At 73.4% G+C, this 55,963-nt stretch carries 50 protein-coding genes and 1 tRNA gene (2 of these 51 cut by a window edge); 29 read left to right on the top strand and 22 right to left on the bottom strand.

The features are described 5' to 3' along the window. Positions 1–346: the 3' portion of a UbiX family flavin prenyltransferase gene (locus AB0398_RS21460; RefSeq protein WP_366377183.1), read on the top strand. The gene continues 323 nt to the left of window position 1, outside the view; only the last 346 of its 669 coding nucleotides appear in the window; the start codon falls outside the window, past its left edge; its stop codon occupies positions 344–346. On the opposite strand, the gene AB0398_RS21455 is transcribed toward AB0398_RS21460, so the two are convergent. Beyond that, positions 343–480: a hypothetical protein gene (locus tag AB0398_RS21455; RefSeq protein WP_159042984.1), complete on the bottom strand. Its 138-nt coding sequence runs from the start codon at positions 478–480 to the stop codon at positions 343–345. The genes AB0398_RS21460 and AB0398_RS21455 overlap by 4 nt on opposite strands. Positions 481–593: 113 nt before the next feature. Here AB0398_RS21455 and AB0398_RS21450 point away from each other — a divergent pair, with 113 nt between their 5' ends. Then, a complete protein-coding gene (locus AB0398_RS21450; RefSeq protein WP_125666109.1) occupies positions 594–1,049 on the top strand; it encodes an Lrp/AsnC family transcriptional regulator in 456 nt (151 codons plus the stop codon). 62 nt (positions 1,050–1,111) lie between these two features. Next, positions 1,112–2,275, top strand: coding sequence for an aminofutalosine synthase MqnE (gene mqnE / locus AB0398_RS21445; RefSeq protein ID WP_366377182.1), 1,164 nt, complete (start codon positions 1,112–1,114; stop codon positions 2,273–2,275). 48 nt (positions 2,276–2,323) lie between these two features. Here mqnE and AB0398_RS21440 read toward each other — a convergent pair whose 3' ends face one another. Together AB0398_RS21440 and AB0398_RS21435 are read right to left on the bottom strand one after the other, a co-directional pair. Then, positions 2,324–3,190, bottom strand: coding sequence for an AraC family transcriptional regulator (locus tag AB0398_RS21440; protein ID WP_366377181.1), 867 nt, complete (start codon positions 3,188–3,190; stop codon positions 2,324–2,326). Positions 3,191–3,284: 94 nt separating this feature from the next. Beyond that, positions 3,285–3,818, bottom strand: coding sequence for a GNAT family N-acetyltransferase (locus AB0398_RS21435; protein WP_366377180.1), 534 nt, complete (start codon positions 3,816–3,818; stop codon positions 3,285–3,287). Between the two features lie 129 nt (positions 3,819–3,947). Between AB0398_RS21435 and AB0398_RS21430 the strand changes: the two genes are divergently transcribed. The 4 genes from AB0398_RS21430 to AB0398_RS21415 all read left to right on the top strand — a co-directional run bounded on the left by AB0398_RS21430 (position 3,948) and on the right by AB0398_RS21415 (position 8,771). Then, positions 3,948–4,214 (top strand): DUF4229 domain-containing protein, encoded by a 267-nt coding sequence (locus AB0398_RS21430; RefSeq protein ID WP_366377179.1) that lies wholly within the window; start codon positions 3,948–3,950, stop codon positions 4,212–4,214. Positions 4,215–4,597: 383 nt separating this feature from the next. Beyond that, positions 4,598–5,941 carry a dicarboxylate/amino acid:cation symporter gene (locus AB0398_RS21425; protein WP_366377178.1) on the top strand — a complete coding sequence of 448 codons (1,344 nt, stop codon included), beginning with the start codon at positions 4,598–4,600 and terminating at the stop codon, positions 5,939–5,941. Between the two features lie 118 nt (positions 5,942–6,059). After that, positions 6,060–6,704 carry a TetR/AcrR family transcriptional regulator gene (locus AB0398_RS21420; protein ID WP_366377177.1) on the top strand — a complete coding sequence of 215 codons (645 nt, stop codon included), beginning with the start codon at positions 6,060–6,062 and terminating at the stop codon, positions 6,702–6,704. A 186-nt stretch (positions 6,705–6,890) separates the two neighbouring features. Further along, complete coding sequence (locus AB0398_RS21415; protein WP_366377176.1) at positions 6,891–8,771, top strand: AMP-dependent synthetase/ligase; 1,881 nt, start codon at positions 6,891–6,893, stop codon at positions 8,769–8,771. 53 nt (positions 8,772–8,824) lie between these two features. Here AB0398_RS21415 and AB0398_RS21410 read toward each other — a convergent pair whose 3' ends face one another. Together AB0398_RS21410 and AB0398_RS21405 are read right to left on the bottom strand one after the other, a co-directional pair. Further along, a complete protein-coding gene (locus tag AB0398_RS21410) occupies positions 8,825–9,490 on the bottom strand; it encodes a pyridoxal 5'-phosphate synthase (protein WP_366377175.1) in 666 nt (221 codons plus the stop codon). 139 nt (positions 9,491–9,629) lie between these two features. Further along, the gene (locus tag AB0398_RS21405) at positions 9,630–10,277 is read right to left on the bottom strand and encodes a TetR family transcriptional regulator (protein WP_366377174.1); all 648 of its coding nucleotides are present in this window, start codon (positions 10,275–10,277) and stop codon (positions 9,630–9,632) included. 352 nt (positions 10,278–10,629) lie between these two features. Here AB0398_RS21405 and AB0398_RS21400 point away from each other — a divergent pair, with 352 nt between their 5' ends. Together AB0398_RS21400 and AB0398_RS21395 are read left to right on the top strand one after the other, a co-directional pair. Beyond that, a complete protein-coding gene (locus AB0398_RS21400; protein ID WP_366377173.1) occupies positions 10,630–11,469 on the top strand; it encodes a VOC family protein in 840 nt (279 codons plus the stop codon). Positions 11,470–11,674: 205 nt separating this feature from the next. Beyond that, positions 11,675–14,116 (top strand): PQQ-binding-like beta-propeller repeat protein, encoded by a 2,442-nt coding sequence (locus tag AB0398_RS21395; RefSeq protein ID WP_366377172.1) that lies wholly within the window; start codon positions 11,675–11,677, stop codon positions 14,114–14,116. Positions 14,117–14,129: 13 nt separating this feature from the next. Here the strand turns inward: AB0398_RS21395 and AB0398_RS21390 are convergent, their stop codons facing one another. Next, positions 14,130–14,798: a hypothetical protein gene (locus tag AB0398_RS21390; RefSeq protein WP_366377171.1), complete on the bottom strand. Its 669-nt coding sequence runs from the start codon at positions 14,796–14,798 to the stop codon at positions 14,130–14,132. A 251-nt stretch (positions 14,799–15,049) separates the two neighbouring features. Here AB0398_RS21390 and AB0398_RS21385 point away from each other — a divergent pair, with 251 nt between their 5' ends. Then, positions 15,050–15,481, top strand: a complete 432-nt coding sequence (locus tag AB0398_RS21385; RefSeq protein ID WP_366377170.1) for a hypothetical protein — start codon at positions 15,050–15,052, stop codon at positions 15,479–15,481. A gap of 207 nt (positions 15,482–15,688) precedes the next feature. Here the strand turns inward: AB0398_RS21385 and AB0398_RS21380 are convergent, their stop codons facing one another. Then, on the bottom strand, positions 15,689–15,907 hold the full coding sequence (locus AB0398_RS21380) for a hypothetical protein (protein ID WP_366377169.1): 219 nt from the start codon (positions 15,905–15,907) through the stop codon (positions 15,689–15,691). Positions 15,908–16,110: 203 nt separating this feature from the next. After that, the gene (locus AB0398_RS21375; protein WP_366377168.1) at positions 16,111–19,218 is read right to left on the bottom strand and encodes a BTAD domain-containing putative transcriptional regulator; all 3,108 of its coding nucleotides are present in this window, start codon (positions 19,216–19,218) and stop codon (positions 16,111–16,113) included. Between the two features lie 519 nt (positions 19,219–19,737). Here AB0398_RS21375 and AB0398_RS21370 point away from each other — a divergent pair. Continuing rightward, the gene (locus AB0398_RS21370; protein WP_366377167.1) at positions 19,738–21,303 is read left to right on the top strand and encodes an APC family permease; all 1,566 of its coding nucleotides are present in this window, start codon (positions 19,738–19,740) and stop codon (positions 21,301–21,303) included. A 79-nt stretch (positions 21,304–21,382) separates the two neighbouring features. Here the strand turns inward: AB0398_RS21370 and AB0398_RS21365 are convergent, their stop codons facing one another. Further along, positions 21,383–21,598 (bottom strand): chaplin, encoded by a 216-nt coding sequence (locus AB0398_RS21365; RefSeq protein ID WP_366377166.1) that lies wholly within the window; start codon positions 21,596–21,598, stop codon positions 21,383–21,385. Positions 21,599–21,654: 56 nt separating this feature from the next. Here AB0398_RS21365 and AB0398_RS21360 point away from each other — a divergent pair, with 56 nt between their 5' ends. Continuing rightward, positions 21,655–22,155 carry a GNAT family N-acetyltransferase gene (locus AB0398_RS21360; protein ID WP_366377165.1) on the top strand — a complete coding sequence of 167 codons (501 nt, stop codon included), beginning with the start codon at positions 21,655–21,657 and terminating at the stop codon, positions 22,153–22,155. On the opposite strand, the gene AB0398_RS21355 is transcribed toward AB0398_RS21360, so the two are convergent. Together AB0398_RS21355 and AB0398_RS21350 are read right to left on the bottom strand one after the other, a co-directional pair. Then, positions 22,121–22,588: a carboxymuconolactone decarboxylase family protein gene (locus AB0398_RS21355; protein ID WP_366377164.1), complete on the bottom strand. Its 468-nt coding sequence runs from the start codon at positions 22,586–22,588 to the stop codon at positions 22,121–22,123. The genes AB0398_RS21360 and AB0398_RS21355 overlap by 35 nt on opposite strands. Before the next feature lie 130 nt (positions 22,589–22,718). Continuing rightward, positions 22,719–23,489: a GNAT family N-acetyltransferase gene (locus AB0398_RS21350; protein ID WP_366377163.1), complete on the bottom strand. Its 771-nt coding sequence runs from the start codon at positions 23,487–23,489 to the stop codon at positions 22,719–22,721. Positions 23,490–23,668: 179 nt separating this feature from the next. Between AB0398_RS21350 and AB0398_RS21345 the strand changes: the two genes are divergently transcribed. The 3 genes from AB0398_RS21345 (at position 23,669) to AB0398_RS21335 (ending at position 28,513) form a co-directional block, all read left to right on the top strand. Next, the gene (locus AB0398_RS21345; protein WP_366377162.1) at positions 23,669–24,499 is read left to right on the top strand and encodes an LLM class F420-dependent oxidoreductase; all 831 of its coding nucleotides are present in this window, start codon (positions 23,669–23,671) and stop codon (positions 24,497–24,499) included. A gap of 156 nt (positions 24,500–24,655) precedes the next feature. After that, positions 24,656–27,241, top strand: a complete 2,586-nt coding sequence (locus AB0398_RS21340) for a bifunctional FO biosynthesis protein CofGH (protein ID WP_366377161.1) — start codon at positions 24,656–24,658, stop codon at positions 27,239–27,241. Positions 27,242–27,394: 153 nt separating this feature from the next. After that, positions 27,395–28,513 carry an ADP-ribosylglycohydrolase family protein gene (locus AB0398_RS21335; protein ID WP_366377160.1) on the top strand — a complete coding sequence of 373 codons (1,119 nt, stop codon included), beginning with the start codon at positions 27,395–27,397 and terminating at the stop codon, positions 28,511–28,513. A 141-nt stretch (positions 28,514–28,654) separates the two neighbouring features. Here the strand turns inward: AB0398_RS21335 and AB0398_RS21330 are convergent, their stop codons facing one another. The 3 genes from AB0398_RS21330 to AB0398_RS21320 form a co-directional block, all read right to left on the bottom strand. After that, positions 28,655–28,855 carry a DUF397 domain-containing protein gene (locus AB0398_RS21330; RefSeq protein WP_366377159.1) on the bottom strand — a complete coding sequence of 67 codons (201 nt, stop codon included), beginning with the start codon at positions 28,853–28,855 and terminating at the stop codon, positions 28,655–28,657. A gap of 192 nt (positions 28,856–29,047) precedes the next feature. Next, positions 29,048–29,908 carry a helix-turn-helix transcriptional regulator gene (locus AB0398_RS21325; protein WP_366377158.1) on the bottom strand — a complete coding sequence of 287 codons (861 nt, stop codon included), beginning with the start codon at positions 29,906–29,908 and terminating at the stop codon, positions 29,048–29,050. A gap of 235 nt (positions 29,909–30,143) precedes the next feature. Further along, positions 30,144–30,842: a GPP34 family phosphoprotein gene (locus tag AB0398_RS21320; protein WP_366377157.1), complete on the bottom strand. Its 699-nt coding sequence runs from the start codon at positions 30,840–30,842 to the stop codon at positions 30,144–30,146. Between the two features lie 162 nt (positions 30,843–31,004). On the opposite strand from AB0398_RS21320, the gene AB0398_RS21315 reads away from it, so the two are divergent. The 6 genes from AB0398_RS21315 (at position 31,005) to AB0398_RS21290 (ending at position 38,822) form a co-directional block, all read left to right on the top strand. Beyond that, a complete protein-coding gene (locus AB0398_RS21315) occupies positions 31,005–33,491 on the top strand; it encodes a serine hydrolase (RefSeq protein ID WP_366377156.1) in 2,487 nt (828 codons plus the stop codon). A 529-nt stretch (positions 33,492–34,020) separates the two neighbouring features. Further along, complete coding sequence (locus AB0398_RS21310) at positions 34,021–35,706, top strand: MFS transporter (protein WP_366377248.1); 1,686 nt, start codon at positions 34,021–34,023, stop codon at positions 35,704–35,706. 150 nt (positions 35,707–35,856) lie between these two features. Next, positions 35,857–36,390, top strand: a complete 534-nt coding sequence (locus tag AB0398_RS21305) for a DUF1269 domain-containing protein (RefSeq protein ID WP_366377155.1) — start codon at positions 35,857–35,859, stop codon at positions 36,388–36,390. Between the two features lie 135 nt (positions 36,391–36,525). Continuing rightward, positions 36,526–37,620 (top strand): chemotaxis protein, encoded by a 1,095-nt coding sequence (locus tag AB0398_RS21300; protein ID WP_366377154.1) that lies wholly within the window; start codon positions 36,526–36,528, stop codon positions 37,618–37,620. Positions 37,621–37,634: 14 nt separating this feature from the next. Then, on the top strand, positions 37,635–38,285 hold the full coding sequence (locus AB0398_RS21295) for an FxLYD domain-containing protein (RefSeq protein ID WP_366377153.1): 651 nt from the start codon (positions 37,635–37,637) through the stop codon (positions 38,283–38,285). A 33-nt stretch (positions 38,286–38,318) separates the two neighbouring features. Then, positions 38,319–38,822 (top strand): DUF1269 domain-containing protein, encoded by a 504-nt coding sequence (locus AB0398_RS21290; protein ID WP_366377152.1) that lies wholly within the window; start codon positions 38,319–38,321, stop codon positions 38,820–38,822. Positions 38,823–38,985: 163 nt separating this feature from the next. Here AB0398_RS21290 and AB0398_RS21285 read toward each other — a convergent pair. Beyond that, positions 38,986–39,061: transfer RNA gene (locus AB0398_RS21285), tRNA-Arg, on the bottom strand. A gap of 226 nt (positions 39,062–39,287) precedes the next feature. Here AB0398_RS21285 and AB0398_RS21280 point away from each other — a divergent pair. Next, positions 39,288–39,419, top strand: coding sequence for a hypothetical protein (locus AB0398_RS21280; RefSeq protein ID WP_366377151.1), 132 nt, complete (start codon positions 39,288–39,290; stop codon positions 39,417–39,419). Positions 39,420–39,512: 93 nt separating this feature from the next. Continuing rightward, a complete protein-coding gene (locus tag AB0398_RS21275; protein ID WP_366377150.1) occupies positions 39,513–41,129 on the top strand; it encodes a class I adenylate-forming enzyme family protein in 1,617 nt (538 codons plus the stop codon). A gap of 164 nt (positions 41,130–41,293) precedes the next feature. Here AB0398_RS21275 and AB0398_RS21270 read toward each other — a convergent pair whose 3' ends face one another. Next, the gene (locus tag AB0398_RS21270; protein ID WP_366377149.1) at positions 41,294–42,565 is read right to left on the bottom strand and encodes a M6 family metalloprotease domain-containing protein; all 1,272 of its coding nucleotides are present in this window, start codon (positions 42,563–42,565) and stop codon (positions 41,294–41,296) included. Between the two features lie 436 nt (positions 42,566–43,001). Here AB0398_RS21270 and AB0398_RS21265 point away from each other — a divergent pair, with 436 nt between their 5' ends. Together AB0398_RS21265 and AB0398_RS21260 are read left to right on the top strand one after the other, a co-directional pair. Beyond that, positions 43,002–43,667 (top strand): TetR/AcrR family transcriptional regulator, encoded by a 666-nt coding sequence (locus AB0398_RS21265; protein ID WP_366377148.1) that lies wholly within the window; start codon positions 43,002–43,004, stop codon positions 43,665–43,667. Between the two features lie 99 nt (positions 43,668–43,766). Next, positions 43,767–45,305, top strand: a complete 1,539-nt coding sequence (locus AB0398_RS21260; protein ID WP_366377147.1) for an MFS transporter — start codon at positions 43,767–43,769, stop codon at positions 45,303–45,305. Positions 45,306–45,387: 82 nt separating this feature from the next. On the opposite strand, the gene AB0398_RS21255 is transcribed toward AB0398_RS21260, so the two are convergent. Further along, positions 45,388–45,894: a MarR family transcriptional regulator gene (locus AB0398_RS21255; protein ID WP_366377146.1), complete on the bottom strand. Its 507-nt coding sequence runs from the start codon at positions 45,892–45,894 to the stop codon at positions 45,388–45,390. 108 nt (positions 45,895–46,002) lie between these two features. Between AB0398_RS21255 and AB0398_RS21250 the strand changes: the two genes are divergently transcribed. Continuing rightward, positions 46,003–46,812 carry a class III extradiol ring-cleavage dioxygenase gene (locus AB0398_RS21250; RefSeq protein WP_366377145.1) on the top strand — a complete coding sequence of 270 codons (810 nt, stop codon included), beginning with the start codon at positions 46,003–46,005 and terminating at the stop codon, positions 46,810–46,812. A gap of 35 nt (positions 46,813–46,847) precedes the next feature. On the opposite strand, the gene AB0398_RS21245 is transcribed toward AB0398_RS21250, so the two are convergent. Continuing rightward, positions 46,848–47,867: a questin oxidase family protein gene (locus AB0398_RS21245; RefSeq protein WP_366377144.1), complete on the bottom strand. Its 1,020-nt coding sequence runs from the start codon at positions 47,865–47,867 to the stop codon at positions 46,848–46,850. A 470-nt stretch (positions 47,868–48,337) separates the two neighbouring features. Between AB0398_RS21245 and AB0398_RS21240 the strand changes: the two genes are divergently transcribed. Continuing rightward, the gene (locus AB0398_RS21240) at positions 48,338–49,339 is read left to right on the top strand and encodes a sigma-70 family RNA polymerase sigma factor (RefSeq protein ID WP_366377143.1); all 1,002 of its coding nucleotides are present in this window, start codon (positions 48,338–48,340) and stop codon (positions 49,337–49,339) included. A gap of 74 nt (positions 49,340–49,413) precedes the next feature. On the opposite strand, the gene AB0398_RS21235 is transcribed toward AB0398_RS21240, so the two are convergent. After that, positions 49,414–50,379 carry a YafY family protein gene (locus AB0398_RS21235; RefSeq protein WP_366377142.1) on the bottom strand — a complete coding sequence of 322 codons (966 nt, stop codon included), beginning with the start codon at positions 50,377–50,379 and terminating at the stop codon, positions 49,414–49,416. 63 nt (positions 50,380–50,442) lie between these two features. Here AB0398_RS21235 and AB0398_RS21230 point away from each other — a divergent pair, with 63 nt between their 5' ends. Continuing rightward, positions 50,443–51,996 (top strand): MFS transporter, encoded by a 1,554-nt coding sequence (locus tag AB0398_RS21230; RefSeq protein ID WP_366377141.1) that lies wholly within the window; start codon positions 50,443–50,445, stop codon positions 51,994–51,996. Between the two features lie 115 nt (positions 51,997–52,111). Here the strand turns inward: AB0398_RS21230 and AB0398_RS21225 are convergent, their stop codons facing one another. The 3 genes from AB0398_RS21225 to AB0398_RS21215 form a co-directional block, all read right to left on the bottom strand. Next, on the bottom strand, positions 52,112–52,888 hold the full coding sequence (locus AB0398_RS21225; RefSeq protein ID WP_366377140.1) for a DUF6227 family protein: 777 nt from the start codon (positions 52,886–52,888) through the stop codon (positions 52,112–52,114). A gap of 139 nt (positions 52,889–53,027) precedes the next feature. Beyond that, positions 53,028–54,107, bottom strand: a complete 1,080-nt coding sequence (locus tag AB0398_RS21220) for a P1 family peptidase (RefSeq protein ID WP_366377139.1) — start codon at positions 54,105–54,107, stop codon at positions 53,028–53,030. 32 nt (positions 54,108–54,139) lie between these two features. Next, positions 54,140–55,315 carry a low temperature requirement protein A gene (locus AB0398_RS21215; protein ID WP_366377138.1) on the bottom strand — a complete coding sequence of 392 codons (1,176 nt, stop codon included), beginning with the start codon at positions 55,313–55,315 and terminating at the stop codon, positions 54,140–54,142. Between the two features lie 475 nt (positions 55,316–55,790). Here AB0398_RS21215 and AB0398_RS21210 point away from each other — a divergent pair, with 475 nt between their 5' ends. Next, positions 55,791–55,963, top strand: the 5' portion of a protein-coding gene (locus AB0398_RS21210) for an MFS transporter (RefSeq protein ID WP_366377247.1). It continues 853 nt past the right edge of the window; only the first 173 of its 1,026 coding nucleotides appear in the window; the start codon lies at positions 55,791–55,793; its stop codon lies beyond the right edge, outside the window.

The following is a 55,963-nucleotide window of genomic DNA, read 5'->3' as shown; positions in this document are numbered from 1 at the left end:
GATGCTGGTGGTGCCCGCCTCGACCGCCGCGGTGGCGGGAGTGGCACTGGGGCTCTCGAAGGACCTGCTCCAGCGGGTCGCGAGCGTGACGCTGAAGGAGCGGCGGCCGCTGGTGGTCGCCGTGCGGGAGACCCCGCTCAACGGGCAGACGCTCCGGCACATGGTGGCGCTGGACGAGGCGGGCGCCGTGGTGCTGCCCGCCTCTCCGGCGTTCTACGCGGGGGCGACGCACATCCAGGATCTGGTGGACTTCGTCGCCGGGCGGGTACTGGACGCGGCGAAGGTGCCGCACCGGTTGTACCGCCGCTGGGAAGGAGAGCTGGGTGCGGCTCTCCGGTCCGATTAGCGCTTCTTCGCGCGCTCCCGGGGAGCGCGCTTCGAGGCGGGGACGGGCTGGTGGGCACGCGAGCGGTTGGCCAGGTCCTGCAGCTCACGCATGCGGGCGTAGGCCATCTCGATCGTGTACACGGTGAACACCACTCCTGAAGGATCGTCTTTGATCTGCTGAAAGATTCACAGGGTGTCGCCCCTGTGTACCTTGGATTCTATACCTAAACTCGCGGTATCGCTGGACAATGGAAGGCCTCATACCTATGGACGCCGTGGACAGGCAGCTCATCCAGGCCCTGCGCGAGAACGGACGTGCCTCGTACGCCGAACTCGGCCGGCTCGTCGGGCTCTCCGGCCCCTCCGTCACCGACCGCATCAACCGTCTGGAGGCGGCCGGGGTCATCACCGGCTACCGCGCCACCGTCGACGCCGCCTCGCTCGGACTCGGCGTCACCGCCCTCATCGGCATCTCCCTCTCCGACGCCGCCGACCACGAGGACGTGGCCCGCCGGCTCAAGGACCTGGCCGAGATCGAGGACTGCTGGTTCATCGCCGGCGACGACTCCTTCATGCTCAAGGTGCGCGCGAACGACGTCGACGGCCTGGAGAAGACGATCCGCCGCCTCAGCGGCACCCGGGGCGTCTCCCGCACCCGCACCACGATCGTGCTCTCCACCAAGTGGGAGAACCGCGTCGGGGAGCTGCCCGAGGAGGGCTGACGGCGGGCCTGAGAGTACGGTGAACGGCGAAGTCTGATTTCGGAGAAGAGGGAGGCGGCCGCATGGACGCGGGGCTCAAGCGTGAGCTGGAGCAGAAGGTCCGGGACGGTGAGCGGCTGAGCCGTGAGGACGGCATCGCCCTGTACGAGTCCGACGACCTCGCCTGGCTCGGCGGTCTGGCCCACGAGGTCCGGACCCGCAAGAACGGCGACGTGGTCCACTTCAATGTCAACCGGCATCTGAACATGACCAACGTCTGCACCGCCTCCTGCGCCTACTGCTCCTTCCAGCGCAAGCCGGGCGAGAAGGACGCGTACACCATGCGCATCGAGGAGGCCGTGCGCCTCGCGAAGGCGATGGAGAACGAGAACCTCACCGAGCTCCACATCGTCAACGGGCTGCACCCCAACCTGCCCTGGCGCTACTACCCGCGCTCCCTCTCCGAGCTGAAGAAGGCCCTGCCGAACGTCTCCCTCAAGGCGTTCACGGCCACCGAGATCCACCACTTCGAGACGATCTCCGGGCTCTCCGCCTCCGACATCCTCGACGAGCTGATCGAGGCCGGTCTGGAGTCGCTGACCGGCGGCGGCGCCGAGATCTTCGACTGGGAGGTCCGGCAGCACATCGTGGACCACCGCACCCACTGGGAGGACTGGTCCCGGATCCACCGCCTCGCCCACGAGAAGGGGCTCAAGACCCCGTCGACCATGCTCTACGGGCACATCGAGGAGCCCCGGCACCGCGTCGACCACGTGCTTCGGCTGCGCGAGCTCCAGGACGAGACGGGCGGCTTCCAGGTCTTCATCCCGCTGCGCTACCAGCACGACTTCGTGGACATGCAGGACGGCAAGGTCCGCAACAAGCTCCAGGCGCGCACCACGATGGCGACCGGCGCCGAGGCCCTGAAGACCTTCGCGGTCTCCCGGCTGCTCTTCGACAACGTGCCGCACGTCAAGGTCTTCTGGGTCATGCACGGCGTCCAGACCGCGCAGCTCGCGCTCCAGCACGGCGCCGACGACATGGACGGCTCGGTCGTCGAGTACAAGATCACGCACGACGCCGACAACTACGGCACCCCGAACAAGCTGGGCCGCGAGGACCTGCTCGAACTGATCCGTGACGCCGGCTTCCGGCCGGTCGAGCGGAACACGCGGTACGAGATCATCCGCGAGTACCCGGGCCCGGACGCGGAGCGGCGGGAGTCGCCGCAGCCGATGCGGGTCTGACGCGAGTGCCGGGAAAGGGCTGGTGAGGGGTTCCTCACCAGCCCTTTCTCATACCTCCGTGCGCTCCACCGGGATCCACAGCTCCGCCCGCGCCGTCGTCCAGTCCTCCGAGGGGCGTACGGAGAGCAGCTCGGGGCCCGGCCGGCTCGCGTACGGGTTGGACGGGAACCACTGGGTGAAGACGTCCCGCCACAGGTACTGGAGCGCCTTCGGGTACGGACCCTCGTTCTCGAAGACGGCCCAGGTCCCGGCGGCCACGTCGAGCGCGTCGAACCCCTCCGGGACGTCGGCGCCGCTCACCGCCCCGTGCCAGTAGTCCAGGTCGGCGCCCTCCTCGCGGCTGTCCGAGAGGTGGGTGACCGCCGACAGGACGCCCCCGGGCTCCCCGTCCGCGAGGCGGGCGAGCCGGGCCAGGCCCTCCTGGCCGATGGACCGGATGTGGGCGGCGATCGCCGGGTTCTCACCCTCGTGGACCAGGGGGACCCGGGCCCCGCGCCCGATGATCCGGAAGGCGTCCTTCTCCACGATCCTGTACCGCATGCTGCTGTTCCCTTCGACGACGAGGCGGAAGGACATGCGCGGCTGGGAGCGCAGCGCGGCCCCGGTGCGGCGGGCCTCGCCGGGGCCGACGCCGTGCACCGCGCGGAACGCGCGGGCGAACGCCTCCCCTGAGCCGTAGCCGTACCGCACCGCGACCTCCAGGAGCGTCCGCTCGCCGGCGAGCACCTCGGCGCCCGCGACGGTGAGCCGCCTGCGCCGCACGTACTCCGACAGCGGCATCCCCGCGAGCGCCGAGAACAGGCGCCGGAAGTGGTACTCCGAGGTCGTCGCGATCCGGGCCAGCTCGGCCGGGTCGAGGTCGCCGCGCAGGTGCTCCTCGATGTGGTCGAGGGCCCGGTTCAGCCGCTCCAGCACGTGGTCCGTCCTTCCCTTTCCGTGTCCTCACCGTAGGAAGGGACCGGGGGTCCGGACCCGACATCCTGTGCCCGGTCCGGTCGGGTGCGGTTCGTCAGGTCAGGGGCAGCAGCATGACGATGTCGTCGCGGTCGTCGCCGGGGGCGACCCGGATCGCGTCGGGGACGCGGCCGACCTCCTTGTAGCCGCACTTGGCGTAGAAGCCGTCGACGCCGGTGCCGCCCCGGCAGGTCAGCCGGACCGCCTCGATCGCCTCGAAGCCCGGGGCGGTGCGGGCCGTGTGCTCGACCGCCGCCATGAGGTCGCGGCCGTGCCCCCCGCCCTGGTGCCGGGGGTGGACCATCACGGTGTAGAGCCACGACCAGTGCCGCATCAGCGGGTGGGTGTTGAAGGTGAAGAACGCGGTGGCGGCGACCCGGCCGTCCCCGTCGCGGCCGACGAGCAGGCGGGTGGTGCCGCGCTCCATGTCGACGAGGTGCTTGAGCAGGGCGGGGCGGATCTCGTCGGGGGTCACGGGCGGGACGAAGCCGACGGCGCCGCCCGCGTTGGAGACGTCGGCCCAGAGGGCCAGGACACCGTCGCGCAGGGCGGTGTCGACCGCCGGGTCCACCTCGAACGTAAGGGTCATTGGTGGAGGGTATATATTACTCGCCGGGCGCTCAAGGGGGTTGGTGCCGGGGAGGGCGCGGCCCCGTGTTTCACTGGGAAGGACGTTCGTCCCGTACGGGATCTTTTCGGAACGGAAGAGTGGACTGACATGCTCCGTTACACGGTGCTGCGGCTCGGCATCTTCGCCGGGTCCTTCCTCGCCCTGTGGGGGCTCGTCTACGTCGGCGTGCTGCCGCGCGGCCTCGGCGACTCCAACCTGCTCTGGGTCCTCGTCCTCTCCATCGTCGTCTCCGCCCCGCTCAGCTTCGTCCTCCTGCGCGGACAGCGCGACGACATGAGCGCGGAGATCGTCGAGAAGGTCGACCGCGCGAAGGGCCGCCTCGCCGACAACCGGTCCCGCGAGGACCTGCTGTAGGGCGTCGCCCTCCGGCCGTGGAGGCCGCGTAAGGATTCCGTAAGTTTCCTCACACATCTCACCCCAGGCGAGAGCTTCCAAGGCTCCCGGCTGGGGTTTTCTCCGTTTCGGAGGCGGAGGGGCGTTCTTGTACCCCAAAGAAGAGCTTTGAGGTTCTCAAAGTTCAAGTGTTAACGTGTTCGACATGAAGACCGCAGCGCGCACCTCCGACGCCATGAGCCCTCCGCTCGTGGCGCGCCTGCACGTCGACCTGTGCCGCTGTATGTCCGCGGTCTGTTGCCGCGAGCTCTGACCTTCCCGGCATTCATGCGGCGGCCCGCGCCCGAGCGCGTTTTCGTGGCCGCACCCCCGTCCCCGTATTCCCCCGATACGCCCTGTGGAGTGTGTCTGTGTCCGCGTCCGTCTCCGAGGCCCCCGAGGCCAAGCCCTCGTCCCGGATACCCAAGGTCCCCTTCTGGGCCCAGATCATCGTCGGTCTGGTCCTCGGCGTCCTGCTCGGCTGGATCGCCCGCAGCCAGGACGTCTCCTGGCTGAAGGAGACCCTCGGCCAGGTCGGCGACATCTTCGTCCAGCTGCTCAAGCTGGCCGTCGCCCCGCTCGTCTTCTTCGCGATCCTGGTCTCGATCACCAACCTGCGGAAGGTGAACAACGCCGCCCGGCTCGCCTCCCGCACTCTGCTCTGGTTCATGATCACCTCCCTGATCGCGGTCGCCATCGGCCTCGCGATCGGCTTGATCACCAACCCGGGCTCCGGCACCGGCCTCACCCCGCAGGACGGCAAGATGCCGAAGCGCGAGGGCTCCTGGATCGACTTCCTCACCGGCATCGTCCCGACGGACGTCATCACGCCCTTCACCGAGCTGAACGTCCTCCAGATCGTCTTCATGGCCGCCGTCGCCGGCATCGCCGCCCTGAAGCTCGGCGACCGCGCCAAGCCGATCCTCGCCCTCTCCGAGTCGGTCCTCGAACTGCTCCAGAAGGCCCTGTGGTGGGTCATCCGCCTCGCCCCGATCGGCACCGTCGGCCTCATCGGCTTCGCCATCGCGGACTACGGCTGGGACCTGATCGGCAAGTACGCCACCTTCACCGCCGACGTCTACGTCGGCTGCGCGATCGTCCTCTTCGGCGTCTACCCGCTGCTGCTCGCCACGGTCGCCAAGGTCAGCCCGGTCCAGTTCTTCAAGGGCGCCTGGCCGGCCATCCAGCTGGCCTTCGTCTCCCGCTCCTCGGTCGGCACCATGCCGCTCACCCAGAAGGTCACCGAGCGCCTCGGCGTCCCGAAGGAGTACGCCTCCTTCGCCGTCCCGTTCGGCGCCACCACCAAGATGGACGGCTGCGCCGCGATCTACCCGGCGCTCGCCGCGATCTTCATCGCGCAGATCTTCGACGTGCAGCTCGGCATCCAGGACTACCTCCTGATTGCCTTCGTCTCGGTGGTCGGCTCGGCGGCCACGGCCGGTCTGACCGGCGCGACCGTCATGCTGACCCTGACCCTCTCCACCCTGGGCCTGCCCCTGGAGGGCGTCGGTCTGCTCATGGCGATCGACCCGATCATCGACATGATGCGCACCGCCACGAACGTCGCGGGCCAGGCGCTGGTCCCGGTGATCGTCTCCGCCCGCGAGAAGATCCTCGACCACACCGCGTACGAGAACGCCTCGTCGTCCCCGATCGACGACCCGACCGAGACGCGGACCGAGGACGAGAAGGTCCTGGTCACGGCCTGACCGGTACGGAGAGCTCCGCGCCGTTCCTCGTGCCCCCGCCCCCTGCCGGGCGGGGGCACTAGGCTGCTCGGGGGCGGTCGGACGATCTTGTGGGCAGCGGGAAGCAGGGGTGGGCACCATGGCCGACGGTGCGAAGGCGCGGCGGCTGCCGCGCGCCGTGCGGGAGCGGCAGATGCTCGACGCGGCCGTGCGGAGCTTCGCGCGGCACGGCTACCAGACGGCCTCCATGGACGAGATCGCCGAGCTCGCGGGGGTCTCCAAGCCGCTGGTGTACCTGTACCTGAACTCCAAGGAGGAGCTCTTCACCGCCTGCATCCGGCGGGAGGCCGGCGCGCTGCTCGCCGCCGTGGCCGCCGGGGTCGGGGACGGGGAGCTGCCGCCCGACGAGCGGCTGTGGGCGGGGCTGCTCGCCTTCTTCACGTACGCCGCCGAGCACCCCGACTCCTGGGTGGTGCTGAGCCGGCAGGCCCGGACGCAGGGGGAGCCCTTCGCGACCGAGGCGTCCCGGATGCGGGAGGAGATCGCGGTCTACGTGGCGGGGCTCATCGGCGAGGCGGCGCGCGAGGCGCACGGGCCCGCCACCATCACGGAACGGGACGTGACCGCGCTCGCGCAGGCCCTGGTCGGCTCGGCCGAGTCCCTGGCGACCTGGGCGAACGAGACGCCGGGGGTGACGGCGAAGGAGGCGGCCGCGACGCTGATGAACTTCGCGTGGGCGGGGCTCGGGAACCTCATGAAAAGCGAGCGCTGGTCTCCCCGTTGAGCCTTACCGCACAGTAAGGTTACCGACTGGTTAAGTCGGTGCGGGCTCCAACGTGCCCGTACGCCGACCCAGTTCGGACCCGCGTACGGTCGCACGCCCCGTACGCCCGCGCACGCCCCGTACATCCCCGTACGCCCCGCACGTCCCCGCACGTCTCAGCCCGTCGCGAAGACCGAGGAGCCGCACGTGTCCGTCGCCACCGCCGCAGCCGGGACCGAGCCGGTCGAACCGCACAAGTCCCTGGTCGACGGGCGGGTGCGGGAGGTGTCCGTCCCCGCCCTCGCTCCCCGGATCGCCCGCGGCTCCCTCGCCGACCTGCCGTACGACAACGCCCGTCTGGACCCCGACGCCCCCCTCTTCTCCCGCAAGGGACCCGGGGGCGAGTGGTACGACGTCCCGGCCTCCGCCTTCGCCGCCGAGGTGCACGCCGTCGCCAAGGGGCTCATCGCCCACGGCCTGCAACCGGGCGACCGGCTCGCCCTCATGGCCCGCACCACCTACGAGTGGACCCTGATCGACTTCGCCGCCTGGGCCGCCGGACTCGTCACCGTCCCCGTCTACCCCACCTCCTCGGCCTTCCAGACCCGCTGGATCCTCCAGGACTCCGGCGCCGCCGCCTGCGTCGTCGAGGACCCCGACCAGGCCCGGGTCGTCGCCGCCGAACGGCGTCAGCTCCCCGGCCTGGCCCACCTCTGGGCGATCAGCACCGGCGCCGTCGAACTGCTCCGCCGGGCGGGGGAGCGGATCTCCGACGAGGCCGTCACCGCCCGCCGGGGACTGCTCACCCCCGAGACCCTCGCCACCCTCGTCTACACCTCCGGCACCACCGGCCGCCCCAAGGGCTGCGCCCTCACCCACGCCAACTTCTTCGCCGAGGTCGACAACGCCGTCCGGCTGCTCCACCCCGTCTTCGTCTCGGAGACGAAGGAGCCCCCCGCCACCCTGCTCTTCCTGCCGCTCTCCCACGTCTTCGGACGCATGGTCTCCGTCGGCTGCGTGCGCGCCCGGGTACGGGTCGGGCACGCGCCCTCCGTCGAGGGCGACGGACTCCTCGCCGACCTGGCCGCCTTCCGGCCCACCTTCCTCCTCGCCATCCCGTACGTCCTGGAGAAGGTCTTCAACACCGCCCGTGCCACCGCCGAACATGGTGGCAGGGCCGCCTCCTTCGACCGGGCCGCCCGGGTCGCCCGCCGCTTCGGCCGGGAGGCCTCGCCCTCGCTGCCGCTGCGCGCCGCCCGCGCGCTCTACGACCCGCTGGTCTACCGGCGGATACGGAACGCGCTCGGCGGACGCGTGAAGTACGTGATCTGCGGCGGCTCCCCGCTCGGCGCCCGGCTCGCGGAGTTCTTCGCGGGCGCGGGCGTCGAGGTCTTCGAGGGGTACGGCCTGACGGAGACCACGGCCGCCTCCACGGTCACCCCGCCCCGCCGGCCGCGCACCGGGACCGTCGGCTGGCCGCTGCCGGGCACCGCCGTCCGGATCGCCGACGACGGCGAGGTCTGGCTCAAGGGCGGCCACGTCTTCGCCGGGTACTGGGACGCGCAGCGCGGGACGGCCGTGCCGTACACCGACGAGGGCTGGTTCCCCACCGGCGACCTCGGCTCGCTCGACGAGGACGGCTACCTGCGGATCACCGGCCGCAAGAAGGACCTCATCGTCACCTCGGCCGGCAAGAACGTGGCCCCCGCCCCGCTGGAGGACTGGCTGCGCGCCCACCCGCTCGTCGCCCAGTGCATGGTGCTCGGCGACGACCGCCCGTACGTCACGGCCCTGATCACCCTGGACCACGAGGGCCTGTCGCACTGGCGGCGGATGCGGGGCAAGGAGCACCTGGCGCTCTGGGAGCCGACCCGGGACGAGGAGCTGCTCGCCGCCCTCCAGCGGGGCGTGGACGACGCCAACCGGCTCGTCTCCCGCGCCGAGTCGATCCGCGCCTTCCGCGTCCTGACCACCGACTTCTCGGAGACCTCGGGCCACCTCACCCCGTCCCTGAAGCTCCGGCGGGGCGCGGTGCTGCGGGACTTCGCGCGGGAGGTCGAGGAGATGTATCCGGCGGGGAGCGAGTAGGGCGCGGCGAACGGCTCCCGAGGCCTGTCCGGCGGATCGGGGCCGGACGGGCCCTACGGCCAGAGGAGTTCGCGGGTCCAGCCGTCGGGCGACGACGGGTCGCGGCGGTAGCGCAGGCGCACGTGGCGGCGCCGCTCGTCGCCCTGGAAGAACTCGACCTCGGCCGGTTCGACCGCGTACGGGGTCCAGGTGGGGGCCGGGGCGTCCGGCTCCGCCTCCGCCCGGCGCCAGGCCGCCGCGCTCGCCTCCGCGAGGGTCTCCGGGGAGTCCAGGACCTCGCTCTGGCGGCCGACCAGGGCCGCCGCGAGGGCGCCGGTGGTGCGGGCGTGGAGGTCCTCGTACGCCTCCTCGGGGGTGCCGGCGGAGACGTGGCCCCTGACCCGGACCTGGCGGCCCTGGACCGGCCAGTAGAAGTTGAGCGCGGCCTCCGGGCGGGCGGCGAGCTGGCGGCCCTTGGCGCTGGTGGAGTGCGTGGCGAAGTGCCAGCCGCGCGCGTCGGCGCCGTGCAGCATCACCACCCGCACGTCGGGGCGGCCGTCCTCGTCCACGGTGGCCAGGGAGGGGGTGTGCGGCTCGCTCTGGCCGGCCGCGACGGCCGCGGTGAACCAGTCGTGGAAGAGGGCGAGTGGACCGGGCGGTGCGCCCGCCGGGTCGAAGGCGGGCAGCGCGGTGTCCCAGACCCGCAGGGAGCGCAGGGCGCGGTCGAAGTCGGTCGTCATGGGGTCACGGTAGTCACGGGGGCGGTCCCTCTTCGCGTCCGTTCCGCCGTGCGGCCCGGAAGACGGCGACGCCGGCGGCGGTCCGCGGGTGCGGTCCGCCGCCGGCGTCGGCGACAGGACGGGGGAGGAGGGGGCGGGGCTATCTGGTCGGCTTCTTGCCGGTGATGCCCAGGTGCACCAACAGGGCCAGGTTCGGCTTCAGTTCGGCCTGCTTCACGCCCCAGGTCTGGAAGCCCTTCTGGTGCCCCGCGACCGCGGCCAGCATCGTCACCAGGGAGCCGGCCATCGCGGCGGGGCTGACGTCCTTGTCGACCTTGCCCTTGGCCTGGAGCTCCTTCACCGCGTCCGTGAGGGAGCTGGTGACCGAGTTCAGGATCTTCATGCGGATCTTGTAGAACCGCTTGTCGCCCTCGGCGGCGCCGAGGTCCACGACCCGGAGGATCGCGTCGTGCTTGCGCCAGAAGTCCAGGAAGCCTTCGACGAGTTCCTCGGAGGACTGCCAGCCGGCCTTGCCGACCCAGGAGCGGCCGGAGGCGAGGTCGGCCAGCCCGGCGCCCTCCTTCGCCATTTCCTCCGCGATCTCCAGAACCGCTCCCTCGACGTCCGGGAAGTACTGATAGAACGTCGCGGGTGAAGTACCCGCCTTCCGGGCCACGTCGATGACCTTGACGTCCCGGTAGGGCGAGGAGCTGAGCATCTCACCGAGGCAGTCGAGCAGCTTCTGCCGCGTCGCCTGACCGCGCCGACCGGCCACGCGGCCGTCGACGGTGCGTACTTGTCCTGTCATGCCGTCAGCTTACCGACGAGGCCTCAGGGCGCGATTCGGCCGACTGCAAATGGGGTGCACCCTCGTGCGCACGCGTTCTTCGAGGTGGGCGCGGGTGTGCGGCGGAAGGGGGAGAGAGGGGGTGGGTCGGTATTGAGACAAAGTGGAGGGCAGCGGCGGGGCCCGTGCCGGTGCCGGGAGCGTCGGCGGGCGGGGCCGATCGGGGTACCCCGTACCCGAATAGAGTTATGAACAGTCTGTGGACAACTTCGGTGGACAACCCAGGCACCGCAAGGGTCCCACCCCGCCGAATCGCCCCTTTGTTCGCATCCCGGGCCGTGCGCGGCCCTCGGCGCCGCCCTAGCGTGGAGCCATGGCCGTACGTACTGAGGGCACCCCGTGCTGGGTGGACGCGCAGCTCCCCGACCTGGAGGCGGGCAAGCGCTTCTACGGCGAGCTCTTCGGCTGGACCTTCGACCCCGACCGCGACGAGGCCCTGCTGCGCGGACGCCGGGTCGCCGGGCTCGCCCCCAAGCGGGACGGCCGCATGCCCACCACCTGGACCGTCTACCTCGCCACCGGGAACGCCGGCACCCTCGCCGCCCGGATCCGGGCCGCCGGCGGCCGGATGGTCATGGACCCTTACCCGGTCGGCCCCTTCGGCGTCCTGGCGCTCGCCGCCGACCCCGGCGGCGCCGTCTTCGGCCTTCGCCAGGCGGGCGACGACGACGGCTTCGCGGCGGTGAACGAGCCGGGCGCCTTCTGCTGGATGGAGGTGTACACGCGCCGGCCGGACGCCGTCGACACCTTCTACGCCACCGTCTTCGGCTACCTCGGCCGCCAGGCCGACCCCGAGGAGGAGGGCGCGGGCCCCGACCTCGACTACCGCGTCTGGTCGCCCCCCGGCTCCCGGCCCGGCGACGACAGCGCCTTCGGCGGCCGGGCCGTCATCACCGACGACTTCCCCGCCGAGATGCCCGGCCACGTCCTCGCCTACTTCGCCGTGGACGACTGCGACGGGGCCTGCGACACCACCGTCCGGCTCGGCGGCCGGGTCGTCACCCCGGCCCGCGACACCCCGCACGGCCGCGTCGCCGTCCTCCGCGACAACCAGGGCGCCCTCTTCGCGGTCCTCGCCGAACCGGAGAACGGACCCGGAGCGGGTCCCGGAGCCGGAACCGGGCCGAAGGCCGAGCCGAGCCCCGGACCGTAGCGGGCCGTACCCCGCCCGCACCGTAATCGTCCGGTACGGGCGAATAGCCCCGCACCCGTCCCGCCCGCCGCGCCCCGCCCCCGCCCGTCCCCCGTAGCAGGCGACACCCCGATCCGCCCCCGGGTTCGCCACCGGGCCCCCGGACAGGAAGAATCAGGGCCACGGGGCCGTACCCTCATGGCCCGTACGGGGAGGTGGCAGGCAAGTGGAGCAGCTGACGCAGCACGACCCGAGACGCATCGGGCCCTTCGAGGTGCTGGGCCGGCTCGGCGCGGGCGGAATGGGCCTGGTCTATCTCGCGCGCTCGGCCTCGGGCCGGCGCGTGGCGATCAAGACCGTGCGCACGGAGCTCGCGGAGGACCAGCTGTTCCGGGTCCGCTTCACCCGGGAGGTGGAGGCCGCACGGGCCGTCTCGGGCTTCTACACGGCCGCCGTCGTCGACGCCGACCCGCGCGCCGCCGTGCCCTGGCTGGCCACCGCCTACGTGCCGGCGCCCTCCCTCGAAGAGATAGTGAACGAGTGCGGGCCGCTGCCGGCCCAGGCCGTGCGCTGGCTGGCGGCCGGCGTCGCCGAGGCCCTCCAGTCCATCCACGGGGCGGGCCTGGTCCACCGCGACCTCAAGCCCTCCAACGTCCTCGTCGTCGAGGACGGCCCCCGGGTGATCGACTTCGGCATCGCGTCCGGCGTCTCCAACACGCGCCTGACCATGACCAACGTCGCCGTCGGCACCCCCGCCTACATGTCCCCCGAGCAGGCCCGCGACTCGCGCAGCGTCACCGGCGCCAGCGACATCTTCTCGCTGGGCTCGATGCTGGTCTTCGCCGCCACCGGCCACGCGCCCTACCACGGCGCCAACCCGGTCGAGACCGTCTTCATGCTGCTCCGCGAGGGCCCCGACCTGGAGGGCCTGCCCGACGAGCTGCGGCCCCTGATCGACTCCTGCATGCAGACGGACGTCTCCCGGCGGCCCAGCCCGGCCGACCTCCAGGCCCAGCTCGCCCCGCACCTCTTCGGCCCCGGCAGCGACGACAGCGGCACGGCCTCGGCCTGGCTGCCGCTGAGCGCCACCGCCATGATCGAGCGGCGCCGCGGCGGCGGCCGCACCCCGGCCGCGCCGCCCGCCCCGCCCGTGCCCCCGCCTCCGCCGCCGTCGGACCCGCCGGGCCCGTTCCCCGACCCGTACGGCCCGGAGCGCGGCCCCCGGGGCGGCGGCGGGTCCGAGCCCGCCCCCCTCGGCGGCCGGCACGCGGGCCCCGCCGAGAGCGCGGGCGGTCCCGTGCGCCTCGCCGGCGGGACCGTGCCCATCGGCCCCGGCCCCCGGGTCGCCGACACCCGGGCGGCGCTCGCCGTCGGCCGGGGCGCCGACGCGGGCCCCGCGACCGGCTGGATCCGGCCGCCCGGCGGCGGCCCGCACGGCGCCGAGCCCGGCCCGCCGCCCGGCTCCCGCCCGCTGAACGTGCCCGCGCAGGGCGGCACGGGGCCGAACCCGCCCCCGGCGGACCCCGGCCACTGGCGGCCCTGGCGCTTCCGCATGTCCAACGACGTCTGGGGCACCCCCGTCGTCGACGGCGACCTGCTCTACGTCACCTCCTTCGAGGTGCACGCCCTGGACACCGGCAGCGGCCGGCGCCAGTTCAAGACCCGGGACGTGGCCTGGTCCATGGCCGTCGCCGGGGGCCGCATCCACGCCTCCGACGGGCCCACCCTGTACGCCCTCGACGCCGGCGACGGCGGCGAGCGCTGGCGGCTGCACACCGACGCCTGGGTGTACGCGCTCAAGGTCGACCGGGGCACGGTCGTCACCGGCACGCGCGGCGGCGGGGTCCAGGGCTGGGAGGCCTCCAACGGCGCCAAGCTGTGGGAGGTCACCGGCGCGCAGACCGACTTCGAGACCCCGGAGGCGGGGCCCGCCGTGCACGGCGACACCGTGTACGTGTGGCGGGACGCCCGGCTCCAGGCGCTCGACGCGCGGACCGGGACGGAGCGCTGGTCGTACCCGATCGGGGACGCCGCCTCCTGCGGGGGAGTACCCGTACGGGTGGCCCCGGCCGAGGACGGCTACGTGTACGTGTCGGCCGGGACCCGGGTCCTGTCGATCGACGTCGCGGCCGGGCACGTCCGCTGGCACTTCGAGGCGCCCGCCGTCTTCCTCTCCCCGCCGGCCTTCGCGCCGGGCCCGGCCGTCACCGGCGGCGGGGTGTACCTCGCCGACCACCTCGGCACGGTGTACGCGCTCGACGCCACCACCGGCCAGGACCGCTGGCGGATCGCGACCGAGCAGCGCCAGTCCACCGAGCCGGTGCTCGTCGCGGACGGCAACGTGCACGTCGGCAGCGGCAGCGCGCTCTACACGCTCGACGCGGTCACCGGCACGCCCCGGTGGCGGTTCGCGGCGGGCGGCGAACTGGTCGGCTCCCCGGTGGTCGCGGACGGCCGGATCCACTTCGGCTCGGCCGACCACGTCCTCTACACCCTGGACGCGACCGGCGGGCAGCTCCGCTGGAAGCTCGCGACCGGCGGCGAGATCACCGGCTCGCCGGTGGCGAAGGGCGGGGTCGTGTACGCGTGCAGCAAGGACCGCTGCGTGTACGCGCTCGACGCGGTGAAGGGCACGGCGACGGGCCGGGGTTCGGCGGCGGCCCGCTGACGGGCCCGGCGTCTCAGCGGGGCCCGGGACCGTCCCGGTCCTGGTCCCGCCCCTCCTCGTTCTCCCGGCCGGGCACGTCGAAGGTCCGGGTCGGCTCGGACCCGTAGGGGTCGTACGCGTCGTACGGGCCGGGGGAGGAGGCCTCCCGGGGATCGCCCGCGGGCGCCCCGTAGGGATCGGACATCGGCGTCGCGCCGGGGTCGGGCCCGGCCGGGGGCGGGTACGCCCCCGTCTCCTCCGGCCGCGTCCGGTCCCTCCGTTCCCTCTTCCGCCTCCGCCCCGACATCACGAGCGCGCCGAGCAGCAGCAGGATCCCGCCGCCGAGGGCGTTCGCGACCCCGTCGCCGAGGCCCCTGCCGGCGCCGTCGACCGTGAGGCTGCCCTCGTACTGCCCGACGCGCACCATCCAGAAGACGGTGAAGCCGAGGACGACGAGCCCGGCGAGGGCGACGAGCAGCCGGGAGCGGAGCACCAGGCCGACGAGGGTGAGGAGGGCGGCGAAGGCGAAGGGCAGCAGGAGCGACCACCAGAGGTCGGCCTTCGCGTCGGTGATCCCGGTGAACAGCTCGTCGATCGCGTAGTCGCGCCCGTGACGGCCGTCGTACCAGGCACGGAAGGGGCTCAGAACGGCGGCCGTCGCTCCGGCGAGAGCCAGGACGGCGCCGGCGACGTTGCGGATCATCGAAGCGGCCTCCTGAGTGGTCCGGCTCTCGCTCCCGACGCTACGCCGGGTCGCGGGGACCCGCCATGCGGCACGGGGACGGCGCGGACGCGCCGGACCGGCGGCCGGGACCGAGCCGTTCCGACGGCGGGGCCCGGGGGCCCGTACGGGACCGAGCCGTTCCGGCGGCGGACCCCGCCGGTCCGTACGGGATCGAGCCATTTCGCCGGCGGGCCCCGTGGGTCCGTGCGTATGCCTACGACAATGACCCGATGCGTCCCCTCACCCGCCCGGCCGCCCCGGCCGCCCGCCTCGTCCTCGCAGGCGTCCTCGCAGGCGTCCTCCTGGCGTCCGGCTGCTCCTCGGAGGCGGAGGACCGCGCCGCCCCGCCCGTCACCCCCGGCCCCACGGTCACCGTCACCGCCGCCCCCGACGAGGCGGCCCGGACGGCCGAGCGCTACCGCCGGTCCGGCGGGGCGGAGGACGTGTACGGGATCCAGCGGGGCCCCGGCGCCGGGGGCGTTCCGCTGGTGACCGTGTGGACGCGCGGGGAGGAGCGGGACGCCGGACGGTTCGACGCGCTCAAGGTCTCGGTCACCGGATACCTGGAGCGGGAGGAGGGCGTCTCCCTCGAACGGGGCTACCTGATGGACGTCTTCGGCCCGGACGGCTCGCTCCGGCACCGCCTCGACGCGCGCCGGTAGCCGGGAACGCCGGAGGGGCCGGGCAGTTGCCCGGCCCCTCCTCTGTGCGGTGGTCCGACCGCGTCGCGCACGGGCCCCGCCCGGACGGATCCCCCCGGTTCCGCCGGACGTCCCCCGAGCCCGTGTGCTCCCCCGTCGACCGGACCTTCCGAGCCCCGGCGGCTCCCCCGAAGTCGCCGCCGCGGCCCTCTCCCCGTCGGGAGTGGTCTACTTGGCCGGCTCCGACGTGGCGTGCATGTTGCCGTTCGTGGTCGCGCCGGCGGTGCCGTCGATCGGCTCCGTGGTGGCGTGCATGTTGCCGTTGATGCCGATCTTCGCGGCCACCGAGTCGGCGAGCGGAGCGTCGGTCGCGTGCATGTTCTTGCTGACGATCTCTTCACCGGCGGCGTTCGGCGCGGTGGGGTCCAGGTCGGCCATGCTGATCATCTCCCGTTGTTACCTCGGATGGGGCGGGAGGGACCGTCCGGCAGTTCCCCCGTGGACTGCTGGACGGTCCCACCCGGAGCCGTTCACCCTAGTGCGACGGTGTGACGGCCTTACCGGTGACCCGCCTGCCCCCCGACGCGACGGATCGTGGGAAGAACATTGCCGCACCCTCATAAACGAACGATGAACGGGCAGTTCAGCGGCTACGCGGCGGCGGTCTCCCGCAGCAGGGTCCGCACGTCCGACTCCTCCGGCGAACCGAGCTCGACGAAGATGTCCAGCGCCTCCTGCCAGCAGACCCGTGCCCGGCCGTGCTGCCCTATCCCGGACAGCGCGCGGCCGAGGACGACGAGCACCTGCCCGCGACGCCATTCGCCGCCGACCCCGCGCAGGACGACCAGCGCCAGTTCGGAGCGGGAGGCGGCCTGGGCGTACCGGCGGGCCGCGATGTCCACCTCGGCGATCCGGAAGAGCGACATGCCCTCCCAGAGGCGCTGCCGGCTGTCCCGGAAGACGTCGAGCGCCTCGGTGAGCCGGGCCGCCGCCTCGTCGAGCCGGCCGCTCGCGGTCAGCGCGAGCCCCAGCGCGTAGCGGCCGTTGGCGCCCTTGAGGGCGTGCCCCATCGTGTCGTACATCCCGGTGCCCCGCCGGGCGAGTTCGACCGCGACGTCCGTCTGCCCCATGGCCAGGTGGATGCGGGAGAGGTTGCACAGGGCGCTGGCCTCGCCGGCCTCGTCGTCGCAGGCGCGGAACGACGTGGTGGCCCGGGTCAGGAACCGCTCCCCGTCCTCGGTGCGGCCCTGGTAGAGCGCCATGATCCCGAGGGCGTTGGCGGCCCAGCACAGCGGGAGGGCGTCCCCGGTCGAGGACGCCAGCTCCATCGCCTCGCGGGCCTCGCCGTCCGCCTCGTCGAACCGGCCGGTCACGTGCTGGACGTACGCCAGGGTCAGCGCGGCGCGGCCCTTCGCCCGGACGTCCCCCGACCGCCCCGCCGCCTCCCGCAGCACCGTCGCCACCGCCTCGTACTCCCGGGAGTTCGCGCCCGACTCCGCGAGGTCGAGGGAGGCCCACAACAGGTCCACGCCCCGCCGCAGCGTCGCGGGCGAGGCGGCGGACTGGCGGACCGTCGCCAGGAGGCAGTTGGCCTCCGCGTAGAGCCAGTCCTGGGCCTCGTGGCGGTCGGTGAAGGCCAGGCCGTCGTACCCGGTGGGCTCCAGGTGGTCGACGAGCCGGTCGCCGGGGCGTTCGATGGCGTACACGCGGGCGGCGGTCGACAGGTAGAAGTCGAGGAGCCGGGAGAGCGCCGCCTCCCGCTCCGACGGGGGCTGCTCGTCCCTCTCCGCGCACGCACGCGCGTAGAGCCGGACCAGGTCGTGGTACCGGTAGCGGCCCGGGGCCGCCGATTCGAGCAGAGACGTGTCGACCAGGGCCTCCAGCAGGTCCTCGGTGTCCCGGAGGGGCAGGTCGAGGACGGCCGCCGCCGCCGCGAGCGAGACGTCCGGGCCGTCGGCCAGGCCGAGCAGGCGGAAGGCGCGGGCCTGGGCCGGCTCCAGCTGCCCGTAACCCAGCTCGAAGGTCGCCTTGACCGCCAGGTCGCCCGCCTGGAGCTCGTCGAGCCGCCGCCGCTCGTCCGCCAGCTTGGCCGCCAGGACCGAGACCGTCCAGGTGCGGCGGGCCGCCAGCCGGGACGCGGCGATGCGGATGGCCAGGGGCAGGAAGCCGCAGGCCGCGACCACGTCGAGCGCGGCCTCCCGCTCGGCCCGGACCCGCTCCTCGCCGACGATCCGGGTGAAGAGCTGGAGCGCCTCCTCCGGGGACATCACGTCCAGGTCGACCAGGTGCGCCCCCGCCAGGTCGACCATCCGGATCCGGCTGGTGACCAGGGCCGCGCAGCCCGCCGTGCCGGGCAGCAGCGGGCGGATCTGGGCGGCGTCGCGGGCGTTGTCCAGGAGGACCAGGACCCGGCGCCCGTCCAGCGTCGAGCGGTAGAGCGCGGCCCGCTCGTCCAGGGAGTCGGGGACGGCCGAGTCCGGGGTGCCGAGCGCGCGCAGGAAGGAGCCGAGCACGGTCTCGGGCGCGGCGGCCCGGGACCCCGCGCCCTGGAGGTCGACGTACAGCTGCCCGTCCGGGAAGTGCGGTCGCGCCTCGTGCGCCACGTGCACGGCGAGCGTCGTCTTGCCGACGCCGCCGATGCCCGCGAGCGCCGAGACCGCCATGACGTGGCCCTCGGCGGTGGCGAGCCGGGCGCCCAGCTCCCGTACGAAGGAGGCGCGGCCCGTGAAGTCCGGCACGGTCGCCGGGAGCTGCGCCGGGCGCGCGACGGGCGTGGCGGCCGGGGCGGGCTCCTCGACGGGCCGGGCGAGCTCGGCGTCGGCCCGGAGGATCCGCTGCTGGAGCCGGGAGAGCTCGGGGTTCGGGTCGACGCCCAGCTCGTCGGCGAGCAGCCGGCGCGTGTCGGCGTAGACGGCGAGCGCCTCGGCCTGCCGTCCGCCGCGGTAGAGCGCCAGCATGAGCAGTTCGCGCAGCCGCTCGCGCAGCGGGTGCGCGGCGGTGAGCGCGGTCAGCTCGGAGACGGCCTCGGCGTGCGCGCCGACCTCCAGGTCGATGTCGAGCCGGGTCTCCAGGAGGGTGAGCCGCCACTCCTCCAGGCGGGTGCGCTGGGCCTCGGCGTACGGGCCGGGCACGGAGGCCAGGACCTCGCCGTCCCACAGGTCGAGGGCCTCGCCGAGCCGTGCCCGGGCGGCGGCGCGGTCCCCGCCGGCCCGCAGCTTCTCGGCCCCGGCGGCCAGCTCCTGCGCGGCGGTCAGGTCGAGCGCGGCGGCGGAGGCGCGCAGGGCGTAGCCGCCGGACTCGCTGACCAGGACCTCGGGGCCGAGGGCCTTGCGGAGCCGGGAGGCGTAGGTGCGGACGGCCGCGAGGGCCTGGGAGGGAGGTTCCTCGCCCCAGAGGGCGTCGATCAGCTCGGAGGCGGTGGCGTTGCGGCCGCCGCGCAGGAGGAGGGCGGCGAGCAGGGCGCGCTGCTGCGGCGATCCGGTGGGCACGGGCTCGTCGCCCCGCCAGGCCCGCACGGGCCCGAGCACCCCGAAGCGCAGCGCCCCCACGCCCGTTCCGGCGTCCGTCCTGGCCGTACCCGCCGGAGCCGCCGGGACCTCCGAACCCGTCGGCGCTCCCGATCCCGCCGCACCCACCGAAGTCGAAGTCGAAGTCACCGAAACCGCCGAAGTCACCGGGGCGTCCGGGTCCACCGGGGCGTTCCCGCCCGTTTCCGCAGCCCGCTGCGCCGGGACTCGCGGCCCGTCCTCACGGTCCATAGCTCCCCCTGCCGTACCGCTGGTTTAGCCCAGGACAGTCTGCCTTGTCCGGAGGGAGTCCGTCAGCATCGGGTCGGCCGGAGCGGAGCCGTTGCCGGACCGTTGTACGGGGCGCCCCCACGGGGCCTCGGGCGGTGTCCCGCCGGGTTCCCGCAGGCCCGTCGGGGGCCCGTCGGGGCCCGTCGGAGGGCCGACGTGCTCCGGATCCCGTTCCGCACCCCGTTCCACGGCCCCCGCGTCCGGCCTCGCGTCACCCCGTTCCGGCCCGTGGAAGCCCCCGGTGACCCTTCGAAAAATTCCTCGGGAAAATTCTGAAACGGACATTCCGGACTCCGCTGCGGTTCCCGCATATCGGACGCCACTCGACGGACCTACCGGTTGGTCGGGTGGTCCGGTTGGTCGATCTTTCAATCATTGGCGAGGATCCGCCTCGACCCCCGCAATGCAAGGCGACGGTCGATCACCCGTGCGGATTCCGAACCTCCGGATGTGGAAACCGCAGCATTTAACGTCCTGTTCATGACTCAGGTGGAAGCGCGGCCGCTGGCCGGAGACACGGTAAGGGGCGTCGACGCCCCGGGCGACGCCCGCGGCGTGCGCACCAAAGGGCTCGGCGGGAACTCCGTCGGCCTCCTCGGCAGCGCCGTCATCGGCGTCTCCACCGTCGCCCCCGTCTACTGTCTGACCTCCACGCTCGGCTCCACCGCCGGCGAGGTCGGGCTCCAGATGCCCGCCGTCTTCCTCGCGGGCTTCCTCCCGATGCTCCTCGTCGCCTTCGCGTACCGGGAGCTCAACAAGGCCATGCCGGACTGCGGCACCTCCTTCACCTGGACCGTGAAGGCCTTCGGGCCCAGGATCGGCTGGATGTGCGGCTGGGGCCTCGTCATCGCGACGATCATCGTGCTCTCCAACCTGGCCGGCGTCGCGACCTCCTACTTCTGGCTCCTCGCGGGCGAGATCACCGGCAGCGAGTCCGTCGCCGCCCTGGACGGCAACAAGGCCGTCCACATCGTCACCTGCCTCGCGCTCATCGCCTCCGCCACCGCGATCAGCTACCGCGGCATGACCGCCACCAAGGGCGTCCAGTACACCCTCGTCGGCCTCCAGCTCGTCGTCCTCGCCGTCTTCGTCGGCATGGCCCTGAGCAAGGCGGGCTCCTTCGAGACCTCGGTCGACTTCTCCTGGTCCTGGATGAACCCCTTCGCGGTGCAGTCCTTCGCCGCCTTCACGGCCGGACTCTCCCTCTCGATCTTCATGTACTGGGGCTGGGACGCCTGCATGGCGACCAACGAGGAGACCACCGGCAGCGAGAAGACCCCCGGCCGCGCCGCCCTCATCGCGATGGTCGTCCTGGTCGGCTCCTACCTGGCCACCGGCATCGCCGCCCAGATGGCCGTCGGCTCCGGCGAGCAGGGCCTCGGCCTCGCCAACCCGGAGACCTCCGACAACGTCTTCGCCGCCCTCGCCGGCCCCGTCATGGGCCCCGTCCTCGGCATCCTGCTCTTCGTCGCGGTCCTGGCCTCCGCCGCCGCGAGCCTCCAGACCACCTTCATCCCGGTCGCCCGCACGGTCCTCGCGATGTCCACGTACGAGGCGCTGCCGAAGTCCTTCACCGAGGTCCACCCGGTCTTCAAGACCCCCGGCCGGGCCACGGTCGTCGCGGGCGTCGCCACCGGTGCCTTCTACACCGTGATGACCCTGGTCAGCGAGCACGTCCTGGTCGACACCATCTACGCCCTCGGCCTGATGATCTGCTTCTACTACGCGCTCACGGCCTTCGCCTGCGTCCGCTACTTCCGCAAGGTGCTGTTCCGCTCCTTCCGCGACTTCGCCTTCAAGGGCCTGATGCCGCTGCTCGGCGGCCTCATGCTCACCGCCGTCTTCGGCAAGACCCTGTACGACATGTGGGACCCGGCGTACGGCTCCGGCTCCGCCGTCCTCGGCATGGGCTCCGTCTTCGTGATCGGCGTCGGCCTGCTGCTCCTCGGCGTGGTGATCATGCTGGTCATGCAGCGCCGCAGCCCCGCCTTCTTCCGCGGCGAGGTCCTGACCAAGGAGACCCCGTCCCTGGTGGTGGCCGACTGACCGGGGGCTCCTGAGTCGCGGAGACGCGAAGGCGGCGGGCCCGTGGGGGGTCCCGCCGCCTTCGTCCGTTCCGTACCGCTCAGCGGCCGCCCGGCAGCAGGCGCTCCACCGCCGCGTTCACGGGTGGCAGGGCGGGCCCGCCCGCCGGCTTCGTCTTGGAGGTCAGGACGCCGCTGAGCGGGACGACCGAGGGCAGGTTCACGCCGCCGGTGTCGGCGGCCGCGGTGCCGGCGGCCCCCGCGGCGCCCGCGGCGGCGAAGGCGGTCAGGGCGACTGCGGTGAGGATCCTCTTCATGCCCGCTCCAACGCGGAGGGCGCGGGTCCGGTCACGACCTTCCTAGGATGCCGTCCATGAGATCCGCGGGAGAGACGGTGGACTGGGCGCTGCGCCCCGGCCGGGCGGCGGACGTCGAGGCCGTCGCCGAGCTGCGGGCCCGGGTGATGCGGGACGACCTGGTGCGGCTCGGCCGCTACGACGGGCACCGGGTGCGGCAGCGGCTGCGCGACGGCTTCTCGCCCGCGCACACCTCCGTCGTCGAGGTGGACGGCGCCTTCGCGGGCAGCGTCACCCTGCGCCCGGACGCGAGCGGCGAGGGACTCCACCTGGAGCACTTCTACCTGGCACCCGGGGTGCAGGGACGGGGGCTCGGGACGGCGGTGCTGCGCGAGCTGCTGGACCGGGCCGACGCGGACGGGGTGCCCGTCCGCCTCGTGGTCCTCCAGGGGAGCGCGGCCCGCCGCCTCTACGAGCGGGAGGGCTTCACGACCGAGTCCGAGGACCCGGTCGACGTCCTGATGGTGCGGGCGGCCCGTACGGTCAGATCGCCACGCCGGCCGGCTGCCGGACGGTGACGTTGAGCCGGTTGAAGAAGTTCGTCAGGCCGATCATCATCACGATCGAGGCGAGCTGCTTCTCGTCGAAGTGGTCGGCCGCCGCGTCCCAGACCGGGTCCGGCACGGCGTCCGGGCTGTCGGCGAGGCGGGTCGCGTGCTCGGCGAGCGCGAGGGCCGCCCGCTCCTCGTCCGAGAAGTACGGGGTCTCGCGCCACGCGGAGACCGCGAACAGCTTCTCGTCGCTCACGCCCGCCTTCCGGGCGTTCTTCACGCCGTAGTCCACGCAGAAGCCGCAGCCGTTGATCTGGCTGGCCCGCAGGTGCACGAGCTCCAGGATCTCCTCGGAGACCCCGCCCTGACGGGTGGCCTTCACGAGGCCCTGGATCGCGGCGCCGGCGTCGGGCAGGACGTAGGCGGGGTTGGTCATGCGGGCCTCGGGGGTGTGCGTCATGGTGATCGCTCCTCGGCGTCTCGTTCGGCGTGTGCTTCCACCGCAATGACGGAACGCCGGCCGGGGATGTGACACGACCGGAGGACTTTCCCCGAAAGTTTTTCCCGGACCCCCGCCACCCCCCGTGCTCCTACGCCTCCGCCTCCGCTTCCGCGATGAGGGCGGTCGCCACCGTGCGGAAGCCGAGCCGGCCGTAGAGCCGGGCCACGTCCGCGTCCGAGGCCGACAGGAACACCAGCTCCGCGCCCCGGGCCCGGGCGTCCGCGACCAGGGCGGCCGTGACCGCGAGGCCGAGCCCCCGGCGCCGGGCCGCCGGGACCGTGCCGACGCCGACGACCTCGGAGACGTCCCCCACCGGCTGGTGCTGCCCGGCGGAGAGGGCGGCGACCCCCGCCGTACCGCCCCCCGCGTCGTCGAAGGCCGCCGCGAGCCGGGTCAGGCCGGCCGTGATCCGGTCGGCGGTCCGCCCGGCGGTCCCAGGCTCGGGCGGGAAGCCGAAGGCGGCGTACGGGGCGGCGACGGCGCTCTCCAGACCCGGGTCGTCCGCGTCCAGCATCCGTACGGTGACGCCCTCGGGCTCCGGTACGGCGAGGGGCCCGCCCTCCAGGACCATCAGCGGGTGCTCGCGCACGGTGAGCCCGCTCGCCTCCACGGCCGCCCGCAGCCCCGGCGCCGTCTCCGCGACCCACTCGAAGGACTCGGGCACCCCCAGCTCCCGCTGCCGGGCCCGCACCCGCTCCACGGCCGCGACCGGCACCTCCCCCTCGTACCCGGGCGCGGGCCGCGCGTAGAAGGGCCAGCCCTCCCCCTCCCGTACGAAGAGGGTCAGCGGGCCGAACTCCTCGGCGCGGGCGGAGGACCGGGGTACGGCGTCGTAGTACGCCTCGATTCGCTTCAGCACCGGGCCACGGTAGGGGCGGGGAGGGAGGGACGCAGCCGTATTTCCGGGCGGCGCACGGGCCGGGGCTTCGCGGGCAGGGGCCTCGCGGGAGGGCGACTCACGGGCGAGGGACTCGTGGGCAGGGGCGCGTGGCCGTCCGGGGTCTCGGAAAACTCCGCCCCACCCCCTACCGTGCCCGTATGCGGATCTCGACCACGATCTTCCTGACCGACGAGACCATCACCCCGGTGCGCCTGGCGCGCGAGCTGGAGGAGCGCGGGTTCGCCGGGCTCTACCTGCCCGAGCACACCCACATCCCCGTCGAGCGGACCACGCCCTACCCGGCCGGCGGCGAGCTGCCCCGGGAGTACGGCAGGACCCTGGACCCCTTCGTCGCCCTCGGACAGGCCGCCGCCGTCACCGAACGCCTCGGGCTCGGCACCGGCATCACCCTGATCGCCCAGCACGACCCGATCTCGCTCGCCAAGCAGATCGCCACCCTCGACCACCTCTCCGGCGGCCGCTTCACCCTCGGCGTCGGCTTCGGCTGGAACCGGGAGGAAGCGGCCGACCACGGCGTCGACTGGGCGTCCCGCCGGAGGCTCGGCCGCGACCGGATCGACCTGATGAAGGCCTTGTGGGCCCCCGAACCCACCGCGTACGCCGGTGAGTCGGGGGAGTCCGTGCGCGCCTCCGAGGCCTGGCCCAAGCCGGCCGGCGGCGCGCCCCGGATCCTCCTCGGCGGGGCGGCGGGCCCGAAGCTCTTCGCGCAGATCGCGGCGCAGGCCGACGGCTGGCTGCCGATCGGCGGCCGGGGCCTCGCGGACGCCCTCCCGGTCCTGCGGACGGCGTGGGAGGAGGCGGGCCGCGACCCGAAGGCCCTCCGGGTCGTCCCGTACGCGGTCCTGCCGAACCCGGACAAGCTCGCGTACTACGCGGACCTCGGCTGCGAGGAGGTCGTCCTCCAGCTCCCGCCGGGGGAGGAGGGCGAGGTGCTGGGGGTGCTCGACGGATACGCGCGGTATCTGTGACCGCGCCTGAGCGCCTGAGCGTCTGAGTGCCTGAGTGCCTGAGTGCCTGAGCGTCTGAGTGCCTGAGCGGGGAGTACGGGTTACGGGTCACGTGTCACGTGTTACGGGTACGGGGACCCGAACCCGCCTCCCCGTACCCGCTCGTATGCTCGCTCCATGACCGATCACCAGGCAGCACGCCCCACCGAGAACGCCATGCGACGGGCCCTCAGGCGGGCCAGGGACGGAGTCGCGCTCGACGTCTCCGAGGCCGCCGTGCTGCTGCGGGCGCGCGGGGACGACCTGACGGACCTGGTGGCGTCCGCCGGGCGCGTGCGGGACGCCGGTCTGGAGGCGGCCGGGCGGCCGGGCGTCATCACGTACTCCAAGAGCGTGTTCATTCCGCTCACCCGGCTCTGCCGCGACAAGTGCCACTACTGCACCTTCGTCACCGTCCCCGGCAAGCTGCGCCGGGCCGGGCACGGGATGTTCATGTCGCCCGACGAGGTCCTCGACATCGCCCGGCGCGGCGCCGAACTCGGCTGCAAGGAAGCCCTGATCACGCTCGGGGACAAGCCCGAGGACCGCTGGCCGGAGGCGCGCGAGTGGCTCGACGCGCACGGCTACGACGACACGATCGCGTACGTGCGGGCCATGGCGATCCGGATCCTGGAGGAGACCGGGCTGCTCCCGCACCTCAACCCCGGGGTCCTGTCCTGGACCGACTTCCAGCGCCTCAAGCCCGTCGCGCCCTCCATGGGGATGATGCTGGAGACGACCGCGACCCGCCTGTGGTCCGAGCCCGGCGGCCCCCACTACGGGTCCCCCGACAAGGAACCGGCCGTGCGGCTCAGGGTCCTGGAGGACGCCGGCCGCTCCTCCGTGCCCTTCACCTCGGGGCTGCTGCTCGGCATCGGGGAGACCCTGGAGGAGCGGGCCGAGTCGCTGTTCGCGCTGCGCCGCGTCGCCCGCGCGTACCACTCCATTCAGGAGCTGATCATCCAGAACTTCCGCGCCAAGCCGGACACGGCGATGCGCGGGATGCCCGACGCCGAGCTCGACGACCTGGTCGCCACCGTCGCCGTCGCCCGTCTGATCATGGGCCCCTCCGCCTGCCTCCAGGCCCCGCCGAACCTGGTCGACTCCGAGTACGAGCGGCTCATCGCGGCCGGCATCGACGACTGGGGCGGGGTCTCGCCGCTCACCATCGACCACGTCAACCCCGAGCGGCCCTGGCCGAGGATCGAGGAGCTGGCCGAGCGGTCCGCCGCCGCCGGCTTCGAGCTGCGCGAACGCCTCTGCGTCTACCCGGAGTTCGTCACCCGGGGAGAACCCTGGCTCGACCCCCGGCTCCTCCCGCACGTCCGCGCCCTCGCCGACCCCGGGACCGGACTCGCGAACCCCGGGGCGCCCGTGCGCGGCCTGCCCTGGCAGGAGCCCGACGAGGCCTTCGCCGCCACCGGCCGCACCGATCTGCACCGCACCATCGACACCGAGGGGCGCACGGGCGACCGGCGCGACGACTTCGACGAGGTGTACGGCGACTGGGAGGCGCTGCGCGAGGCCGCCGCCCCCGGGATGGTGCCGCAGCGCATCGACACCGACGTGCGGGAGGCGCTGGCCGTCGCCGCCGACGACCCGACGCGGCTCACCGACCCGCAGGCCCTGGCCCTCCTGCACGCGGACGGCCCCGCCCTGGACGCCCTGACCCGGATCGCCGACGACCTGCGCCGTGACGTGTCCGGCGACGACGTCACGTACGTCGTCACCCGGAACATCAACTTCACCAACGTCTGCTACACCGGCTGCCGCTTCTGCGCCTTCGCCCAGCGCCGCACCGACGCCGACGCGTACACCCTCTCCCTCGACCAGGTCGCCGACCGCGCCGAGCAGGCCTGGGAGGTCGGCGCGATGGAGGTCTGCATGCAGGGCGGCATCCACCCCGACCTGCCCGGCACCGCCTACTTCGACATCGCGCGCGCGGTGAAGGAACGCGTCCCCGGCATGCACGTGCACGCCTTCTCGCCGATGGAGGTCGTCAACGGCGCCTCCCGTACCGGCCTCTCGATCCGCGAGTGGCTGACGGCCGCGAAGGAGGCCGGGCTCGACTCGATCCCCGGCACGGCCGCCGAGATCCTCGACGACGAGGTCCGCTGGGTCCTCACCAAGGGCAAGCTGCCCACCGCCACCTGGATCGAGGTGGTCACCACCGCCCACGAACTGGGCCTGCGCTCCTCCTCCACGATGATGTACGGGCACGTGGACCAGCCCCGGCACTGGCTCGGCCACTTCCGGACCCTGGCCCGCATCCAGCAGGAGACCGGCGGCTTCACGGAGTTCGTGACGCTCCCCTTCATCCACACCAACGCGCCGGTCTACCTCGCCGGCATCGCCCGCCCCGGCCCGACCGTCCGCGACAACCGCGCGGTCACCGCCATGGCCCGCCTCCTCCTCCACCCGCACATCCCCAACATCCAGACGAGCTGGGTGAAGCTGGGCGCGGAGGGCGCCGCCGAGATGCTCCGCTCGGGCGCCAACGACCTGGGCGGCACCCTGATGGAGGAGACCATCTCCCGGATGGCCGGGTCGAGTTACGGCTCGTACCGCTCCATCAAGGACCTGGAGGCCATCGCGGAGGCGGCGGGCCGCCCGGCGAAGCCCCGCACGACCCTCTACGGGGAGGTCCCGGAGGAGCGGCGGCGCACGGCCGAGGCCTCCGACGGGCACCTGCCGGAGCTCCTCCCGGTGCTCCCAGCGGAGTGAGGCCGCCGCCCCCGGGCCGGACCGAGTGTGGTCAAAACAGGCCCGAAGGACGTCGGAACACATAACGTTCCGGTCCCCCGGAGGCGCGTATCCGGTCCATTACAGTGCGGCGAGGGAACCGACAGCGAACCGCCGACCGGGGGAGGGCACGTCGTGGCCACGACAGCCGCAGCCGTGTGGGGCCGTGCCGAGCAGCAGGACTTCCGGGCCCGGGTACGGGGCTGTCTGCTCGGCGGGGCGCTCGGCGACGCGCTGGGGGCGGGCGCCGGCGGCTCCTCCCTCGCGAAGCTGCGCGAGGCCCACGGACCTGACGGACTCACCGATCCCGTCCCCGCGTTCGGCCGCCGGGGCGCCGTCACCGCCGCGACCCAGATGACCCTGTTCACCGTCGACGGCCTGATCCGCGCCCAGGTCCGCCGCGACACCGGCGCCTGGCACCCGCCCACCGACGTCCACCGGGCCCATCTGCGCTGGGCCGCCACCCAGCGCGACTGGGGCCCCGACGAGCGCCGCAAGGACAACGGCTGGCTGGCCCGCGAAGAGTGGCTCTACGCCCGCCGCGACCCGGCCCGCGCCTGCCTCACCGGCCTCGGCGACGAGCACCTCGGCACCCTCGACAAGCCCAAGAACCCGGAGGCCGGCGACTCCGGCGCCCTCGTCCGCTCGGCCCCCTTCGGACTGCTCGTCGGCTGGGAGCCGCAGCTCGTCTGCCAGCTCGCCGTGGAGTGCGCCGCCCAGACGCACGGCGCCCCGGCCGCGCTCCTCGCGGCGGGCGCCTTCGCGGTCACCGTCCACGGCCTGGCCCGCGGCGGCTCCGTGGAGACGGCGGTGGCCGGGGCCCTGGAGCAGCTCGCGGTGCGCCCCGGCCACGAGCCGGTCACCGAGGCCCTCGACCGCGCCCTCGGAGCCGTACGGGAAGGGGTTCCGGACGCGGAGCGGGTGGCCGGTCTCGGGGCGGAGGAGGACCGGGCCGAGGGGCAGTTGGCGGCGGCCGTCTACTGCGCCCTGGTCGGCGAGGACGTACGGCACGGCCTGCGGCTCGCCGTGAACCACGACGGCCCCTCACCGGCGACCGGCGCGCTCACCGGCGCCCTGCTCGGCACCCTGCACGGCGACACGGCCCTCCCCCCGGCCTGGCTGGCCGACCTGGAGGGCCGGGGCACGCTCCTGGAACTGGCGGACGACTTCTCGATGGAGATGACCCAGGGCACCGCCCTGCACACCCCCGTGGAGTCGGCGCCGGGGTGGCTGGCGCGGTATCCGAGGGGGTGAGGGGGGTTCTCGGCCGGGGGTGGGGCTTTGCCGGCCGCGGTGGGGCGGCGGTCCCGGAAAAGGAGCGAGCCCCCTCGGCCAGGACGGCGGACCGGACGAGAGGGCTCTTTCGTGTTGCCGGCGCCCGAGGGCACCGAGAGGCTAGAGGGCCCCGGTGCTCACCTCGCCGACGAAGGCGTTCCAGGAGCCCGGGCCGAACGCGAGGGACGGGCCCTCGGGGGCCTTCGAGTCCCGCACCGCGATCGCGGCCATGACGGGGGACTTCACTTCGACGCAGGCTCCGTTCCCACCCGAGTAGGAGGACTTCGTCCAGGTGTCCGTGCCACCCTGAATAATCGCCATGCTGCTCAGCTCCGGTTCTGCCAGTTTCTGCCAGTGGGGTGTGTCGCGCCAACGTTCTTGACGACGTGATCGACGCTACTCGCCGGTCCCGGGCGGCGGGACCGGCGTTCACACGTCCGAGTGGCATATTCCAACCGGGCTTCCGTGGGAGCGATGACCAGGTGTACCGTGCCCGCTCCGCTCGGGCCGACCTCAGCCCTGGGCGTGCTTCTTGGCCATCTTCGAGATGAACTCCCTGGTCTGGTCGACGTTCAGCGCCTGCGCCCTGAGGTGCTCGTACATGACGCTGTACTTGCCGACGTCCTGGGTCTTCTCCAGGTACAGGTCGCTCGTGACGCCCTCGATGTAGACGACGCTGGAGTCCGAGGCGTCCGGGAACTCCAGGATCGAGTACTGCCCGCTGATCCCCGGGTGCGCGCCCATGTCGAACGGCATCACCTGCACGGTGACGTGCGGCAGCTGCGACTGTTCGAGCAGGTGCTCCAGCTGCTGCACCATCAACGGGCGGCTGCCGACGATCCGGTGCAGCGCGCCCTCGTCGATGACGGCCCAGAGGCGCAGCGGACGCTCCTCGTCCCGGATCCGCTCCTGGCGGCGGGTGCGGACCTGGACCCGCTTCTCGATGTCCGCGGGCGTCGACTCCGGCAGCGCGCCGGCGATCACTGCCTCGGCGTACTCGTGGGTCTGGAGCAGTCCGGGGATGATCTGCGGCTCGTACATCCGCAGGCTCTCCGCGTCCGTCTCCAGACCGATGTAGACGCTGTACGGAATGTCGCCGAAGGCGTGCCACCAGCCCTGCTGGCGCGAGTCCTTGGCCATCTGCATGAGGGAGTCGACCATGCGCTCGTCCTCGACCTCGTACACGCCGCACAGGTCGCGGACGTCGCGCTGGCTGATGGAACGGCGGCCGTTCTCGAGGCGGCTGATCTTGGACTGGGAGACGAGGAGGCGCTCGGCGACCTGCTCGGCCGTCATGTTCTTCGCCTCCCGGAGCTTGCGCAGCTCCTGGCCCAATCGGCGTCGCCTGACGGTGGGGTTGACGTTGGACGCCACGGAAACTGCACCTCCGGCTGTCTGCTGCGTAGCTGTGAGTATCTACCGCTTGGCAGACTGCCACCAAAGGTCGTGCGTGCGCTGGGAAACGGGGACAACGCACATGTGCGGGGCGGTCGTCCAGACCGCCCCGCACTGCTGTGCGGCTCCCGGGTGGGTATGTGGTGCGTGCCGTGCGGTGGTGCTCGGTGCGCTGTGGTGCGCGGCGCGTTCAGTGCGCCGTGGTGCGCGGCGTTCAGTGCGCCGCCGCGCGGGCCATTCCGCCGTGTGGCTGTGCCGGAACGCCCTGGGCGCTTCGGCGCGGTTGCGCCCCCGCGCCGTTCTGGACGTCCATCACGGCGTGCGCCACGAGGCCGCCCATCGGGTCGTGCCGGATCAGGTCGCGCAGCCGGGACCGCGACGACCGTCCTTCGTTGCCGGGGTAGAGGTGCTTCCCGAGACCGACCGCATGGGCCAGCGCGGCAAGCGCCGCGGTCCGCGGGTCCGGCGGTACGCCGGTGCGGATCGCACTGTCCAGCCGGGCACGGATCTCCCGACTGATCGCCGTCTCCGTCGCCTGGTAGCGAGTCGTCGGCAACACCCCGCACATCTGGCCCTCCACGGCATGCACCATGCCGCATCGCTCCAGATGCGAGAGATACGTCTGACGGAGCCCCAGTCGGGGCCCGCCTATCCAGTGGACGGCCCGTACCGGGCTGCCGCGCCTGCGCAGCAGCTCCAGTGCGGAGTCCAGTGTCGGATCTCCGGTCGGCCGTGGCATCACCACGGCGATACGATCCCCATCAGGGGCTATCCGGCCTGCCAGTGCCAGCTCCACTAGCTGTGCTCCGGCCAGGCCGAGGTCGAGCGACTGCGGCTGCGCTGTGGTACCCGTGGTCGGGTCCAGAGCGAGCAGCAGAAGCTCTTCCGGAATGGTTCTGCGGCTCCTGCCCATCCATGCCTCCCCGCGTGGATGAATGACAGGGTGACCCCTCTCACATTCATCTGTCGAGAGCACCCGGGTGGTTCATCCGGGAACCGGTAGGTATGTCGTTCTCGTCTAGCACGGGGGCCAAGGGGTTCACACAGGACACTGGTAGACGGTTCGGACGTACGCATGACGCATGGAGGAGGCACGGTGGCGGGCGAGTCCCCCGACAAGGCGGAGCAGCAGGGGTCGTCGGACACGGCGGCGGCCTCGGGCGGGGGCGGCCGGGATCCGCGGCTTTCCGTGCTCCGGGAGTCAGAGCCCTCACCCGCTTCGGAGCCGGCCCCGGACCCCGCCTCGTCGGAGCCTTCGGACACGCCGGTACGGGTCGACCAGCCGACCGCCGTCTTCAAGAACCTGGTTCCGCGTACGCCGGAGGACGACGAGCCGAAGGGGGCCGTCGAGCCGGAGGCGCAGTCCGAGCCGGAGGCGGAGTCGGGTTCCAGGTCGGAGCCGGAGAGCGAGCGCCTCAAGGCGGCCGTGGCGGCGTGGGTCGCCACGGCGGCGGAGGAGCCCGGGAAGGCCCCGGAGGAGCCTGCCGAGGCCGAGGAGGCCCTGGAGGCCGCCACGACGGCCGAGGCCGCCGGCGAGCCCGAGGCGGACGACGAGCCCGAGTCGGGCGAGGAGCCCGTGAGCGGTGCCGCGGACGCGGGCGAGCCGGACGAGGAGGCCGCTGGGCCTGCCGAGGCCGTGAAGGCCGACGCGTCCGTCGAGGACGCCCAGGGCGCCGCCGAGAAGGCCCCCGAGGCCGTCGGGGAGTCCGAGGGCAAGGCGCCCGTCGACTCCTGGTTCGCCGCCCGGAAGCCGTCCGCCGATGCGAAGCCCGAGCCGGAGAAGGACCCGGAGCCCGCCGAGGATTCGAAGGGCCCGAAGGAGCCCACGAACTCCAAGGCCCTCTCGGTCTCCGAAGGCACCGAGGCCACCGACGCCGTCGAAGGCGCCAAGAGCATCGAGGACGCCGAGGACGCCACGAGCACCGAGGGCACCGAAGACGCCAAGGGCACCGAAGACGTCGACGACCCCTCCGAGGACGAGAAGCCCGTCGACCAGCCGACGGCCATGTTCAAGATGATCCGGCCGCCGGTGGACCAGCCGACGACCGCCCTGAAGCTTCCGGCCGGGCCGGCGGGCGCGGGTGCCCGCGTGGACTCCGACAGCGAGCGCACCAGCACCTTCCTGCCGCTGCGGCCCGACATCCCGGCCGAGCGGAAGGCGCCCGAGGCCGAGACCGATGCCGCGCCCGCCGCCGAAGCCGCCGCGCCCGTCACGCCCGCCCCCGCCCCGCCCGCACTCGCCGAGCCGGAGCGGACCCGGCAGCAGCCGCTGCCGCCGCTCCCCCCGCTCGACCTGCTCGCCGAGCTGACGAACACCCCGCCCCCGCCGCCGAGCCCGCTGCGGACCACCCTGCGCCGGGTCCGGATCTGGACCCCGCTGGTCCTGCTCCTCCTGATCGTCTTCGCGATCGCGCAGATGGTCCGCCCGCTGCCCGCGCCCGCCCTGAAGCTCTCCGCCGCACCGACCTTCACGTTCGAGGGCGGCGCGCTGAAGATGCCGTGGCCCGGCGAGGGGCAGGGCGCCGTCGAGGTCGAGGGCGTCGGCTCCATGGGCACGTACGGGCCGCAGAAGCCGGCCCCGATCGCCTCCGTCACCAAGACGATGACGGCGTACGTGATCCTCCGCGACCACCCGCTCAAGGGGAAGCAGACCGGCCCCGAGATCGAGATCGACAAGAAGGCCGCCGACCAGGGCAAGGCGGAGCACGAGTCGACCGCGGCGGTCGAGGAGGGCCAGACCTACTCGCAGAAGGAGCTGCTCCAGCTCCTGATGATCCCCTCCGCCAACAACGTGGCCCGGCTGCTCGCCCGCTGGGACGCCGGTTCCGAGGCCGCGTTCGTCGAGAAGATGAACGCCGCCGCCAAGGACCTGGGCATGGAGCAGTCCACGTACACGGACCCGTCCGGCCTGCTCGACAGCACGGTCTCGACCCCGCAGGACCAGCTGAAGCTGGCGAAGGCGGTCATGCAGTACGACGTGTTCCGCGAGATCGTGAACATGCCGAACGTGACCGTCGAGGGCATCCCCGGGCGGATCGAGAACAACAACAACATCCTGCTGAAGCCGGGTGTGGGCGGCATCAAGACCGGCTCCTCCACCCCGGCCGGCGGCAACCTGCTCTGGTCGGCGAACACCGTCGTCGACGGTGAGAACCGCCGGGTCCTCGGCATCGTGATGGGGGCCAAGAACGCCAAGTACCTCGGCGACAAGCTCCAGCTCTCCATCGACTACAGCTACGAGCTGATCAAGCGGGCGCAGAAGGACGTGACCTCGGCCCCCGTGGTCCGCAAGGGCCAGGTCCTCGGCTACGTCGACGACGGCCTCGGCGGCAAGACCCCGGTCGTCGCCACCAAGGAGCTCAAGGCGGTCGGCTGGCCGGGCCTGGAAGTGAAGCTGGACCTCACCGACGGCGGCAAGGCCGTCCCGCACACCGGCAAGGCGGGCGACGTCGTCGGCCAGGTGTCGATCGGTACGGGCACGGGCAGGGTCAGCTCCCCGGTGGCCCTCCAGGCCGACCTGGCGGAGCCGGGCTTCGACAAGAAGCTGACCCGCGTGGGCTGACCGCCCGGAACGGCGGCGCACGGCGGCGCGGAACGGAAGCACGGAACGACGGCGGGTGGCCGGGAAGCACCCGCCCGGCGGGACGCCCCGGTTCTCCGGGGCGTCCTGCTGTTAGCGTTTCCGGGGGACGAGAAGCGCGCGTGGACCCCCGCGCGGAGCGAGACGGGACGTACGGGAAAGGGCCGCAGTGACCACCGCCGAGCCGACACGCGCCGACCGCGCGGACTCCTCCCCGCCCGATCCGCTTCCCGATGCGCTCCCCGGTCCCTCCGTCTCCTCCGAGTCGTCCTCCGGTTCCTCTGCGGGATCGTCCTCGGGGCCCTCCTCGGGCGCGGAGCCCGGCGCCGCCGGCACCCGCACCGACCCCGGTACCACCGGCACCCGCACCGACCCCGGCCCGGCCGCCGACGCCCCCCTCGCCGCCGCCAGACCCGCGACCCCTTCGCTCTCGCGAATACCGCTTCCGGCGCAGCGGCCCGCCCCGGAGGCGATCGTTCCGGCCCGGCGGCGGAAGCGCCGCCACACCGTCATGGTGGCCACGGGACTCGCCGCCCTCACCCACATTCTCTGGTTCTTCCTCTTCGCGAACAGCGGCGGGGATCTGGCCGCGCAGGACGCGTGGGCCGAGTTCGTCGGACGGCACCCGGACTCCGCGTACAACCTCGCCTGGTACGGCGGGATGCACCCGGTCTCGTACAGCGTCGTCTCGCCGTACCTGATGTCGGTGCTCGGCGTCCGCACCACGATGATGATCACCGGCACGCTGTCGGCCGCGCTGACCGCGCTGATCCTGGTGCGAGTGCGGACGGTCCGCAATCCGATGGCCTGCGCGGTCGCGGGCGTCTTCGCCTTCCTCTGCAACGCCCTGTCGGGCCGGGTGACCTTCGGCCTCGGCATGCTGTTCGCGGTCGGCGCGGTCGCCGCCGTCTTCTGCTGGCCGCACCGCTGGCGCCGCAAGCGCTGGGCCAAGGCCGCGGTCGCCGCCCCGCTCGCCGGGCTCGCGACCGCGTGCAGCCCGGTCGCCGGGCTCTTCCTCGGGGTGGCGGCGGCGGCGCTCTTCCTCAACAAGCGGCGCCCCGGCGCGTACGCCCTCGGCCTCGCCCCGGTGGCCGTGGTCGCCCTCTCCTCCTGGCTCTTCCCCTTCTCGGGCACGCAGCCGATGGCCTTCGGCTCGGCCGCGCTGCCGATGATCTTCGGGATCCTGATCTTCCTCCTGGTGCCGAAGGACTGGCGGACGGTCCGCACCGCCGCCGCCGTGTACACGGTGGGCACCTTCCTGACCTGGGCGATCGACTCCCAGATCGGTTCGAACATCTCACGGCTCCCGATGCTCTTCGCCGGGGTCGTGCTGCTCGCCGCCCTGCCGTACACCGCGCCGCGCTCGCGCCGCTGGTACGCGCTGCTGCTCGCCTTCGCGGGGCTGAACTTCTGGATCGGCTTCAAGGGCGTCGACGACGTCATCCGCACCGCCCCGGACGCCTCCTGGGCGCGCGAACTGGCGCCGCTGGTCAACCAGCTCCAGGTGCGGGGCGCGGACAAGGCGCGGGTCGAGGTCGTGCCGGCCTCCAGCCACCGCGAGTCCTCCGCGCTCAGCCCGTACATCAACCTGGCGCGGGGCTGGAACCGGCAGGCCGACATGGAGCGCAACCCGCTCTTCTACGACGACACCCTCAACGCCGTGAACTACCAGGACTGGCTCGACCGCTGGGCCGTCCACTTCGTCGTCCTGCCGACCGGCGCCCCCGACTCCGGCGCCGAGCGGGAGGCGGAGCTGGTCGACAAGGGCCTGCCGTACCTGGAGCAGGTCTGGTCGGACGAGAACTGGCGCCTGTACGAGGTCGCGGACCCGACCCCGCTGGCGGAGCCGCCCGCCCGGGTCGAGAGCGTGGCGGCGAACGAGGTCGTGATCCGGGTCGGCAGCCCCGGCCGGGTCCTCATCCGCGTGCCGTACTCGCCGTGGCTCGCCCTCATGGACGAGAACGGCGGCAAGATCGCGCCGCCGCAGGAGACCGAGGAGTCGAAGGCGGCCCGCGAGGCGTCGGAGACCGAGCTCCCCAAGGTCTTCGCCAACGAGGAGGGCTGCCTCTTCCGGACGGAGGCGGACGCGCAGGGCGACGAGTGGACGGAGCTGGTCGCGCCGAAGGCGGGCGTCTACCGCCTGGGCTCCCCGTACAACTTCTCCCGGGGCACGGCCTGCCCGGAGGAACTGCGCTGAGCCGCCCGTAGACCTCTTTCGGCCACGTCCCCGGGCGCCTCCCCAGGGCCCCGACCGCCTCCACCGAGTCGCGGAAACGGACATCCCGGACAAGGATGTCGGTGCGTGGACCGTGGCGCCCCGCACGGCGCCTTCTGGAGGTGGACAGGGATGTCCGAGCTCATCGTCATCGGCTACGACGGCCCCGCCGAGGCCGAGCGGGCCCTCGGCACGGTGCAGGACCTGCAACGGGACCACGTCGTGCGCCTGAACGGGCTCGCGACGGTCTCGGTCGACGCCGAGGGCCGCACCCACGTCGACACCTCCAGCCGCGTCGTCGCCTCCACCGCCGCCACGGGCGCCCTGTGGGGAGCGATCTTCGGGATCCTGTTCCTGCTGCCCGGCGTCGGGCTCGTGACGGGCGCGGCCCTGGGCGGCCTGGTCGGCAGGCTCGCCAAGTCCGGCGTCGACGACCGCTTCCGCGAGCAGGTCGGCGATCTGCTGAAGCCGGGCTCGGCGGCGGTCGTGATCATGGCCTCGAAGATCACGGACGACAAGTTCACGGCGGCGATGCAGCCGCACGGCGGCACGCTCCTGAAGACCTCGCTCAGCGACGAGGACGAGCGGGAGCTGTCCGAACAGCTCACGGGCCCGATCGGCCCGGACGGCCCGGGCCCCGTCCACGCCCCCGACGCGGCCCCGTAGACCGGGATCCGGCCCCGCCGCGCCGCGACCCGCAGGGACCCGGGCCCCGTCCCGTAACCCCGGCCCCGTACGCGCGCGGGGCCCCGCCCCGTACCCCCACGGCCCCCTCCCTCCCCCCACTCGAAAGGCGCCCCCATGCACCCCGCGCTCAGCGCCGACGCGCTCGCCAAGCTGCGCCGGCCCCGCCCGTACCCCGCCGTGTCGCTCGTGATGCCGACGCACCGCCGCGAACCGGACAGCTCCCAGGACCCCGTACGGCTGCGCAACCTCCTCGCGCGGGCCGGGAAGGCCCTGGAGGAGGACCCGGCCGTGACGCGGGAGCGGCGCGCGGACGTCCTCGACCAGCTGGAGCGGGCCGCCGCCGAGATCGACCTCGTGCACGCGGAGGACGGCCTGGTGGTCTTCGTGGCGCCCGGCGAGCACCAGGTGTGGACGGTGGCCCGGGAGGTGCCGGAGCGGGTGGTCCTCGCGGACACCTTCCTCACCCGCAACCTCGTCGCCGCGCAGGCCGCCGAACGCCCGTACTGGGCGCTGACCGTGGCTGCCGACCGGGTCTCGCTGTGGAGCGGCGGACCGGAGCGGACCGTCGAGCACACCGGGGACGGCTTCCCGTTCGAGCGGAGCCTGGAGCCCCAGGACGTGGAGCGCGAGGAGCGCGTCGGGGACGTGCCGAGCACTTTCCAGGACGAGGACACGCGCGCCTTCTTCCGCGACGCGCACCAGGCGCTGCGGACCGTCCTCGCCTCCGAGCCGCGTCCGCTGTACGTGGTCGGCGAGGCGCCCGCCGTCTCCCTCCTGGAGGAGACCGGGGCCCTGCCGCAGGGGACGACCCCGGTCCGGCAGGGCGGCCTGGGGCACGGGCCCGCGGAGGCCGTGCGGAAGGCGGTGGAGCCGCTGATCGCGGCCCACGAGGCGGCCCTGACGACCACCGTCCTGGCCGAGCTGGACGCGGCCCGGGGCCGGCGGGAGTACGCCGGCGGCCTCGACGAGGTGTGGCGGGCGGCGAAGGAGGGCCGGATCCACCTGCTCGCCGTCGAGGAGCACTACCGGACGGTCGTACGGGACTACGGCGACCACCTGGAACCGGCGGAGGCCGCCGACCTCGACGCCCGCGACGACATCGTGGACGAGATCGTCGAACAGGCCCTGGAGACCGGGGCGGAGGTGCGGTTCGTCCGGGACGACTCCCTGGCCGACTCCGCCCGCGTCGCCGCCGTACTGCGCTACTGACCCCCGGAGGCCTCATGAACACCGCACCACCGTCCCGCACCACCGCCGGAAGGCGGCTCCGCACCCGGGCGGCGGGCGCCGCCGTCGCCGTCGTCGTCACCGCGCTCGGCGCGGCCGGTCTCGTCTCCTGCGACTCGGGCGGGGACGAGGGGGGTTCGCCGACGTTCAGCGACGCGCCCACGGCCCCCGACACGGCCTCGTTCTCCGGCGGCGCCCCCTCCGCCCTCGCCTCGGCGGCGGAGTCGGCGGCCTCCGCCGCGCGCGAGTCGGCGTCGTCGGCGGCGGCCTCGGCGTCCGCGCGGGAGTCCGAACGGGCGTCGTCGATCGGCGCCGAGACGGAACGCTCCCGCAAGCAGGCCGAGAACGAGCTGAAGGGCGTGCAGGGCCGGGGGAACGCCCTCGGCGAGGTCGCGATGACGGGCAAGCCGAGGGCCGAGACGAACAACCTGCTCACCGTGGTCGTCACCATCACCAACAAGACGGACGAGGAGGCCTCCTACGCGGCCCAGGTCGACTTCCTCGACCCGTCGGGGAAGGTGGTCGAGACGCAGTTCGTCGGGGCCGAGGACCTCGCGCCGGGCGAGCGGCAACAGCCCCTGGTCATCAGCAGGCAGCCGGCCGAACCGGTGCTGACGCCGAGGCTCACCAAGGCGCAGAGGTACTGAGCCACCACCGCCCCTCGTACGGAGGAGACCCGCATGTCCGAACTCATCGTCATCGGCTACGAGGACCACGCCGTGGCCCGCGAGGCCTTCAAGGCGGTCCAGCAGCTCCGCGACGACCACGTCGTCGAGCTGAACGGCCTCGCCGTCGTCCGGGTCGACCAGGACGGCGAGACCCATGTGGACACCCCGGCGAAGACCGAGGAGATCGCCCTCTCGGCCACGGCCGGGGCGCTCTGGGGCCTGGTCTTCGGCATGATCGTCCTGACCCCCGGCATCGGGGTGGTGGGCGCGGCCCTCGGCGGCCTCATCGGCAAGCTGAACCAGATGGGCGTCGATCGCGGCTTCCGCCAGAAGGTCAGCGACCTCCTCGCCCCGGGTTCGGCCGCCGTCGTGATCATGGCCTCCAAGATCACGGAGGACCGCTTCGCCGCAGCGATGGAGCCCTTCGGCGGCACCGTACTGAAGACCTCCCTCTCGGAGGAGAGCGAACGGGAGCTCTCGGAGCAGCTGACGGGGGAGGGGTCGGGGACGGCTTGAGGCCGGTTGTGCGGAGGACCCCCGTCCACGAGGGGCGGGGGTCTTCGACGAGCGGGCCGCGAGGCGGGGCGGGGCAGGACTTCGCTCCCGGTCCGATCGCTGCCTCGTCCGCATGACCTCGAAGGGGCCACCTCCGAAAATCCGGAGGTGGCCCCTTCTGAACTGGTGCCCCCGGCAGGATTCGAACCTGCGACACCCGCTTTAGGAGAGCGGTGCTCTATCCCCTGAGCTACGAAGGCGGGGATCCGTCGTGCCTTCCGGGGATGGGCCCGGAGGTCGACCGACCGCTGACAGCGTAGCGGATGGGGGTCGTGGAGGTCGCCCCCGTTCGTGCGGGCGTGGGGGGAAGGGGTGTCACCTGGGGTTTCCGGTGGGGGTGGGCTGCCGGGGGTGTGCGGGTTCGGGTGCGTGATCCTGCCGGGGGACGCCCTGTTCGCGTTCTTTCCGTAGGTCGAGAGCGTGCCCGTGAACTTCCTTGTCGTGCTGGTGTCGGTCCTCCTGGCGGAGGACGAGGACGAGGAGGAGCGCCTCCGGCGGTACGTGACCGGCCTCGTCCCGCCCGGCGTCGTGCTCGACGTCCCGTCCGCCCTCGGTTGACCTCCCGAACCGGGTCCGCCTAGCGTCTGACCTCCCGGACCGGGGCCGCCCGGCGCCGGCCGTCCGGCGGAGCGAGCGCGTGGAGGTGGCCCGGTGGCCGGTGGGGTCGGGAGGCTGACGGCCGACGGGGCGCCCTTCGCCGTCGAGGGCGGGACGTACGCGCACGGGCCGCGGACCCTGCGGGAGTTCGTGGAGCCGGCCTGGGGCTACGGGGACCGGGTGTTCCTCGTGCACGAGGGTGTCCGGACGACCTACCGGGAGTTCTTCGACGAGGCCTGCGGGCTCGCCCGGCGGCTCCTCGGGGAGTACGGGCTCGTGCCCGGCGACCGGGTCGTCGTCGCCATGCGGAACCTGCCCGAGTGGCAGGTCGCCTTCTGGGCCGCCCAGCTCGCCGGGCTCGTCGCCGTACCGCTCAACGCCTGGTGGACCGAGGGCGAGTTCGCGTACGCGCTCGACGACTGCGCGCCCCGCGCGCTGCTCGTCGACGGGGAGCGGGTCGGGCGGGTGCGGGCGTGGGCCCGGGAGCGGAAGGTGCCCGGGATCGTCTTCCGGGGGGAGGACGAGGAGGGGTTCGACGCGTACGTGCCCGACCGCGACCCGTACCTCGGGCCGCCACCCGTCGACGTGCTCCCCGAGCACGACGCGACCGTCGTCTACACCTCCGGCACCACCGGCCGCCCCAAGGGCGCCGTCGCCACCCACCTCGCGCAGGCCGGGGCCGCCATGAACCCCCGGTACTTCGCCGCCGCCGCGGCCCTCGCGCGCGGGGACGTCCCCGGGACCGGGCCGGCGCCCGTGTCGCTGACCACGTTCCCCTTCTTCCACGTCGCCGCCTTCACCTCCTTCTACGGAGTGATCGCGGCCGGCGGGACCCTCGTGACCCTGCGGAGGTGGGACGCCGGGGAGGCACTCCGGCTGATCCGGGAGCACCGCGTCACCCACTACGCCGGGGTGCCCACCACCGCGCTCCAGCTCCTCGAACGCGCCCGGAGCGACGGCGACCCGCTGGAGAGCCTCACCCTGCTCAGCACGGGAGGCGCCCCCGCCCCGCCCGGGATCGTCGCCGGGCTCACCGAGGCGTACGGGGAGCGCGTCGAGCCCCGCAACGGCTACGGGCTCACCGAGACCTGCGGCGGGGTCCTGGCGAACTTCGGCGCCGAGTACCGCGCCCACCCCGGCAGCGCCGGCCGGCCCTCGCCCGTCACCGAGGTGCGGATCGACCGGCCCGGCGCGGAGGGCGTGGGGGAGCTGTGGCTGCGCGGGCAGTCCCTGGTCCGGGGGTACTGGGGGGACGAGGAGGCCACCCGTGCCGCCTTCACCGACGACGGCTGGTTCCGGACCGGGGACCTCGCGCGCGTGGACGCGGACGGGCGGGTCTCGGTCGTCGACCGGCTCACCGACATGGTGATCCGCGGCGGCGAGAACGTGTACTGCGTCGAGGTCGAGGCCGCCCTGCACGCGCACCCGGACGTCCTCGACGCCGCCGTCCTCGGCGTCCCCCATCCGCTCCTCGGCGAGGAGGTGGTGGCCGTCGTGCGGCGGCGGCCGGGGTCCGCGCCGGACGCGGCGGCGCTCCGGGCGCACGTCGGCGGGCGTCTCGCCGCCTTCAAGGTGCCCGCCCGTGTCCTCATACGGGAGGAGGAGCTGCCCCGGAATCCGACCGGGAAGATCCTCAAGCGGGAGCTGCGGGGGCTGTTCGGAAGCGGGTAGGCGCTCGGTTCCGGGTGACGCGGATCCGGTAGGCGCTCGGTTCCGGGTGACGCGGATCCGGTAGGCGCTCGGTGCCGGGTGACACGGATCTGGCAGGCGCTCAGTTCCGGGTGACGCGGACCCGGCAGGCGCTCAGTTCCGGGTGACGCGGACCCGGCAGGCGCTCAGTTCCGGGTGACGCGGACCCGGTAGGCGCCGTCCCGGCCCTCGTCCAGGACCGTGATCCGGATGCCGTTCGCGCGGTCGGTGAAGCTCTCGCCCGGCCCGTACGGCGCGTCCGACAGCTCCGCGTGGACGTTGGCGCGGCGCGTGCAGCCGCCGCTCGCCCGCTCGCTGTCGGCGACGGTCACCGGGCCGTGGCCGGTGTCGACGTCGGACTCGACCCGGTAGACGAGGACGCCCTGCTCGCACACGGCCTCGTCGTTGCCGCCCTGGCCGCGGACCTCGATCGCGTACCCGGAGGTGCCGGAGAGCGGGACGAAGGCGAGCTTGGGGCCGCCGGGCTCCGCGAGCGGGGTGAGGTCGTACTCGGTGGTGCCGGTGCCCGAGGCGCAGCTGACCTGCTCGTTGTCGAGCCAGCCCAGCTTCCACTTGTGCCAGCCGAGCAGGTCGTTGTTGGCCCCCCAGTCCTCGGACATGATGTCCCAGTGCCCGACGGAGCCGCCGCCGTCGGCGGTGTAGAGGTCGGGCAGGCCGAAGACGTGCCCGTTCTCGTGCGGCAGGACCCGGTAGCCGGTCTCCGCGAAGCTGCCGGAGCCGTCGTCCTGGCGGCTGTAGACGAAGGACGTGTTGGCGAGCGGCACGCCGTCGGCGTACGGGGCGTCGTCGTTGCCGGAGAAGGTCACGGACAGGACGGTGTCGAGGGCCGAGGGGCCGGCGTTCGGCGTCACCAGGACGTTGACCAGGTCGTACGCGCTGAAGTCCACCCGCTGGTCGGCCGCCTTCACGATGTCCTCGACGAGGGAGCGGTAGCCCGGCTCGTACGGGGAGCCGCGCTCGATCCCGTACGCGGAGAACGCCCGGGGCATCCGCAGCCAGTCGGGGATCGGGGCCTCGGCGCGGTAGTGCAGCCGGCCGTACGAGCTGACGCGGAACCAGTCGGAGGTCTGCGGGAAGAACTCGCGGAAGCGGCCGGCCGCCGTGCCGTCGCCGACGGCGTCCGGGAAGTCGATCATCAGGGTGAGGGCCCTGACGAGGCCCGTGGAGCGCACGTACCCGGGGGCGGTGGGCAGCCCCTCCGACATCTGCACGCCCATCGTCGTGGCGATGCGGCACGGCGCGAGCTGGGCGCTGTTCGGCGCGGCGGCGACGGGGCCGGCCGAGGCCGGAACGGGCCGGGGGAGCGTGGTGCTCGCGGAGGCGAGCAGGGTGAGGGAGAGCGTCGTGGTCGCCGCCAGGGCGACGGGTCTGCGTATCCGTCGGCGGGGGTGCTGCATGCGTCGCCTCTCCGGTGGGGGCAGGTCGGCGGGCGGATCCCCTTCCGCGTGCGGGCGGGATCCGCGCTGTGCGATCAGCCTGTGACGGGCGGTCCGGGCGCGCGCGCCGGGTGGCCCGATCGTGGGTACTCCGTGAAACGAGGATTGTGTGACCGGGGTCACAGGAGTGGCCGGAAATAACCGGGGAGCCCGTCCCCGTTTACGCCTGTGTCGAGAGAAGTGGGGAACCTTTCCCCGGATACGAGTCCCGGATACGGGTCCCGGGTCCGGATCTCCCGGGTACGGGCCCCGGATACGGGTCACTCCCGGTCCGGATCCCCCGGGCACGGCCTTCCGTGGACGTGCTCGACCCGTCGGAGCGGCTGCGACCCAGCGGCCCGGCGGCCCCTTGACGACGACCCCGTGACAACGACCGTGATCTCCGAGGAGGACCGACGTGACCGGCAACGCCGACACCGCCGTGCCCGCCCGCCGCGCACCCCGGCCGCGGGCCGACGCCCTGCGCAACCGCGAGCGGATCGTGACGGCGGCCCGCGAGATGTTCGTCGAGTTCGGCTCCCAGGTGCCGTACGACGAGATCGCGCGCCGCGCCGGCGTCGGGAACGCCACGCTCTACCGGAACTTCCCCGAGCGCGCCGACCTCGTCCGCGAGGTCGTCCTCTCCCTCATGGCCCGCGTCACCGAACTCGCCGAACGGGCCGCCGAGGAGGAGGACGACACCTTCGAGGCGCTGCGGCGCTTCACCCTCGGCGCCGCCGACGAGCGCGTCGGCGCCCTCTGCCCGATGCTCGACGGCGCCTTCGACCAGGACCATCCCGACCTGGTGGCCGAACGTGACCGCCTCGAACAGGTCGTCCAGGGGATCGTCGACCGGGCGCAGCGGGCCGGCCGGCTCCGCGCCGACGTCGGCGTCGGCGACCTGATGGTGGCGGTCTCCCAGCTCACCCGTCCGCTGCCGGGCACCGCCTGCGCCGCCTTCGCCCCGTTCGTACGCCGTCATCTGCAGCTGTTCCTCGACGGCCTGGAGGCGCCCGCGCGCTCCGAGCTGCCCGGGACGGCCGCCACCCTGGAGGACCTGAGACGCGACTCCTGCCCGTCGTGACCCTTCCGTAGGCCTGTCGGCAAGGCGCCCTCCTCCCGAGCGCCCACCCCTTTCTCACGTCCCTTTTTCGCCAGTACGCACCAAGAGGTGGCCCCACCCATGTCCAAAATCGCCGGCAACCCCGTGAGCGCCGCGCTCGCGCCCGATCCCGGGCGCTGGAAGGCGCTCGTCTTCATCGCCCTCGCCCAGCTGATGGTCGTCCTCGACGCGACGATCGTGAACATCGCGCTGCCCTCCGCCCAGCAGGACCTGGGGATCTCGGACGGCAACCGGCAGTGGGTCATCACCGCCTACGCCCTCGCGTTCGGCGGACTGCTCCTCTTCGGCGGCCGGATCGCCGACCTGTGGGGCCGCAAGCGCACCTTCATCGTCGGCCTGGCCGGCTTCGCCGCCGCCTCCGCCCTCGGCGGGGCCGCGACCGGCGAGGCCACGATGCTCGGCGCCCGCGCGCTCCAGGGCGCCTTCGGCGCGCTCCTCGCGCCCGCCGCGCTCTCGCTGCTCGCCGTGACCTTCACCGACGCCAAGGAGCGCGCCAAGGCCTTCGGCATCTACGGCGCGATCGCGGGCGGCGGCGGCGCCGTGGGCCTGATCCTCGGCGGCTTCCTCACCGAGTACCTGAACTGGCGCTGGACCTTCTTCGTCAACATCCCGTTCGCCGTGGCCGCCGCCATCGGCGCGTACCTCGTCGTCCGCGAGCCGGCGGGCGGCCGCAACCGCTCCCCGCTCGACGTCCCCGGCGTCATCCTGTCCACCCTGGGCCTGGTCGCCCTCGTGTACGGCTTCACCCGCGCCGAGTCCGAGGGCTGGAGCGACGCCGGCACCGTCGGCCTCTTCGTCGGCTCCGCCGTGCTGCTCCTGGCCTTCGTGCTCACCGAGGCGCGCGTGAAGTCCCCGCTGCTCCCGCTGCGGGTCCTGACCGACCGCAACCGCGGCGGCGTCTACCTGTCGCTCGGCCTCGCCGTCATCGCGATGTTCGGCCTGTTCCTCTTCCTGACGTACTACCTCCAGATCGTGAAGGGGTACTCGCCGGTCAGGACGGGCTTCGCGTTCCTGCCGATGATCGCGGGCATGATCGTGGGCTCGACCCAGATCGGCACCCGCCTGATGACCCGCGTCCCGCCGCGCCTGCTGATGGCCCCGGGCTTCCTGACCGCCGCCGTCGGCATGCTGCTCCTCACCCAGCTGGAGATCGGCACCTCGTACGCCGGTCTGATCCTGCCCGCGCAGCTGCTGCTCGGCCTGGGCATGGGCACGGCGTTCATGCCGGCGATGTCGCTCGCGACGCTCGGCGTGGACCCGCGGGACGCCGGCGTGGCCTCCGCGATGGTCAACACCTCGCAGCAGGTCGGCGGCGCCATCGGCACCGCCCTGCTGAACACGATCGCCGCCTCGGCCACCACCGCCTACCTGACCGACCACGCGGCCGGCGCCACCACCCCGGCCGCCCAGAAGCTGCTCCAGCTCCAGGGCATGGTCGAGGGGTACGCGGCGGCCATCTGGTGGGCGGTCGGCATCCTGGCCGTCTCGGCCGCGATCGCCTTCGCGCTCATCAACACCGGGAAGCCGGGGAGCGGCGTGGTCGCCGGGTCCGGCACGGACGCGGACGACGAGGTGAGGATCCCGGTCGTCGCGCACTGACCGCCACAGCCCCCCGCGCCCCTGCCCCGGCCCCGCGTACTCGTGTGCGCGGCGGAGCCGGGGCAGGGGCGTACGCGTGTACTCAGCGGAGCCAGGGCAGGTCCGCGTCCGGGCCCGCCGGTTCGAGGCCCTCCGCCATCACCCGCATGATCTCGCCGAGCTGCTTCACCTGGTCCGCCGAGAGCCGGTCGAACAGGGCCTGGCGCACGGCGGCCACGTGGCCGGGCGCGTTCTTCCGCAGGACCTCCATGCCCTCGTCCGTGAGCCGGGCGAACTGGCCGCGCTTGTCGGAGGGACAGTTCTCGCGCCGCACCCAGCCGTTCTTCTCCAGGCGGGCCACGGCGTGGGAGAGCCGGGAGCGGGTGATCTTGGCGTCCTTGGCCAGTTCGGTCATCCGCATGCGGCGGCGGGGCGCCTGGGAGAGCTGAACGAGCAGGCCGTAGTAGATGTGCGGCATCCCGGCGTCGCGCTGCAACTGGCGGTCGAGGTGGTCCTCCAGGAGCGTGGTGGCGTGGAGGTAGGCGCGCCAGACGTGGTGCTCCTCGTCGGTGAGCCAGCGGGGTTCGGTCATGTCTCCCATGGGTCCCATCGTACGACTCATTCTTGAATATTGAACTAAATCGGGTTAGGGTGCGTACCGAGAAGCTTGAAGTTTCAAGGAAAGCTTCGGGAGCGACGGAAGGTCGAGGTGGACGCCATGCAGGTCACGCCGGAACGCACGCACGCCGGGCCGGAGCGGATGCCCGCCCTCTACCTGTCCCACGGCGCCCCGCCGCTCGCCGACGACCCCGTCTGGCCCGGTGAGCTGGCCGCCTGGTCCGCGGAGCTGCCGCGCCCGAAGGCGATCCTGATGGTCTCCGCGCACTGGGAGGAGGCCCCGCTCGCGCTCGGCGCCACCGAGACCGTGCCCCTCGTGTACGACTTCTGGGGCTTCCCCGAGCGCTACTACCGGGTCGCGTACGCGGCCCCCGGCGCGCCCGCGCTCGCCGAGGGCGTCCGCAAGCTGCTCCGCGCGCCCGGCACGCCCGTGCAGGACATCCCCGACCGGGGGCTCGACCACGGCGCGTACGTGCCGCTCGTCGAGATGTTCCCGGACGCCGACGTCCCCGTGCTCCAGATCTCCCTGCCCACCCTCGACCCGCGCCGGCTCATGGACGTCGGACGCCGGCTCGCCCCGCTGCGCGACGAGGGCGTCCTGATCGTGGGCAGCGGCTTCTTCACCCACAACCTGGCCGCGCTCCGGCACCCCGGGGGCGGGGTGCCCGGCTGGTCCGCCGAGTTCGACGCCTGGGGCCACGAGGCCCTCGCCGCGCGGGACGTCGACGCGCTCCTCGACTTCGCGCGCAAGTCGCCCGCCGGACGCCTCGCCCACCCCCGAACCGAGCACTTCGCCCCCCTCTTCGTCACCATGGGCGCGGCGGACGCGGCCGGGGACCTCGACGCGGAGCGGTCGGTGATCGACGGCTTCTGGATGGGCCTCGCCAAGCGGTCGGTGCAGTTCGGGTAGGTGCTCGGGCGGTCCGGGTAGACGCTCGGGCGGCCTCACCGGAAGACGGGCGCGTTCAGCTCGACCGAGCGGACGGCGGCGGCGAGCGCGAGCGGACCGCCCACGTCGAGCGCCGTGTCCGTGAACTTGATCGTGTGGTCGTCGCCGTGCGCCGCCGCCCGCTCGAAGACCTCCTCGGGGGTCGTCCCCGGAGTCTCCGCGTACGGGGCGGGTTCCGCCGGGGCGTACGCGGCGGTCACCGCGGCCGACGCCGCCCAGGCCGCCGACAGGCTCGGCGCCCACAGCTCGCGGGGGAGCGCGGGCAGGGCGCGCAGGACCGCGTTCGGCGCGGTCGCCGCGTGCACCAGCATGACCGGCTCGCCGTGCCCGTGGGTCGCGTACCGGTGCGTCGCCGCCGCGACCAGCTCCACGAGCCGCGCCTTCGCCGTCTCCGGGTCCGGCGCCGCGCCCCACACGGGGAACGCCGTGAGCTGCGCCAGCCGGTGCCGGATCCCGCCGTCCTGCTCCGGAACCAGGGGTACGGCGTCCAGCGCGGCCGCCGCCGTCGGCGCGGCGGCCAGCGGGGCGAGTGGCGGGAGCGGCTGGTGGCGGGCCGCCCAGTAGCCGAGGGCGTGCGCCAGCTCGGCCAGGCGCGGGGCCGTCGCGCCCTCGGGAGACGCCAGGAGGGTCCGTACGGCGTGGCCCGTGCGGATCACCGGATGAGTCGCCCCGGCGGCGATCCCCGGGAGCAGCCGGGGCCACCACGCGGCGAGGACCGCCCGCCACGGGTGCTCGGCCAGCTCCCGGGCGAAGAAGCGGGTCCAGTCCGTGATCCGGGCCGGGTCGCCGAGCGCCTCGCGCCAGCCGTTCGCCGTGACGGGGGCGTGCGGGGGCGGCAGCTCCTCCAGCTTGTCCGCGTAGTGGTCCAGCCAGCGGTGCACGGTGGCGGCCTGCCCGTGGCGGACCAGCGCCTCGACGGCCATCGGGGCGTGGTTGGTCAGCCAGCCCTTGCGCTCGGGTCCGCTGGTGTGGAGCCGTTCGAGGGCCTCGTCCAGGGTGCCGGTGGTGTCGGTCATGGGCCGACGGTAGGCCGGGGGAGGAGCGCGCCGGAACGGGCCGGGGACCTAGGACGGGGGGTCGCCGGGACCTAGGTCCCGCCCTCCCGGACCGGGCAGGACCGGACCGGGCAGACCGGATCGTGGCCGGATGGACCCCGCTCCCCGCCCTCCCGCTCCCCGCCCCCGCGCAGGCAACCGCTCCTCCCCGTCCCGCGTCTGAAGGGGTGGCGCCGCATGTGATCGCGGTCTCACCGACAGTGTGGTCGAGGACTCCCGCGAGGGGCGCCGCACCACCCTCCGTGCCCGGTCTGACCTGCGCCTCCGTGGGTTCCGGCGGCATGCCTACAGGGGCAGAAGCCGCGCAGGATACTGCATGATCGCGAAAATCCATGCGACGGGTGGGAATTCTGTCCTGATTCCAGTCGTTGTTTCCGTCGGATGCAGGGCACCCGAAAGGGTGTCGCGACCTACTCAGCAAGGGAGTACGCATGGCAACCCGTGCCGTCGCCCGCCGTCAGACCTCCGCCCAGAGCGGGGCCGGCCGGGCAAGCAGCGTTCGCGCCGTGGGCGGGGAGATCGCCGACCGCGACCTGGTCGGCATGTACCTCGACGAGATCGCGCGTACGCCCCTGCTCGACGCCGCCAAGGAGGTCGAGCTCTCCCAGACCATCGAGGCCGGGGTGTACGCCCAGCAGATCCTCGACGACGAGGTGCGGAGCGAGGCGGGCGGCGCTTCCCGCGAGGAGCTCGAGGCGCTGGTCGCCGAGGGCGAGCGTGCCAAGGACCTCTTCATCAAGTCCAACCTGCGGCTCGTGGTAGCCGTCGCCCGGCGCTATCCGCGCAGCGGGCTCCCCCTGCTCGACCTGATCCAGGAGGGGAACGCGGGCCTGGTGCGCGCGGTCGAGAAGTTCGACTACGCGAAGGGCTTCAAGTTCTCCACGTACGCCACGTGGTGGATCCGGCAGGCCATCACCCGCTCCATCGCCGACCAGTCCCGCACCATCCGGCTCCCCGTCCACCTGGTGGAGGAGCTCGGCCGGATCCGGCGCGTGCAGCGCGAGTTCAACCGGGAGCACGGGCGCGAGCCCGAGCCCGCGGAGATCGCCGCCGAGCTCGGCTCGACGCCGGAGCGGGTCGTCGACGTCATGGACTGGGCGCGGGACCCCGTCTCGCTGAACATGTCGGTGGACGACGAGGGCGAGACCCAGTTCGGCGACCTGCTCGAGGACACCTCGGCGGTCTCGCCGGAGCAGTCGGTGCTCACGCTGCTGCGCAGCGAGGAGCTCGACGACCTCATCGACAAGCTGGACCACCGGACGGCCTCGATCATCCGCATGCGGTACGGCATCGAGGACGGGCGCGAGCGGACGCTGACCGAGGTCGGCAAGGAGCACGGCCTCACCCGCGAGCGGATCCGCCAGATCGAGAAGCACGCGCTCCTGGAGCTGAAGAAGATGGCCCGCGACACGGGCTTCGACGCGGTGGCCTAGGACTTTTCCGGCGGCCTGCCGCACCCGCCCGGGGCCCAGGGACGATCACCGTCCCCGGGCCCCGGCTGCGTTTCCTACCCCCGTGCCGGGACCGACGCCGTCAGGCGCCCCGCCAGGCCCTCGACGTACGCCCGCAGCGGCTCCGGGCCGTGGATCGTGAAGGGGGCGTCGACCAGGGCCAGGCGGAGGGCCAGCCACTCGACCGAGTCGGCGGCGCGGGCGCGCAGCCGGCAGGAGGCGGGGCCCGTCGCGGCGGGGACCAGATGGGACGGGAGGCGGGCCGTCACGAAGTCGGCCGGGGCCTCGAAGGAGACGTCCAGGTCCAGCTCCGGCTGCGACCGGGCCATCGAGCGGTTGAGCATCTGCGCCGCGTCGCCCGCCGGCAGCTCGCGCGGGGTGAAGCGGGCCCCGGTGGCCAGCGGGTCGCTCACCCGGTCGACCCGGAAGGTGCGCCAGTCCTCGCGCCCCAGGTCGTAGGCGACGAGATACCAGCGGTATCCGGTGGAGACCAGCCGGTAGGGCTCGACCAGGCGCTTCGTCTCGGCGCCGTCGCCCGCCCGGTAGCCGAAGCGCAGCTTCTCCCGGCCGGTGACCGTGCCCGCGAGCGCGGTCAGGGTGGCGGGCGCGACCGTGGCGCCGTCGCCCCTGGTCAGCGGGATCGTCGCGTTCTGGAGGGTGGAGACCCGGTGCCGGAGCCGGGCGGGCAGCACCTGCTCCAGCTTGGCCAGGGCCCGTACGGAGGCCTCCTCGACGCCCTCGATGGCGTGCCCGGCCCCGGCGCGCAGGCCGACGGCGATGGCGACGGCCTCCTCGTCGTCGAGGAGCAGCGGCGGCATGGCCGTGCCGGCGACCAGGCGGTAGCCGCCCACCGCGCCCAGGGTCGCCTCGACCGGATAGCCGAGGTCGCGGAGCCGGTCCACGTCCCGGCGGATGGTGCGCGGAGAGACCGAGAGGCGTTCGGCGAGCTCGCTTCCGGGCCACTCGCGCGGGGTCTGGAGGAGCGAGAGCAGATGCAGGAGTCGTGCCGGAGTGTCCGTCATGCCGTCCAGGATGCGGCCGATCTAGGACACGACCTGACCTATATGACTCCTATCTTTCTTCGTATGAGTTCACACGACGCCGTCACGGACGCGGCGAACCCGGCCGGGCCCGGCACCGACTCCGGCGACAAGCGGCGCTGGATCGCCCTCGCCATCGTCATGACCGCCGCCTTCATGGACCTGGTCGACGCCACGATCGTCAACATCGCGATCCCCAGCATCGAGCGGGACCTCGGCGCCACCATCGGCGCCATCCAGTGGATCACCGCCGGGTACGCGCTCGCGTTCGCCGCCGGTCTGATCACCGGCGGGCGGCTCGGCGACATCTACGGCCGCAAGCGGCTCTTCCTCCTCGGCACCGCCGGCTTCACGCTCGCCTCGGCGCTCTGCGGGTTCGCGGCCAACCAGGAGATGCTGATCGCCTCCCGCCTCCTCCAGGGCGTGGCCGCCGCGATGATGGTGCCGCAGGTCCTGTCGATCGTCCACGCCACCTTCCCGGCCCACGAGCGCGGCAAGGTCTTCGGCCTGTTCGGCGCGATCGTCGGCCTGGGCGCGGTCTCCGGGCCGCTGCTCGGCGCGCTGCTCACCCAGTGGAACATCGCGGGCCTGGAGTGGCGCCCGATCTTCCTCATCAACCTGCCGGTCGGCATCGCGGGCCTGCTCCTGGGCCGGAAGTTCATCACCGAGTCCAAGGCGCCGAAGGCGCTCCGCCTCGACCTGGTCGGCGTGCTCCTGGTGACGACCGCGCTGCTCATGCTGATCTACCCGCTGACGCGCGGCCGCGAGCTGGACTGGCCGCTGTGGGGCCACCTGATGATGGCCGGCAGCCTGCCCGTCTTCGGCGTCCTCGTCGCGTACGAGAGGTACAAGGCGCGCAAGGACGGTTCGCCGCTCGTCGAGCTGTCGCTGTTCAAGGTGAAGAGCTTCGCGGCCGGCATCGCCGTCCAGCTCACCTTCGGCGTCGTGATGGGCATCTTCTTCCTGGTCTGGACGCTCTACATGCAGATCGGGCTCGGCTGGACCCCGCTGCGGGCGGGCCTCACCGGGGTGCCGTTCTCGATCGCGGTCTCGGTGGCCGCCGGCCTCTCGGTGCAGAAGCTGGTGCCCCGCTTCGGCCGCAAGGTGCTCCAGGCGGGCGCCCTGACGATGACGGCGGGCGTCCTGCTCTACCTCTTCGAGGCGGGCCGGTACGGGACGGGGATCGCGTCCTGGCAGATGATCCCGCCGCTGGTCGTCATGGGCCTCGGCATGGGCCTGATCGTGGCGCCGCTGACGGACGCGGTCCTCTCCGAGGTGCCGCGCGAGCACGCCGGTTCGGCCTCCGGCCTGATCAACACCACCACGCAGATGGGCAACGCGCTCGGCCTCGGCCTCGTGTCGGTCGTCTTCTTCGGCGTGATCGACGACGACCGCCTCAGGAAGGCCCCGGCGGAGGCGGGCGCGGCGTTCACGGACGCCTTCCAGAACTCGATGGGCTGGGTCGCGGGCGTGCTCGCCGTGATCTTCCTGGTGATGTTCGCGCTGCCCGCCAAGCCGAAGCAGCACCTGGAGGGCGGCGGCGACGACGAGACCGCCCCGGAGGCCGGGGTCGGCAAGGAGCCGGCGCTCACCCACTGAGCGCGGCCCCGCCGAAGGGCCCTCGCCCCGGGAGAACGTCCCGGGGCGAGGGCCCTTCGGCGTGCGCGTGCGTACGGGCCGGGGGCTCACCCGGGCACGGGCGTACGGGCGGGGCTCAGCGCACCCGGGCGCGGGACTCCATCGCCCCGCGGGCCGTGTCCTCGTCCTCGTACACCTCGCACATGTGGCGCCCGTCGGGGGTCGCCGTGTGCTCGACCTCCCAGAGGCTGACCTCGCTGCCGTCGAGCAGCAGGAACTGGTGCTCGTAGAGGGTGAATCCGGCGTCCCGGCCGCCCGCCACGGGGCAGCGGCGTCCGAAGGCCTGCGTGATGTGGTGCGCGAAGGCCGACCGGAGGCGGCGGGCCGTCGCCTCGCCCGGCCGGTCCGCGTTCTCCGCGCGGCGCAGGACGCGGCGCGCGTGGTCGGCGGAGTCGTCCGGCACGTACATCCGGGGCCGGGCGGGTATCGGGCGGGCGAACAGGGTGCTCAGCGGCTCGAAGTCGTCGTCCTCGTCGAGGACGCGCCCGTCGGGGCGCTCGGCCGACCGGTGCGTCGGCGGTCCGGAGGGCAGGCGGGAGGCGGCGAGCCGGGCCTCCGCCTCCTCCGCGTACAGCTCGTGCTGTTCGGTGCCGTCCCGGCCGGCGTTGTGCACCAGCTCCCACAGGCTGAGGACGCCGCCGTCGGCGAGCAGATAGGCGTGGCGGTGGGTCGTGCGGTGCAGCGACGCGCTGTGGTGCGAGGAGTGCGGCGCGCTGGAGTGGGCGAGCGCCGTGGAGAGGCGCTCGACGGTCGAGTCGGGCAGGTCGAAGGAGTTGAGCGCCCGGCCGAGGAGCCGTTCGACGTGCGCCTCGGTCGTCTCGTACGGATCGGGGTGATCCTGCGGATCGTTCAAGGGGATCTCCAGGCCGTCGCCGCATGTCACTTGATGCTTGCTTAACGTAGTCCCTGGGTCTGACATCGTGTCCGGTGTTCCGGCAAAACGAAAGGTCTGCGGGGGAAGTTCCCGCCGTCCTCCCCTAACTCCCCTCCCCTTACCGGGAGTACGGGTCCGCCTGCGGTCCGTACAGCTCGCGGTACGACGGGAAGTCCCCGCCCGGGCCGCGCAGACCGCCGGGGGCCGCGAGCAGCGCGCGGACGATCGCCCGGGTCACCAGGTCCGCGCCCGCCGCCAGGATCTCGTTCAGGGCGAGCGGCCCCGGCTCCTCCGGCAGCTCCACGGCGCCGGTGGCGAGGGCGAAGACCGTGTCCCCGTCGTTCATCAGGTGCACCGGCCGCACGGCGCGCGCGATGCCGTCGTGCGCCGTGCCCGCCACCTTCCGCGCCTGCGCGCGGGTCAGCGCCGCGTCCGTCGCGACCACGGCGAGCGTGGTGTTCAGCGGGGGCGGGGCGGCCGCCGCCCGCGCCCGCGCGAGGCGCCGCAGCGCCGCCCCGTGGACCTCCGGGTCGGGGAAGGCGGTCCTGCCGTCCTCGAAGTAGGCGCCGTACGGGACGCCCGTCGTCGGGTCCACGGCCGAACCCACCGCGTTCACCACCACCAGCGCCCCGACCGTGATCCCGGATGCCAGGACCGTGCTCGCCGTCCCGACGCCGCCCCGCAGGCCGCCGACCACGGCCCCGGTGCCCGCGCCGGCCGCGCCCGTCCCCACGCGCGCGCGGTCGCCGCTCGCGTGGGCCGCCTCGGCCGCCGCCCGGCCCGTCGCCGCGTCCGGCCGGGCGGTGAAGTCGCCGCCCCGGCCCAGGTCGAAGACGCACGCGGCGGGCACCACCGGCACCACGTGGGACGGGTCCGGGCCGACCCGGACGCCCCGGTGCCGCTCCGCCAGCCAGGCCATGACGCCGGAGGCGGAGTCGAGGCCGTACGCGCTGCCGCCGGTCAGGACGACCGCGTCGATCCGCTCCACCACGTTCCTCGGGTCCAGGGCGTCCGTCTCCCGCGTGCCCGGCCCCCCGCCCCGTACGTCCACGGCGGCCGTCGCCCCGCCCTCCGGCGCGAGCACCACCGTGGTGCCGCTCAGCGCCCCAGGCCCGGCCACGCGCGCGTGGCCCACGCGCAGCCCGCCGACATCGGTGATCCCGTCCTGGCCGTCCGTCGTCTTCCCGGGCTGCGTCATGCGCCCTGCCTACCACGGGCCCCGCCCGGTGTTCAGGCCCCGGAGCCCCGCGTCGCCGGGTTCCGGGCGCTCAGGGTCACCCCGGTCGCGACGGCCGCCGCCGCGACGAGACCGGCCGCCAGGACGGCCCAGCGGCCCGCGAAGGAGCACATCAGGATCGCGAGCGCCGCGACCGGCAGGACGAGCTGCTGGGCGGTGCCGACCTTGAAGTAGCGGGCGTGCAGCAGCCACACCAGGAGCAGGAAGAGGGCCGACGGGATCGTCACGGCGGCCGAGGCGGAGAGCGTGGAGATGTGGGCCTCGCCCACGGCCTGCTCGACGGCGATCTCCAGGCCCGCCCCGATGGCGGCGGCCGACATGAGGATCAGGTAGTGCCCGTATCCCCACAGGAAGGCCTGGCGGCTGGAGGTCAGCCGGTCGTGGGCGGGCACCACGAAGTAGACCCACCAGGCGGCGAAGACGAGCAGCAGGCCGCCGGCGGCGATCGGCAGCAGCTCGTCCAGGGCGTCGTTCTCGACGATGCCGGACTTCACGGCGACGGTCGCGGCGGCGACGGTCTCGCCCAGCACGATAAGGGTGAACAGGCCGTACCGCTCGGCGATGTGGTGGGCGTGCCAGGTGCTGGTCCCGGCCCGCTCCGCGTACAGGGGCACGGCCAGTTCGGCCAGCGCCATGACGAGGAAGACCCACGGGCGCGCGGGCTCGGGCGCGAGGAGCAGCCCGAGCCAGCCGACCTGGCAGAGCAGCACCCCGCCCGCGTACCGGTGGCACATCGTCCGCTCGGCCGGGTCGGTCGCGTGGCGCGCGGCGCGCATCCACTGGAAGACGAGGGCGAGCCGCATCACGAGGTAGCCGAGGTAGACGACGAGGAAGTCGTGCTCCTCGAAGGCCCGCGAGACGCCGGCGGCGAGGATCAGGACGCCGGCGATCTGCACGAGGGTGACGACCCGGTAGAGGACGTCGTCGTTGTCGTACGCGGAGGCGAACCAGGAGAAGTTCATCCAGGCCCACCAGATCGCGAAGAAGACCATCGCGTAGTTCGCGATGCCCGAGCCCGCGTGCCCCTCGGCGACCGCGTGCACGAGCTCGGCACCGGCCTGGGCGACGGCGACGACGAAGCACAGGTCGAAGAAGAGCTCCAGGGGCGTGGCGGACCGGTGGGCCTCCTCGCGCGAGCGGGCCGTGAGGGGAAGGAGAGGTCTGGTCATATGCCCAGCACACCAGGGACCGGCCCTTTCCGGCCAGATGCCACGCGTGTCGCCGCCCCGCCCCGCCCCACCCCCTGCCCCGTTCCACCCGCCCCGTCCCGCTTCACCCCCCTGCCCTGTTCCCCCCACCCTGCTCCACCCGCCCCGCCCTGCTGCCCCGTTCCCTCCGCCCCGCCCTGCTGCCCCGCTCCACCGCCCCGCCCCGTCCCGCGCGACGCGCCGCCGTTCCCGACCCCCGGTCAGATCGCCGGAGGACACCCGGGCTTCCGGCCCCGCGCCCTGAACGCCGTCCGAGCGACGTCCGCACCACGCCGCCCCCGCAAAAGGCGCGAAACGTACCATTCGGCCTTACCGTGGCCGCGTGACCGAGCCACCGCAGACCGCCGAGCCGACCCCTCCGCCGGGCGGGCCCGCCCCCGTGTCCGGCGCCACCGACCCGGCCGCGGCCGGCCCCCCGCCGCAGAGCCCCGCCGCCGTGCGCCGCCGCGCCTCCCTGGTCGGCGCGGTCGTCTCCGCCCTGCTGATCGTCGCGATCGTCCTCGGCAGCCGCCTGCTCCGCGACTTCGACTCGGCCCTCCTGCCCTACGCCGTCGCCACCGTCTTCCTCGCCTTCGGCGTCGCCTACCGCTACACCGTCTGGATCTCCGC

Source organism: Streptomyces sp. NPDC086147, from assembly GCF_040702165.1.
In the GTDB taxonomy this organism is placed as follows: Bacteria; Actinomycetota; Actinomycetes; order Streptomycetales; family Streptomycetaceae; genus Streptomyces.
The sequence above is the reverse complement of the archived record's forward strand: the minus strand, read 5'-3'. Positions and strand labels throughout refer to the sequence as shown.

What these genes read in the sequence shown, in the direction of transcription:
- AB0398_RS21365 (WP_366377166.1), bottom strand. Translation starts at nt 21,598, where the DNA reads ATGAAGAGGATCCTCACCGCAGTCGCCCTGACCGCCTTCGCCGCCGCG.
- AB0398_RS21235 (WP_366377142.1), bottom strand. Translation starts at nt 50,379, where the DNA reads ATGACGGACACTCCGGCACGACTCCTGCATCTGCTCTCGCTCCTCCAG.
- AB0398_RS21320 (WP_366377157.1), bottom strand. Translation starts at nt 30,842, where the DNA reads ATGGGCAGGAGCCGCAGAACCATTCCGGAAGAGCTTCTGCTGCTCGCT.
- AB0398_RS21220 (WP_366377139.1), bottom strand. Translation starts at nt 54,107, where the DNA reads ATGACGCAGCCCGGGAAGACGACGGACGGCCAGGACGGGATCACCGAT.
- AB0398_RS21305 (WP_366377155.1), top strand. Translation starts at nt 35,857, where the DNA reads ATGTCCGAGCTCATCGTCATCGGCTACGACGGCCCCGCCGAGGCCGAG.
- AB0398_RS21255 (WP_366377146.1), bottom strand. Translation starts at nt 45,894, where the DNA reads ATGGGACCCATGGGAGACATGACCGAACCCCGCTGGCTCACCGACGAG.
- AB0398_RS21400 (WP_366377173.1), top strand. Translation starts at nt 10,630, where the DNA reads ATGGCCGTACGTACTGAGGGCACCCCGTGCTGGGTGGACGCGCAGCTC.
- AB0398_RS21380 (WP_366377169.1), bottom strand. Translation starts at nt 15,907, where the DNA reads ATGATCAGCATGGCCGACCTGGACCCCACCGCGCCGAACGCCGCCGGT.
- AB0398_RS21340 (WP_366377161.1), top strand. Translation starts at nt 24,656, where the DNA reads ATGACCGATCACCAGGCAGCACGCCCCACCGAGAACGCCATGCGACGG.
- AB0398_RS21385 (WP_366377170.1), top strand. Translation starts at nt 15,050, where the DNA reads ATGCGTCCCCTCACCCGCCCGGCCGCCCCGGCCGCCCGCCTCGTCCTC.
- AB0398_RS21375 (WP_366377168.1), bottom strand. Translation starts at nt 19,218, where the DNA reads ATGGACCGTGAGGACGGGCCGCGAGTCCCGGCGCAGCGGGCTGCGGAA.
- AB0398_RS21330 (WP_366377159.1), bottom strand. Translation starts at nt 28,855, where the DNA reads ATGGCGATTATTCAGGGTGGCACGGACACCTGGACGAAGTCCTCCTAC.
- AB0398_RS21245 (WP_366377144.1), bottom strand. Translation starts at nt 47,867, where the DNA reads ATGACCGACACCACCGGCACCCTGGACGAGGCCCTCGAACGGCTCCAC.
- AB0398_RS21260 (WP_366377147.1), top strand. Translation starts at nt 43,767, where the DNA reads ATGTCCAAAATCGCCGGCAACCCCGTGAGCGCCGCGCTCGCGCCCGAT.
- AB0398_RS21215 (WP_366377138.1), bottom strand. Translation starts at nt 55,315, where the DNA reads ATGACCAGACCTCTCCTTCCCCTCACGGCCCGCTCGCGCGAGGAGGCC.
- AB0398_RS21430 (WP_366377179.1), top strand. Translation starts at nt 3,948, where the DNA reads ATGCTCCGTTACACGGTGCTGCGGCTCGGCATCTTCGCCGGGTCCTTC.
- AB0398_RS21250 (WP_366377145.1), top strand. Translation starts at nt 46,003, where the DNA reads ATGCAGGTCACGCCGGAACGCACGCACGCCGGGCCGGAGCGGATGCCC.
- AB0398_RS21290 (WP_366377152.1), top strand. Translation starts at nt 38,319, where the DNA reads ATGTCCGAACTCATCGTCATCGGCTACGAGGACCACGCCGTGGCCCGC.
- AB0398_RS21420 (WP_366377177.1), top strand. Translation starts at nt 6,060, where the DNA reads ATGGCCGACGGTGCGAAGGCGCGGCGGCTGCCGCGCGCCGTGCGGGAG.
- AB0398_RS21295 (WP_366377153.1), top strand. Translation starts at nt 37,635, where the DNA reads ATGAACACCGCACCACCGTCCCGCACCACCGCCGGAAGGCGGCTCCGC.
- AB0398_RS21355 (WP_366377164.1), bottom strand. Translation starts at nt 22,588, where the DNA reads ATGACGCACACCCCCGAGGCCCGCATGACCAACCCCGCCTACGTCCTG.
- AB0398_RS21450 (WP_125666109.1), top strand. Translation starts at nt 594, where the DNA reads ATGGACGCCGTGGACAGGCAGCTCATCCAGGCCCTGCGCGAGAACGGA.
- AB0398_RS21315 (WP_366377156.1), top strand. Translation starts at nt 31,005, where the DNA reads ATGACGCATGGAGGAGGCACGGTGGCGGGCGAGTCCCCCGACAAGGCG.
- AB0398_RS21240 (WP_366377143.1), top strand. Translation starts at nt 48,338, where the DNA reads ATGGCAACCCGTGCCGTCGCCCGCCGTCAGACCTCCGCCCAGAGCGGG.
- AB0398_RS21410 (WP_366377175.1), bottom strand. Translation starts at nt 9,490, where the DNA reads ATGACGACCGACTTCGACCGCGCCCTGCGCTCCCTGCGGGTCTGGGAC.
- AB0398_RS21310 (WP_366377248.1), top strand. Translation starts at nt 34,021, where the DNA reads ATGGTGGCCACGGGACTCGCCGCCCTCACCCACATTCTCTGGTTCTTC.
- AB0398_RS21405 (WP_366377174.1), bottom strand. Translation starts at nt 10,277, where the DNA reads ATGACAGGACAAGTACGCACCGTCGACGGCCGCGTGGCCGGTCGGCGC.
- mqnE (WP_366377182.1), top strand. Translation starts at nt 1,112, where the DNA reads ATGGACGCGGGGCTCAAGCGTGAGCTGGAGCAGAAGGTCCGGGACGGT.
- AB0398_RS21345 (WP_366377162.1), top strand. Translation starts at nt 23,669, where the DNA reads ATGCGGATCTCGACCACGATCTTCCTGACCGACGAGACCATCACCCCG.
- AB0398_RS21370 (WP_366377167.1), top strand. Translation starts at nt 19,738, where the DNA reads ATGACTCAGGTGGAAGCGCGGCCGCTGGCCGGAGACACGGTAAGGGGC.
- AB0398_RS21360 (WP_366377165.1), top strand. Translation starts at nt 21,655, where the DNA reads ATGAGATCCGCGGGAGAGACGGTGGACTGGGCGCTGCGCCCCGGCCGG.
- AB0398_RS21435 (WP_366377180.1), bottom strand. Translation starts at nt 3,818, where the DNA reads ATGACCCTTACGTTCGAGGTGGACCCGGCGGTCGACACCGCCCTGCGC.
- AB0398_RS21390 (WP_366377171.1), bottom strand. Translation starts at nt 14,798, where the DNA reads ATGATCCGCAACGTCGCCGGCGCCGTCCTGGCTCTCGCCGGAGCGACG.
- AB0398_RS21270 (WP_366377149.1), bottom strand. Translation starts at nt 42,565, where the DNA reads ATGCAGCACCCCCGCCGACGGATACGCAGACCCGTCGCCCTGGCGGCG.
- AB0398_RS21230 (WP_366377141.1), top strand. Translation starts at nt 50,443, where the DNA reads ATGAGTTCACACGACGCCGTCACGGACGCGGCGAACCCGGCCGGGCCC.
- AB0398_RS21300 (WP_366377154.1), top strand. Translation starts at nt 36,526, where the DNA reads ATGCACCCCGCGCTCAGCGCCGACGCGCTCGCCAAGCTGCGCCGGCCC.